The following is a 57,671-nucleotide window of genomic DNA, read 5'->3' on the forward strand; positions in this document are numbered from 1 at the left end:
AGCCTAAGTCTTTGATTTTATGAAGGATCACCTCAGCGTTCCAGACACCTTCGGCCAACTGCTGGTCGATGAACGACTTGAAGGGATCGAGCTTGCTGCCTCGGGGTTGATTACGGCGTCCGGTTTTGGGGGCGGGCAGTGCCAGGTAGCGACGTACCGTGCGCTCACAGCAGCCCAGACGGTGGGCAATATCCACGATGTGTGCCCCCTCTTTGCGAAGTTGCTTTATCATGTAGAAGTCCTCTCGGCTCAACATGGTGGTGTCCTCGATGCTTGGTCGCAAACAAGGAAACCCCATTTGGGTTGGGAGGACAATCTAAGTTGGTAATTTACGGACTTTTAACACCGGTGCTGACATTGCAAATGATATTAACTCGGAGCAAACACCTCATTACGGCCAATTCGATGGTGACGGAGATTTCATTATATCCGTCCCTGACTCGGAGTCGGAGTCAGAGGATGGCACTATGGGTAATGATGATCTGATAACCATACCGTATGTAGATGAAGTAAGGAATGCGCAGACAACTGAGGAAAAGGTCGAATATCTCAAAGAATTGATATCATCCGATAGCTCACAAATAAAATTGCACGATTACGTTATTGAGGAAGTAAGGCGTTTCCTGTCTTCTACAAGCGAAGATAATTTCGCAGTGAATGGAAGATTTTCTGACGAAGAATTATTGGAGCGGATCTCGGCTTATGAAAGCCACACCAAAGACTTATCCGCAATAGTCGCTTGCTTGTCGCACTGGGCGAGTGACAATCAACTAAATTCGCTCTCCAAAATAATCTCTAGATCATGCGACAGGTTATTAGAAAGCCAGGGTGGTCTTGTAGTATGGGCGAATCTTAGGTGGTATCCCCTTTTGCTTTTGGTTTACAGTGCCGGAATAGCCGCCGTTGAAAGGAAAAATTACAAGAGCCTCTCAACAATTTTTTATACGAAACTAGGGTTGTCAGGTAACGAGACTAGTGAATCACTATTTGTCCAAAAAGTTGGGAATGCCGCAGGGGAGCTGGCCGATGTTTTCAAACGAATACCCGAGCACGAGCGAAATTTTACACCAATGAGTGAATATCTTTACAAACTTCTACAACCCGGCTTGGATGACCTATTTTTCCTAGGCAAGGCGTATGAACGGGTGTTTGATGAGTTTGAAATACTTTTTGCTTTGGTGGCGGCCGACCTCAAAAAGCAAGATGATGGTTATTGTTGGGGACCCGTTGGAAGATTTGGCTGGAAGGGCCGAAGAATGGGAATTTCTCCATTCCAAAAGCTTAGGAGCGAAGCCGCACAACTCAAGGACAATTGGGGGCCTATGCGCGCAGGTATGTTCGGTGGTAGTTACGAGAGGTTTGAAGAAGTCGCGGAAATCTACCAAAAGGAGATTCTCGCGAATCAGAGATTGTTTTGAGCCTTAGTGTCAGGTTTGAACCGCGACAGAAGTAACTATGCATAGTACAGCTCCTAGGGTGAGCGATATTGATGCGCCTAAAGCAAGAATGAATTTAAAGTAAAAGGGAGAGCATATTTCAGGCTTGTACTGTCATGGAGAAAATAAAGGGAAAAGTACTTTTTATCAGTTCTTCAGAAGCAGAGGTTCTCTCAGCTAATAGCATTTCTTTTGAAAAAAGACACTTAAAAAGTTAATCAATGACGCCCATGGCTGGATTCCGTTGCTTTACGCTTCGGTCGTGCGACCATCGATGTGTTGGGATCAAGGAGAACAATCATTAAATCACTATTGAAGAGTGTTTTGCCAGAAATGGTAGGGGCAATATTTGCAGTCGCCCTGCTGGCATTTGCATATATCATTTTCTCTTTTTCATTGGAGGTGGTCTCTTCACCAAAATTTTCTAGTTTGGCCGATAAGGTTGCAAGTGGGAAAGCAAATATTCTGCCTGCTACAGTAATTGTGGCAATATTACTTTTTATAGTTAAAGAGGTTTTAGAGTTTTTCAAAAAAAATCGAGAATCAAGAAGAAAGTTATTTGCATATAAGTCTTTAATTTCTGAGGAGTTGGAGTTCAATCTTTGGTCATATAAAAGACTGGTTGGAATTGTAAATGATATAGAAGCACAAGAAGAAGATCATCCAAATGCTAGGTACACACTTCTCATAAAAGAGTCTGGCAAAGAGTACATACATGGATATGATGGCGATGAGTTGCTAGAAAGCAGCTTGATACCGGTAGTTCATGATAAGTGCTATGAAAAGTTCATTTCTGGCATTGCGGAGCTAGACGCCAATTTATTTAATCTAGCCCAGTCCTCATACGAAGGGGTGAGGACTATGGCTCACGTTAGGGGTGGGCTCATTAAGGGTCTTCTTGCTGAGAAAAATAACGAGCCGTTCCCGCATGATATTAGGAAAAGTGGATTTTTAGACTACGCCAAAAGGGAGTTAGAGAGAACATATAATCCAATGAACAAACTTTACAAGGAGTGTACAGGAAATGAATTGCAGGAACACAGGGTTAGATAAACCGAGCAAGCGGGATTTTTTTCTTTGCGTGATCTGGAATCTATTTTCTGCTGCGCTTCGCTACGGCCGAAAAGGCGGTAGTCAAGGCGAAAGTGAGGCAATTTTAGGAGATGGCATTGTTGGAAGAGCTGATAGATATTGCTAGTGACCAAGTGCGAGAGGGTCTGATATTCCTTAGTGTATGGGCGAAGCAAAGCAAAGTCCTTCTACCAATTTTTTTATCGGTTTTTTCGGCAATTATTTTTTGGCTATCGTTCTCATATATTCCAGAGCGAAAACGTCGTAAAAAGCTAAGGCCGATCGTTGAGCTTTCGCTATTTGACGTATACAGTCAGTTGTTTTCGCTGTTTGACTTGCTGATGCGTCATAGTTCCAGTAGTCCGTCTTTCTTCCAGAAAGAGATTCGCTCAGGGAAACTTTCTGAAGATGACATCCATCTCGGACTTCAAAATAAGTGTCTTAACGAATCTTATTTGTATGACGCTAACATAAGAAATTCTTTCCTTGTGGTTGGCGAAGAGATCCTAGGTCGGGCTTTAGATATTGATGAACTGGCTAACAAGGTGCTAAGTTTTCATACCTACGCCACTGCCGAGGAGCTCGTTCTCCTTGAGAATATAAGGGAAAAAATCCGCGCATATGACTTTAACGGGCACAACGTTAAGAGACCCTGTGGAACCACTATAAATGGACATGTACTCCTACCGGTTAACCCATCTATCAGTTACCGCTATCGTAATTTTTACGAGCTTTATGAGTTTTTCTGTCGCCTTCAAAAGATAGTTCTAAATCATAAGCCTCTGGACAGGAACCGCTTTATCTACAAGATGCAATGGCTATACCATTCAGGTCAGTACCGTTTGTGCGTGAAGTTGATTAAATCCCAGGGGTCTCTCTTTGAGAAGAACCCAACGCTCTGTATGAACTACTTGGCGCTGAGTGAGCGTGGTAGAGGGAGAATTAAGGCTTTCTACAGGATTGTTGAGGATACATATAAATCTAAGCCATCTGGGGGATCGCTGATTTCTTCGAGAAGTACATTCGCTGAAATTATTGGAGATGATGGGCTAATTGATATTTTGGCACGATTTTATTCTTCAGAAGAAATCTCTGCTTTGAGGGAGTCGGTAAAGAAAGATATAAAACATAAGGAAGAGTTCGAGAGCGCGAACCGAGCGTTGGCGGAGTATTTAGGGGGGAAGTAGTCATCCCAGAAGTTGCCTAATGAAGCTTCTGCACACGGAAAACTAATCTCTTCCTCTACCCCAATTGTCCATTGAACAAGGCGCGAGTTGGGAGATTTTCATTAAATCAGTTTTTCTTGCGGTATGTGCGTACAGTTATTGACAGAACTCCAAGGGCGTGAATCTTGGCGCCCTGACAATCGATAGCTAGGGGATCAATACGCACCGAAAGGTTTCTTTTATCGCATCTTTTGCCTTTTCATTCCATAAAAATTGAATCGATCTTGACCACACGACTTCTTTGTCAGACACAGAAAACGAAACCTGGCATTGCATTAGCGAATCTTTCTCGTCCAGTTTACGTATTGCCTCCTCTGCGTTCTCCGGAAAAATGTCCGCAGAGTAGAAGTTGGCCAGCGAGGGGCTTGCCTGGACGTGGTCGCATTTCACTTTAACGCTCCCATGCCCCGGCTTCTGTTCGCTCATGTAGGCCAGTGAGTGAGCAGTAAACTCCTTAATGGATGTTGTCTTCTCGTCGGAGCAATTTTGTTGTTCGGGGAAGCGGTAATCAAGGTGGTCAAACAGAGTGCTGAAAATAGCCTGGTTATCGCCGGAGTCAGAATTATCGGGGAGTGCTTCAGCGAATCCACACGCTGAGGTGGCGAACGCCAGGGATATTAGGCAGCCTTTCGCTACACATAATCTGTTCATGCAATAAACTCTCCACGATAGAAAGCCACGGGTCCGTTGCCGGCATACGCTGATGTGAAGGTATTTATAAAACTGGTGATATCTTCTTTTTTTACTTTGTTCTGATTATTGCTGTAGTGGTACACCCATGGCCATATCATAATGCCGATATGCTTGGCCGGCATGCTACCCATATCCCCGTTGGTTTGAATGTTTCTTTCCTGAGTGACAAAGACAAGCCCAGGTCTGTAACACATGTTGTTCACGAGCTTTTGTCGGTGGGCGGAGACGATTCTGTTGAAAATAACGTCGACGCGGATAGTGGCGCCCTTTACTTCATCGTCACGGCTGTCGGCGTACGTCAAGTATTTGCAGGAGGCACTTTGGGAAAAATCGTAACCCATTATGTGGCTGACATAGTGCGCGCACTGATTCTGGTCGAAGTCCGATCCTAACGTTGAATTGCATATCTCGTCGATGCGCTGACCAACTGATGACTCTAAATCGGTCTTTATCTGTTCCAGTTTTTGATCTTCCACAATGAACCTCCATTTAATCCTTATCAGCTTCTAAAAGCGATGCATTGTTTGGTTGTTAGATATCCTAAACATAATAACATGTCGTCTAACGAGGTGCGGTGATAGAAATCACGTCTTGTGCCTGAGGAGGCCTGCTCCCACTCTGTCAGCCGAGTTGTCCAGTTGGAGATTTTGCCTAAGCCCAAACCAGAGTGGGCGGTCCTGAGCAAGCTGCCGCCGACCAACCGGACCGTCGTGTCGGTCTCCTCGGTACTCTCTGAAATGTTCGTCAGCTCGCGGGCGCGCCTCTTGTCAAAGGCTTTAATTTCTTCCTTATATTGGCCGCTGTCGGCGGGGCTCCCTGGATGGGTGAGAGCGGACATTTGCCTATTGCCTAATCCGAAAAGTGATACTATAGTGTCACTTTAAGTTCATGTCTAGGGTAAGTCCATGAAAGTCGAGCTTGTTACAAACCTCAAGCGCCAAGCCACTAAGATCTTGGCGGACCTGCACCTGACGAAGGAACCGGTGCTGATCACTGAGCATGGTCAACCATCCGCTTATCTCGTCGATGTTCAGGATTACGAGTTTATGCAGCGCCGGCTTGCATTGCTTGAAGGGCTTTCGCGGGGAGAGCGAGCTGTACTTGAGGGTAGAACATACAGCCAAAGCGAGGCCAGGGAGAAAATGAGTAAATGGCTGAAGTAATCTGGACGGAGCCAGCCCTGCAAGAATTGGACGCGATCGCTGAGTACATCGCTTTGGATAATCCGGCTGCGGCCGGTCGTTTGGTTGAGGCGGTCTTCGATAAAACCACCCGTTTAGAAGCGCTTCCTCAATCCGGACGGATTCCTCCGGAACTACCCGCTTCCGTATACAGAGAGGTCATCGTGCCCCCGTGTCGTATATTCTATCGTGGTGATGAAAAGCGGATTTTTATCCTATATGTCATGCGAGAGGAGCGGCAGCTTCGCGCTTTTATGTTGGAGGGTAGCTAGCAAGTCATCAATTATTGGAGGCGTGCGCTTTTGAGGTGTTCCCCAAAGGAGAAACACCTCAAGGCATCTCCAGCGGCTCAAAAACTCTGTAGGTTTCACCGGTCCAATAAACAAAGGTATCGATTCCAGCCTCTGTGGGTAGTACCAACACGTCTCCAGTGAATGGTTGGGGTAACTCCGCTAACGTCGCCCCCGCTTTTGGTAGCGCGTTCACCCCTGTGCTGGTTAGAATTTTGGCCGCGTCGGTCGCCAGAACAGACACTTCGTTTGGGTCATAAAGCAGAAAGTCTTCCGGTTTTTGCTGCGTTCCCTTTTCTCCGTGCTCAATAACCAAAACGACCGGTCCCCCGTCGGCGGGGTCAGAAGGAGGAGCGTCATCTGAATAGTAGGGCCATGCAGAGACTGGTTGATAACGTTGGATTCGATCTTCGTCCATTGCGCTATAGGGGATCAACATTGCCTGATCGGTGATCCCGTCTCCATTCAGGTCAGCTGCAACGCGGGCGAGCACGTCCTCTTTGGTCTGCTTATCCTTGACCTTTTGAGCTGCGTGGGACTCTGCCTGGCCTTTAGGGGAGCAGGCTGTTAAGGCGACAGACAAGAGTAGTAGGACGGTTGAGTGAGCTATTGAAAACATTGTTCGGCCTATTTCAGAACCGGTACTCGATCCCGTTGTTGGATGTTTATCTTGGCGAACGATGGTGACTTATTTCGAGCGCGTCGGAGACAAGATCTGGGAATCATGGGCTAGCGTTTTCAGGTCAACGATACTATCATCGGGTTTGCAATTCGCTCATCCGGTTGAATAATCTGCCAAGATTGATTGACAGGACGTTCTGCTTCGTTATCTAGGCCATACGCCAAGAATGATCATAGCTCAGGGAGAGGATGCCACAATGAGCTTGCTCGCACAAAAACAAACGCCAAAAGCTTCCGCCGCGACAGGTACGCGGGTTATTAACAAGGACCTTTCCGGCGCCAGAGCTCTTATCGCCCAGTTCAGCCAGACGATCAATTGCGCGTCATTTAAATCGAGTTTCACTGCCATTGGCAAGAACCACCACCCGCTAATTCTTCATAATCTCAGACAGGTCGCTGCCTTCCCGTGCTTGATGTGAAAACGCTAGTGGGTTTGGTGTTAGCTGCGTTCGCCAGTGCCAGTTTCGGTTGCGAAATCGAAAAGCTTTACTCACAAAAACTCGATTTTAATCAGGTTGCGACGACGCTAAAGTCCTCTGATACCGCGCCTGTGGTTTTGGTTGAAGAAGGCGTTGGGTCCTACTGGCTTATTAATCCTGGCAGCGGCGAGGGTGAAGGTGACGTCTCGATAACGCCGGTCGATCTCAAGGGCGAGTCTGGTCGGGTGTTCGAGCACAGTCAGTGGCGCGGGGCACGGGTTGCTTTTTTCTCGCCCGAGGAAACCATCGTATACGACGTTAAAGAGAACGCCGTGGTCTCTCGCTTAGGTGTTGATCAAAGCGGTCGAAGCGATTACCACTACTGGCTGGGACAGGGCAGAGGGCGCATTTCTGGAACCGAGCTTCTGGATGGAAAGAGCGCGGATGAAATTGAACCCGAGGAGCCACCTCATACGCCGCAGACGGCCCTGGCCGTCGCAGAGAAGGAAGGCGTTTATTTTACCGCGGGCTATCATGATCAAACGGTAAAGAAATGGTCGCTCGACACCGGTCGCCTCTTGGATAGCTGGACTCTGGGCCGCTGGTATTCTTCCCGGAAAATAACGGACCTTCGTTTGGTCGGGGATCAACTCCTGGCTGCCTCTAGCAGGGGGAAGGTTGAGGCCCTCAGTACAGGTGATGCTACAGTGGAGTGGAGTGCCTCCCTCTGTGAAGACGCGCCCTATTTTCTGCCGGTCGGCATTGGGGGTCAGGCCGAGGGCGGCGTTTTCTACCGCTGTGAGGGTGAGCCTGCGTATGGATACCTGCACAAAGAGGGCGGCTCCTGGGTTCATACGCCCATGCACTCTGCGACGGGCGTCAGTGCGGTTCTCGTTGCGGCGGTATCGTTGCCGGATGAAGAAAAAGCGATATTCGCTTTTGAGAATGGTTTGGTCGCGGCGGTTGACCGCCAGACCGGCCAGCTCGAACAGGAACTCTCCCCGGCGTTATCGGAAAATATACCCAGCCTGATTGCCTATAATGCCGCTCAGAGACAGATTTTTGTGGTCTCGGAAGGCGACACGCTGAGTGTTTACCGGCTAGGGTCGGATAAATAGTCATTGCAGCATCCGTAGAACGAGAATATCTACGCTCAGAGCCGCATAACTCTTATACTGGGTAGTACCGATCGACATAGCCTTCAAGGCTGAGGTACCTTCTACCCATGGTTTTCAAGTTTTACGACAAACTCCCCGCAACGGTGAAGCACTGGCTTGGCATCCTGGCCGAAGCGGGCCGGTATTGGTTGCAGAGCCAGGCCTTCATTTACGCCGCCGCGTTGGCGTTCTTCACCGTTTTCTCCATCGCGCCGATCCTGGTCGTGGTGGTCAACCTGGTGGGGCTGATTATCGGTGAGCAGGCGGTTCAGGGTCAGCTCTTCGAGCAGCTTGAGGGAACCTTGGGCCCTGAGGCGGCCGGGGTGGTGCAGACGGCGGTGATCAACTCGCAGATTGACCAGAGCGGGATCTGGCCGGCGTTGATCGGGATCTGTGTGACCATTGTCGGTGCTACCACGGTGTTCGCGCAGATGCAGCAGTCACTGAATCAGATTTGGGACGTCGTGCCACGGCCTTCCAGAAGCAGTCTGTGGATTTTTATCAAGAGCCGGCTCTTGTCTCTGACCATTATTCTGGCCATCGGCTTCATCCTGCTGGTGTCGCTACTGCTATCGGTAGCGTTGCGCGCCGTCATGGCGTTCGCGGAAGAGTGGCTGCCGGTTCCTGGCTGGTCGATGGTGGTTATGGAACTGTCTCTGTCGCTGTTTGTGGTTACCGTGTTGTTCGCGGCGATGTTCAAGATCCTTCCCGACGTCGTGCTGACGTGGCGCGATGTCCTGCTTGGTGCGTTCATCACTGCCGTGCTGTTCACGGTGGGCCGCTCCCTGATCGCTATATACCTGGCGTATTCGGCAACGGCGTCGGTCTATGGCGCGGCCGGTTCTCTGGCGCTGCTCCTGCTCTGGGTGAACTACTCCTCGATGATCCTTCTGTTTGGGGCGGCATTTACGCGCGCGCACCTCGAAGGCCGAGGCCTGCGCGTGCGGCCAAGAAGTACGGCGGTGGGTGTCCATCGACAATTGGTTGACGCGTAGAAAAGCCCGGCACGATGACTGTGCCGGGCCCTCCCTTCAATGACCGTTACGCACTCTTCTCTATTAGAGCATTGTCCAGATTATCGGCGCGTTTGGCGGCCGCTCGGTTTTCGCAGCGCTCTACGTATTGGGCAAATACCGGGTTGGGTTCCAGCACTTTCATCATCGTATGCCATCCAAGGTAACTCGACATCAGCAGGTCAGCGGTGGTGAATTGGTCACCGCACAGGTAGGGCTGTTGGGAGAGAGTCTGTTCGATGGCATTCAAAGTGTCCTGGATATGGCCGCATCCGACAGCGGAGGCGTTGTCATCGGTAATCTCCCAGCCATACGCTTTGGCCGTCAAAGCCATTTCATAGGGGCCCGCCACAAAAAACAGCCAGCGATGGTAGCTGCCGCGCTCCGGGCTACCGAGCGCTGGCGCTAACCCAGCCTCCGGGAACAGCTCAGCGAGGTAGGTGCAGATGGCTACGACCTCAGTAATGACGGTGCCTTTATGAGTGAGGGTCGGGACCTTACCCATGGGGTTTAGCTCGAGGTAGACCGGGGACTTGATGTCGCCGCCGAAGGTCATGATTTCCACATCATACGGCTGGCCGATCTCCTCCAGCATCCAGCGAACGACACGGCCTCGGGATTGCGGGTTGGTGTACAGGGTCATTGTGTTCATAGGGTTTGCTCCTTGGCTTGGGTTGGTACCACGTTACATTCAGGTCGAATGGTTGGCCGCTGCAGCGCCACCAGAACCATCTTATGGGCTTAATAGGGTAGATTCCGTCCTATTTATGGGCGATCATTGATTTTTATTCTGATCGGAGTGAGCCGATGGCGGGGCCGACTACCCGGGTGCTGGCATTGTTGGAGTTACTTCAGGCTCGGGGCCAGCTCTCCGGCGCGGAAATTGCCGAACGCCTGGGCGTCGACCGCCGTACGGCCAGGCGCTACATCTCGGTGTTGGAGGATTTGGGTATTCCCGTCACCACCGAGCAGGGGCGTTATGGTGGCTATAAGTTGGTGCCGGGTTTCAAGCTTCCGCCGTTGATGTTTACTGAAGCGGAAGTGCGGGTGATCACGCTCGCGCTACTGGCGGTGCGAGAGCACAACCTCCTGGAGGGTGAAGTGGCGCTGGCGAGTGTGCAGGCAAAGTTGGAGCGCGTCATGCCTGCCCACCTGAAAGCCCAAGTAAAGGCGATGGATGAAACCATTCAGTTGATTCCCTCGCGCCGCTCCTCCATCCATCAACAACTGCTGCAGCTGACTCAGGCAACCCAGGCCTGTCAGGTCGTCAGCATGGTTTATCGCTCGCCCAAAGGCGACACCATGCAGCGCCGGTTTGATCCCTACGGTTTGGTATTTTGGTCTGGCAATTGGTATGTCGGGGGCTTCTGTCACTTGCGCCAGGCGTTGCGCTCCTTTCGGTTGGACCGGTTGTCGGATATCACTCGGGGGGATGAACGTTTTGTGCGGCCAGCCAACTTTGATGCGGCTCGGCATCTGCAAGAAAGTATGTATAACGCTGAGCGTTGTTTCCCTGTCAGCGTCTTGCTTCATGCCGATATGAATTCGGTGACCACTTACATGAGTACGGCAACGACCTGTAAGAGCGACATGGACGGCATGTTTGAACAGCAGGAAGACGGCGTACTGCTCACCACCAGTACGGACGATTACTACTGGTTCGCCTGGTGGCTGGCACAGCTGCCTTTCGGGTTTGTGATCCAGTCACCCGATGAGTTGAAGGCGGCGCTCAACGAGCATATACAGCGGTTGCTTTCGGCGGTTTAGGTGTGATGGCGTTGGCGGCGCCGAGACACATGAGGGCAGTTCCGTTCGGGGATTACTATTTTGACTATATTTCAGCATCTAGAGTGCATGCTTGTAATTATGGATTGCCTCCTTCATTAAGAGTAAAGTGAAGTGAAGTGCTCGCTACAGGCAATGCTGGGATTTTTATTTTTGGTTGGTTCTGGTTGGCTAGGTTGTTCGGGTACTCTTGCCAGCTAGACGAAAGAATGAATTGACACCAATTTCTGAATCGAGTTTGGCGCCAATTCATTTCGGATCTAGTTGAACGTCAATGACATACTGGGTTGGAGCGCATACAGTGTGAACGGTATGGTTCCAGTGAAAGGGGACACCTAGCTAAACAAGCAGGTGAGTTGGGTCCGGTTTCATCTCCTGGATCTAGATCTGAGTACCAGTATCGCTCGCCGTTATACTCTGAGAAAAAGTTCCCGTCGAAGGCTTTGACTCTTACAGCCAAATTGCAGTTTGATGATATCTCGTAAATTTCACTGGCGCTGTTTTGAGCTACAGTGGTCCAAGATCTTGAATCCCGGCAACTTTTTTGTACGGTGTAGAGGGGCCCCTGCCCGTTACTACCTCTCTGAGAGTATGTTTCATCAAGGGACCCTCTAACCTCAAACTTAACATGTATGGTTGATCCCGTTGCATAAAAGTCAATGGTGTCGATCTCCTCCACAGAGGGTCTGTGCTCCTGAACGTTAACATTCATGCAGAACTCAGAGATATAAGGTGAGGCGTCCGAAATCTCATTTGCTTTAACCCATGATGTCCCTAGACTGGATGCTTCATCAAAAACTATATCTATTTTTGACTCGGCGTCTGACCCAATGCTGCTATAGTCGCGACTTCCCACAAAGAAATCCTCGGATGTGAAAAATTCTACATTTGGATCATCTAGCAAGTCTAAAAGGCTTACGGACGTACTGAATTGGTTTGGCTCGCCTAAAACCACATACCCCGGCCCCCTAAGGCTTCCTCGGTCATGGATCCCTTCTTCCGCACATGTTTCTCCAAAAGAGGGGCTGACTAGAAAGGCAAACAAGGCTCCTGTCAATACTTGTGGAATAGCCATTTTCTCCATGTTCCTTCTCCTGAGTGTTGATTTCGAAGTTGGCTAGTAATAAAAATTTCTTTTTGCTGTTGAATAAAGCTACATCTTGCAGGTGGCTTCTGATCGTGAAACGTCTCTACACAACAAATATGTGGAATTACGTGTAATCGGTTTCACAGGAGGTAATCTAAATTATTCGTGGAGATATTTGCAATACCAGTCTTATACGATTTTTTAATTATGGGGAAGAGGGCTAAAACTTTTACTTTGAGGTGATTACTTATTATTCTTTAAATAAGTTTATTAATGTGAATCTGTACACTTTTGTAGGCTGTACAATTGGCTACTACAACAGCGTTTCTCGCATTTAGCACAACGACGTTCTTTCCCCCGCATGGCAGAGCGGGCCCAGAGCGCTGGAAAATAAAAAGATGGTGAGCGAAAACGCTTGAACAAAACTATTGGGCGGGGGATAGCTAGCTGAATGTCCCAGAGCAATCTTAAACTCTCTACTTCTTCCCTTGACTCCTAAATTCCTCGGAATTTCGCCAAAAACAACATAAAGGTGGCTATTTACGCCATGCCCCTTAATTTCTAGTTAAAGGGGTTGATTCTCCTTTTACAACGGAATAATCTCCTCTTCGTGTAAACGGTTTCATATCCGTTGCATTCCGCCAATTAGCCAATGAGAGCGAAGGCGGTGTTCAATAATGTGTCGGCATAGCTTCGGTATTCGGTCGCGTATAAAAGCCAATAACGGCGATTTTCAGTTGTACCGGTTGTTATTGTCCGGGGGTGGTTTACCTGGGCAGATAGTTCATCGCCAATAAATTGTGCCAAGCGGCTGGGAAGCCTTGTCGGAGTGTTAAATAAGTAAAAAGTGTGGTTTCCAGAGTATCCACCTTACGGTGAGGCTCAAGAAAACCCATTCTGACTAATATGGAGAGTTCAGCATGAACCCAACACATTCTACCTTTCATAAACGCATCCTTTCGTCCGTGGTTGCCTCTCTAATGGCCAGCGGGGTTGGTGCGCCGGTTTTAGCTCAGCAAGCTACGAATGGTCCAATCGAAGAAGTCGTGGTGCGGGGTATCAAAAGCTCGCTGGAGCAGTCGATCGATCTTAAGAGAGAATCCACCCAGATGATGGAGGCGATTACCGCCGATGACATCGGTGAGATGCCCGATCAGAATGTCGCCGAGTCGCTGCAGCGTCTTCCCGGTGTGCAGATTGACCGTCGGGGCGGGGAGGGCACTAAGGTCCGTATCCGTGGCCTGGACCAGAACATCACTCTGCTCAATGGCGAAAATTTTGTTTCCGGTATGGAGTATTACCAGCTTGGTGAATGGCGTCAGAACTACGACGGCTCACTGGAGGGTATCCCGTCAGAATTGCTCGGTGGTGTCGAAGTCTACAAAACGCCTGTTGCCTCCATGGTGGAAGGTGGGATGGGCGGTGTTATCAATCTGAAAACCCGAAGTGCACTGGATCTTTCGGCCCCCTTGTTTGCTGCCAATATCAAAGCTGACCAGGGGCTGGATGCGGAGGACGTAAAGCCCTCCGCATTCATTGTGGCCGGTAACAACTGGGGTGACTTTGGGGCCATTGCCTCACTGACCATTAACCAGAAGACTGTGCACAACGACATGATCCAGAACTTCTCTCGGGAGAATACCGGTGTGCTGTGCACGGAAGGCGGCGAATTCGATACCGACTCACTGACGTGTTCGGACGGAAGGTCTTATCTGGCACCGGGTATGTTTTATGTAATGGATACGGAGCAAGAGCGCGAACGGTTAGGGGCCTCGGTCAATTTGAGTTGGCAGGCGACCGATGCACTGGAGTTCGGATTCGACTGGTTCCACTCCACGTTGGATATTGAAACTCGCTCCTATACCGTGAAACACCCCATGGCCACTGATGATGCCACTGGTGTTAACGAAGAATTCGACTACGGTATCAATAGCGCCAATGAAGTCGGTATTCTGACCTACGGCACTGTCGATGTGCCAGGTGGTGAGACCAACACCGCTGGTGAAGTGATGGAAGGCGACGCCGACAACTTGGCGTTTAGGGCCGATTTTGACAACGGCGGGGCGTTCCGGGCGAGTTCAGCGCTTACCTATGCCGAGGCTTCCCATGAGCGCCGAGCGGGTATGGTCGATAGCCGGTTTACTCCCTACACCTTTCGGGGCTATGTCGGCACCGATGAGTCCCCCAACGGTTGGGGAGACGTAGTCCCCAATCCACGCGACAGCGAAACCCGCTACGAGTATCGCGCTGGCTCTAAACCCTCTCTGGCTTACACCGATCCGAGCATTCTGACCAACCCCGACTACCACACCTACAAGTCTCACTGGGCACTGGGCTCTGATGTGGAGCAGGAAACCTACAGCGTTCGGTTCGATACCGAGTACGATATTGAATTGGGCGACCTGAAAACACTGAGTTTTGGCGTGCGCCGCGCTGAAGAGGAGGTGGATTTCAGAGAGCTTCGCTGGATGACTGACTTCAGTCGGACCGAAGGGGCCATGACGCCCAATATCTATGATGAAGATGGGAATATCGTTACTCCCACCAATTTTGATCCCGAGACTCAGCCGGGCCCGTTGAACGACGGCGTACGGGAGGCGGTGTACTACGATTTATGTGGTAATGGCGGCATTCCCGCCAAGCAGACCTGTGACATTGATGGTGATGGCCTCGACGATAATCGGCCTTTCGGGCCTTGGGGGTATTTCATCGATGCGGCAATTGGTCTGAAAGCGTTCGAGCTGGAAACCTCAAACGGCACGAATATGGCCGAAGCGTTGTATGGCCCGGATATCATGCTTGGCGGAGCGGGCCGTTGGAGTGGCAGCCCGGGATATTTGCCCTGGGAAAGCTTCACGGATAACCCCGATCGTTATGTCGAGCTCAATAACTTCTTCCCTTCTGGTGGTTACCAGTCCAACGTGCTGATGCACGATGCCGCGCCGATTGTGAACGATGTCGAGGGCTGGATTGATGGCGTAGCTCCCAATACCCCAGGGCGTTGGTTTGAAGTGCCGCTGAACTCTTGGGTCGTGACCGAGACCAGCACTGCGCTGTACGGTGAGGCTGATTTCAGCGGTGATCGTGTGCCTTATACCTTGAATGTCGGTGTCCGTGTGGTGAATACCGAAGTGGATATCCAGCTGGCCACCCGGGATCCTCAGGCTGTTGCCGAAAACTGGACTCAAGCCACTGATGGCTGGAACAGTCAGGGCGTGTTGCTGGTGTGGAATAACGAAACCGTTACAGAAGAGTATTGGGATATATTGCCCAGCTTGAACTTCGTCCTGGATACTACCGACGCCACCAAACTACGCTTCTCGGCCGCTAAGGTGATTGCTCGTCCCAACCTGCAGGACCTCGGCCGTGGGCAGCAATACAATTACACGCGGACCAATGAGCCGGGTTTTGGCGATTACTTCCAGTTCACTGGAGGCAGCTCGGGTAACCCGTCATTGGACCCGTACCGTGCAACCCAAGCCGATGTCGCGTTTGAATGGTACTTTGATGATCTCGGCCTGCTTTCGGCCGGTGCCTTCACAAAGGCGGTAGAGTCGTTCATTGCCAGCGAAACGCGCCTGGAGTTCGGTGCAGACGATGGACCTGATGGCGGTAGCTGGGGCGGTGTTAACCGACCGCAGAACGGATCGGGCGGCAGCGTCTCTGGTATTGAACTGGCGTTCCAGCAATCGTTTGAAAACGGTTTTGGGATGAGCGCCAACTATACCTTCTCCGACAGCAAGACCGATACGGATTCCACGTTGAATAGCAACCTGGGCCTGCCCGGCGTATCCGAGCACGCCTTTAATGTGATGGGCTTCTATGAGAACGAGTATCTGAGCACTCGCTTGGCGTACACGTGGCGTGATGAGTACCTGTCACCACATCGCTCGGTGTTTGATGTGGGCGGTCTGCAGAACGGTGCGTCGGAATTTTATGACGCTTATGGCCAGTGGGATGCCAACCTGACTTGGGATATCAACGATAACTTCTCGCTCACTGCAGAAGCGATTAATATTACCGGTGAAGAGCAGACCAGCTACCTGGGATATTCTTCACACCCCATGACCTATACCTCTCAAGAGCCGCGGTTGGTTCTGGGGGTCAGCTTCCGGATGTAGTGATTTAGGTTCTCTGTGAGACCAACGTTTGGCGCCCCTTCGGGGCGCCTTTTTTTGGCCTTCAGTCAGTGCTTGCCGGAGCTTGCTCCCAGGCTTTCAGCCGCTCAGCGGTTGCCTCATCCACCACTTCCAGTACGACGCGCTGGCGCTCCTTATCGACGCCCTGAATAACGACGTTGACGGTTTGGTCCAGTTGGTACTGTTGCGCTTCGAGGGAAATTTTGAGGCGACGGGAGTCGAACGCCGGCTTGGTGTCGCCGTCGGCGAGGCGAACAAAGCCGTCGATGCCCCAGTCATTCAGGCGCACGCCGATGCCCATGGAGTTTACCAGCGCGACGGTGCCGGTGTGGACGCTGCCAATTTTGTCGCTGACAAAGTCGCAGGCCAGCCATTGCTCCAGTTGCCGGCAGGCCTGGCGGGCACGTTGCAGTCGGCCCTGGAGGCTTTCCAGCAGCTCTTTGCTCGGCGTGCTCGGCGCTTCCTCGCGCAATATGCGTTTTACGGCCCGGTGGTTGTAAAAGTCATGGTAGCGGCGAATCGGTGAGGTCACCGTGGCGTAATGGGGGAAGCCCAGCCCAAAGTGTTCACTGGCATCGCCCGAGAGCGAGGCGGCCTGCAGCATGCGTTGAATGAGCGGCAGCAGCGTTTCAAACGCCGGCGCGTTGTCCGGGTTCTGTCGCAGGTCACGCAGGAGCTTCTGAAAGTGGGGCAGCTCCCGCAGGTCGCCCACCTCGTACTCGGGGGCGTCTTCTTTAAGCAGGCTGAGGGCATCCTCCAATCGCTCGGGCCGAAAGCCGATGTGATGGGAGAAAATGCCGTGCCCGGGGTGGCGGGTGAACAATTCACCGGCGCAGATGTTGGTGGCGAGCATGGCCTCTTCCACGATTCGGTGCGCTTTGGTCCGCTCGCGCTTTTCAATGCGCTCGATCTTCTTTTGATCGTTCAGCACAAAGTAGTAGTCGGGCCGGTCTTCCATCAGCAGCGCGTGCTGTTTGCGGTAATCGCTACGGGCGGTGGCGCAGTCATACAGTTGGAGCAGGAGCTCTTGCCGTTCTGAGGGCAGGTCGGTGCCTTCAAGGTTGCCTTCGAGAATATCGCTCACGCCGTTGTAGCTCAGTTTATGGTGTGAACGGATCAGGGCTTCGCTGAAGCGGTAGTCGGTAATGCTTCCGTCGCGCTCAATGTGCATGCGACAGACCAGCGCGGGGCGGCGCTGCTCGGGTACCAGGGAGAAGGTGTCGTGAGACAGCTCTGCCGGCAGCATGGTGATGCTCTGGCCGAGCAGATAAACAGTGCTCGCGCGGTCGCTGGCTGCCTTGTCCAGCGGTGTGTCGGGGGCAATAAAGCGGCTGGGGTCGGCGATCGCGACCCAGAGCTCCCACCCGTTTTCCCGAGCTTTTACATAGACGGCATCGTCCATATCCCGGGTGCTTTCGGCGTCGATGGTGACGAAGGGCAGCTCGGTCAGGTCTTCCTGCCCCGGCTCGGCGGTGATTGGGGTCAGGTTGATGGCCTGGGCCTGGTCCTGAGCCTTTTCGGACCACTCGTTGGGGAGCTGGAACTTTGCGCTGACGTAGCGGGCTTCCACCCCCGGCTCGCCGGGCTTGCCCAGGGTGGCGGTGATGGTGATCTGGGCCTTGCCTTCGTGATGGAAGGGGTGGCGGCTGAGCCGACACTCGATCAGGTCCCCCTCTTCAAACCCTTTGCGCTGATTTGGCGGAATAAAGAGCCAACGGGTAAACTGAGGGACGTCCGGCTCCACAAAGTGGGCTTTGCCCTTGATCCGGTAACGGCCCACAAAGGTGGAGAACTCACTCCCGATCAGACGCTCCAGCTGTGCTTCCAACTGGTCCTTTCGGTTGGTGGTGAGGGCGACTTCCACCCGGTCCCCGGGGACGACGCGCATGGTCTCCTCCGGCGGCAGAAATGCCTCCCGGCCGTCGTCAAGATTGACGAACGCAAAGCGACGGGTTGTGGTTCGTACCACGCCCTGGGAAAGGTCTTTCTGTGACCGTATGTTGGATTTCAGTTGGGAGAGCTGTTGCAGCGCGTTCGGATCAAACATGAATGACAACTTTATGTGTGGCGTATCGGGTTCGGGTCAGGCGCGATCATAACAGGAAACCCGCCCTGGCGTTACCAGCAGGGGCGGCAATTGGCAGGCTGCAGCGAGCCTTTTTCGCGGAGGGTTCTTCCCGTGTAGAGACTGGCCCGCCGCTTTAATGTAGTACTATTGGTTCCCTATGGATACATTGAATCAACTGATTTTCTTTGGGGGAATGCTGTTTGTCATCAGCATCCTCGCGAGCACCCTGTCCCCGCGCATGGGGATGCCGTTGTTGCTGGTGTTTCTCATTATCGGGATGCTCGCCGGGGAGGATGGCCTCGGTGGGGTCCAGTACGACGATGTTGAGTCCGCCTATTTTATGGCGACATTGGCGTTGGCCGTTATTCTCTTTGATGGTGGTCTGCGCACCGACCGACACAATTTTCGGGTGGGGTTGCGCCCGGCGCTGTTGTTGGCCACCGTCGGGGTGGTGGTCACCGCTGGGCTGACCGGTGCCTTCGCCGCCTGGATTCTCGGGGTGGGCTGGATAGAAGGCTTTCTGATCGGCGCCATCGTCGGTTCGACCGATGCGGCAGCGGTCTTTTCGGTGCTCAACATGCAGGGGTTGGCGCTTAAAACCCGGGTCGGCGCTACCCTGGAAATTGAATCGGGCCTGAACGACCCCATGGCCATCTTCCTGACCATACTGTTGGTCGAGTTCATGACCCGCGGCGATGGCGGCTTCAGTGTGATGATGCTCGGCCAGTTTGTCTGGCAGATGGGTGTGGGGGCGGCCATCGGCCTGGCCGGCGGTCGGATACTCGCCTGGGGGGTGGCCAAACTGGCCTTGAGCCCCGGCCTCTACCCATTGCTTGCCCTGTTCGGCGGGATCTCCACCTTTGGCCTGGCGGCCTCGTTACAGGCCAGTGGCTTCCTGGCGGTGTACCTGGCCGGTCTGGTGGTGGGCAACCGCCTGTCCCGGGGGCTTTACAATATTCAGCGTTTTCACGATGGCATCGCGTGGCTCGCCCAGATCAGTCTGTTTCTGATGCTGGGGTTGCTGGTCTCCCCCAAAGAGCTGTTGGTGTACGCCCCCAGTGCGGTGCTGGTGGGTCTGTTCCTGATTCTGCTTGGCCGGCCGTTGGCGGTCTGGCTGTGCCTGATTCCGTTCCAGTTTGATTGGCGGGAAAAGCTGTTTATCAGTTGGGTTGGCCTGCGCGGGGCGGTGCCGATTGTACTGGCCATGTTCCCCTGGTTGGCGGGGTTCGACAACTGGCCGTTCTTCTTCAATGTGGCCTTTTTCATCGTGTTGGTGTCTCTGGTGCTCCAGGGGTGGACCGTGGCGCCGCTTGCGCGCAAGCTCAAACTGGAAGTGCCGACCAGCTCCACCCGGGTGCAGCGGGTCGAGCTGGGTGTGCCCGGGCAGGTGGGTTATGAGTTTGTGGGGTACAAACTGGCGGACGGCAGCCCGGCCCTGCGCTCGCCCACGGACCAGATGCCATTGCCCCAGGGCGCCAGCCTGCTTTGCGTTCTTAGGGAGGATCAGCCTCTCTCACTCAAGAGCAGCCACCGCTTGGAGCCGGGTGACCATGTCTACTTGTTGGCCTCGGCGACGGACTTGCCCGCCTTGGACAAGCTCCTGGTCGGTGTGGACGAGCCGGACCGGTTGTCGGCCCAGGCGTTCTTCGGGGAGTTTGTGGTCACGCCCCGGGCGAAGCTGGCGGACCTTGGCATGTTGTACGGCTTTGAGGTTCCCGAGGACAAAGCCAACTGGAGCATCGCCCGCTATATTTACAGTCAATACCGGCACCCGGTGGTGGGCGACCGCGTGCGGCTGGGCGAGGTGGAGTTTGTGGTGCTGGATATGCGTGAATCCCGCTTGACGCAGGTCAGCCTGAAGCTTCACCAGTAAACGTTTCCGGTTCCTGTCTTCCGATCCCCCTTTTCCTTACAGTTCCAGCGCCTGCTGTCGATAACCCGATAGCGGGCGTGGATTTTACGGTTGGACTACACTTCTAGCATTGATGTTGGAAGAAGCGTCCCGCACCGTAACGCGTTCATTGCAGGCGGAAGTTTGCTTCGGGTTTTTATGTCTTTGGTTTCAGAGGGTTTGCCATGTTCAGCTGGTATAACAATATGGGTTTCCGTTGGAAACTGACACTGCCTTTAATGCTATTGGTTATTATTTTTATTGGCGTGAGCGTTTATGCGGTGCGCGCCACGACAACGCTTGGGAAGGATACGAACACCATAGCCGCGGTTAACTTGCCGGAAATTCAACTTCTGTTGCAGGCTGACCGGGATTTATACCAGGCGCTGACCGCTGAGCGCGCGATGCTGATGGCCGGCCCCGGGGCTGATCGCGAGGCGCTTTTTCAGGAGCACCAGGACAACGCGCAGCAAACCTATGAACGTGCACAGCAATCCTTCGAGATTTCGGAGATCGTCACCCGGGAGGAGCGGGAGCGGTTCCAGACCCTCTACGACCGTTGGTTTGAACTCAGTACCGATGTAATACAAGAGGCCCGCACGGCCGACCCGTTGGCGATGCAGCCGCTGGTGAGCCGTTCGTTCGGGGGAGTCTACGAGGCTTTCAGCGAGCTTCGCACGCATCTGGATGTGGTGTCCGAGCGTCGCCTGCAGCAGGTCGAGGCGTTGAACCAGCAGGTGGATGAGAACGAGCAGCGCATGATTTCGGTGCTTACCCTGTCCGGCATACTGGGTTCGCTCATTTCGTTCGGCGCCGCGGCTTTCCTGCCGATGCTGGTCACCCGGCCCCTGAACCAGATCAGCGCCCGGATTCAGGACATTGCCGAAGGGGAAGGGGATCTGACCTTGCGGGTCAACCTGGACCGGACCGATGAGTTGGGGCAGTTGGCGGGGCACCTCAACCGCTTCATGGCGCGCTTGCAGCAGTTGATCGGTGATATTCGAACCACGACAGAGGACGTTTCCGCCTCCACCGAACAACTGTTGCAGGCCTCGACCAGCAGCCAGAAGGCCGCTGACGATCAGGGCCAGGCCATCAACATGGTGGTGGCTGCGGTGAACGAGCTGACGGCCGCCATCGGTGAGGTCGCGCAGAATACCAACGAAACCGCTGAAAGCGCCAAAAATGCCAATCACACCACCGATGATGGTCGCGAGCGCCTGGAACGGGCCGTTAACCGGGTGAACAGCCTGTCCACTCATATTAGCGAAACTGCCGAGAGCATGCGTCGGCTGGAAGAGGAGGCGAAGAACGTCACCTCGGTCATTGATGTGATTCGCGGGGTGGCGGAGCAGACCAACCTCCTGGCCCTTAACGCGGCCATCGAGGCGGCTCGGGCGGGTGAGCAGGGTCGTGGTTTCGCCGTGGTGGCGGATGAAGTGCGCACCCTGGCAAGCCGGACACAGCAGTCCACCGAGGACATCCGCAACATGTTGACCCGCTTGCAGGGCGGTGTGCAGGAAGCGGTGGCGGCGATGTCTTCCAGCCGTGAAATGACCGACGAGGCCGTCGCGGCCGCCGGTGAGGCCGGGCAATCTCTCGAGAATATTGCCGAGGCAGTGCAGAGTATTACCAATATGGCGATTCAGATTGCCAGTGCCGCCGAAGAGCAGAGCTCGGTCACCGCCGATATCGACAAGAACATGGTGGAAATCAACGAGTTGGCAGCACGCACCTCCGACGATGCAGCGACCACGGCGGCCGCCAGCGGGCGTCTGCAGCAGTTGGCTTCCAGCCTCAGGGAACTGGTGGTAAGGTTCAGGGTGTAAGTTTCTGTCCCTGCTGCCAACAAATGAGGAGTTTTCTGTGGTTGAACCGGTCGGTAATAGTCTGATTCTTGTGGGAATGCCCGGCGCGGGCAAGAGCACCGTGGGTCTGTTGCTGGCAAAGGAACTCGTGAAAGCCTTTGTGGATACGGACATCCTCATTCAGACGCGAGCGGGCAAGGCGCTGCAGGATATTGTTTACGACAATGGCTACCAGCACCTGCGAGAGCTGGAAGAGGAAGTCTTGTTGGAGTGTCGGTATCTGAATCACGTGATTGCGACAGGTGGCAGCGTGGTTTATAGCGACTCGGGTATGAACCACCTGAAACGCTCGGGGCGTGTGGTGTTTTTGGATGTGCCGTTGGAGGAACTGGAGCGGCGGGTTCATAATTTTTCGTCTCGGGGGATCGCCTGCCCACCGGGTCAGAATTTGACGGATGTTTTCAAGGAGCGTCGCTCACTCTACCAGCGTTATGCGGACATTGTGATTGACTGCGGCGAAAAGAATCAGGACCAGGTCGTCTCCGAGATCATATACAGCGAAGGAGAGCAATTCGCCGATATGGACGCCTGATCCCGCTGCTCCGTGGCAATAGGGTTGATCGCCTTACAGGGGCAGTTCCGTGGTGTATTTCACCTGCTTCAACGCGAAGTTGGAGCGAATAGAGGCGACATGGGGCAGGGCGCGCAGTCGCTCATTCAGCAGGCGTTCGTAGTGCTCGATACTGTTGACCACCACTTTAAGAAGATAGTCGCAGTCTCCGGTACTGGCATAGCATTCCAGTACCTCGGGGATGTCCTGTATGCCCTCTTCAAATGCCCGAAGCGTCTCTACCTGGTGGCCGGTCAGGCGCACTGCGCCATGGACCACCACATTCATGCCGACCTTCGACGAGTCCAGCAAGGTCACCTTACCTCGAATGATGCCTTCGGATTCCAGCCGTTTGAGGCGCCGCCAGCATGGCGTATGGGACAGCCCGATCAAGTTGCCGAGGTCTGCCATGGAGTAGTCGGCACTCGCCTGAAGAGCGCGGAGGATTTTTCGATCGTAGTCGTCCAGATCGATGGAGCCTGAGGGGGAGGTTGATAATGACATAGTTGTTATCCTGATTATGGGTTTCTCTCATCAACCATTTTAGGGGGCGTTGGCGGTGCAATCAATTGCGTAATTGAAGGATGAGCCCACACCTGCCAGGAAGGCGGGTGTGGGAGCGGGGCGATGACCGAAAAAAAGGGGGGGGGCGACTCTGGGTTTAGCGGGCGCCGGGTCCCCGGCCTCGTCGACCCGCCGAAATCGGCGTGGCGGGCTCTTCCTCGGCGGTCGGGGTGTCCGACTCCTCAGAGGCGAAAGGTGAAGTGGTGGGGCTCGCGGGTGAGGCGGTCGGCGCGGGTGAGGGAGCCTGCTGTGGCCGGGCGTGTTCGAACCGTTCTTTTATGCGAATCAGCTCCTCCAGCGTGTGCGCCAGCTCCGAGAGCTCTGACTGCTTCTTGTCGATTTGCTTCTGCAGGCTTTGGATGTCCTGCTCAATACCTTGATGCTCGCGACGGACCCGCTGCTCCTTCTGGCGCGCGTCCTGCAGAACGTCGTCGAGCCGGATGTGGGCGGATTCCAGCGTTTTACAGATCACCGCCATCAGCTCATCACTCGGCGCCTCGGGCAGGTCCCGTATCAGGCCGATGGCGTCGTCAAAACTGTAGCGTCCGGCCGGGCGGGTTCTGGTCTCCTCCACCAGGGGTTGGTGAAAATCATCCCGTGTGGGAAGCTCCAGGCTATCGTCCTCGGGTTGAGCGTCATTATCGTGTTTACTGAACAATCCCATCGTGGTGTCCTCCAGTCAGAAACCCATAAGGAAGCAGCTCCGCTCCCCCGCACCTGTCGGTTGGGAAGCGGATCGTGCCTGATTGTTCAGCTTAGTTCATTTTTGCGCGTTCGGCGCGGGGTCAGGCGGGCTCGCCCTTGAGTTTGTGCAGGTGTTTCTGGCTCAGGGAGAGGAAACGGGGGGTGGGGCCCTCATCCCCGAAAATAGGGTCTCCTTCCTCGTCTTCAGCGACCACGGTGGAACCTTTGACGTACGGCATGCCGGACTCGAGCTCGGCCAGTGCTGCAGAGAGCAGGTCGGTGATCACGTTCTCCGGCGTCTTCTTGGGGTACATCTCGCACAGCGCCTCAATGCGCGCGGCGTCTTCCAGCGGTAGATGCACCGCATAGCTTTGTTCGGTGAGACGTCCGCTGGCGTTCTTTTCCCAGTGACTCATGAGTTCGCTGACTTTCATCGATAAAACCTCATTTCTGGTCAGGGGTGGCGGGCCCCGGCGGGCCACGCCCTTCACTATCAGTATAGAGCAGCCTCCCGCCAACAGCTATGCAGCGAGTGGCTTTGTTTACCTTCTACAGTTCTGTGGGCGAAGAGTGCCCAAATCAAGGGCTGACGGGCTCTAAGCCTCTATATTGTGCTCCGGGAGCCGGCCGTGTATCGTATGCGGTTTTTCATTGGCCGTCAGTCCGCCAATCCTTACTGTATGCTTTTAAGGAGCAACCCATGAAGATAATCCTGCTCGGTGCCCCGGGAGCCGGTAAAGGTACCCAGGCACAGTTGATCATGGATAAGTTTGGTATTCCCCAGATTTCCACGGGCGATATGTTACGTGCCGCTGTTAAGGCGGGCACTCCCCTCGGTTTGCAAGCGAAAGACATCATGGCGGCGGGCGGATTGGTGCCGGATGATCTGATCATCGCGTTGGTCAAGGAACGCATCAAGTCTCCGGATTGTGCCAACGGCTTTTTGTTTGATGGTTTCCCCCGCACCATTCCCCAGGCTCAGGCGTTGCTGGATGAAGGCATCCAGATTGATCATGTCATCGAAATTGATGTCGCCGACGAGGAAATTGTCTCCCGGCTGGCCGGTCGCCGGGTGCATGAGCCTTCGGGACGGGTGTACCACATTGAGCACCAGCCGCCGAAAGAGGAGGGTGTGGACGATATAACCGGGGAACCCTTGATTCAGCGTGAGGATGATCGGGAAGAAACCGTGCGCAAACGCCTATCGGTTTACCACGAGCAGACCAAACCCTTGGTCAACTTTTATCGTGACCTTGAGGCGAGCGGCAACGCCGAAGCGCCAAAATACACCCGCGTTTCCGGGGTGGGCAGTATTGACGATATTCGTCAGCAGCTTGAGGAAGTTTTGAAATAGCGGCACGTCGTTTCAATTAATAGAAGCGTTTTTTTGATGGGGCCCGCATTTGCGGGCCCCATTTTGTTTCAGTACAAAAAACTGAGAAGCGTTGCTTTTAAGCAACAAACAACCCACAAAAAAACGGGTTTAACCAACTAATCCATAAAAATTTCAAAAAAAGTGGAAAAAATCAGCAAAATATTTGCTAAAAACTCGCATTGTGTCTAATTTTTACATAGTATTTGTGGACGGACTGGATGCACATTGAACTGTGCCCTGTTTTATTAATCAACTGATGTGTAAACAACGATACGAAGTTGAGGAGAAACATTTATGGCCAGAGTAGCAAAAAAGCGTAAGGCAACTGCCAAACGCGCCACGGCAAAGCGCACTGCCACACCCGTAACAGCGGCTGATCCGGCGGTAGTCAAAGCAGAAGCTAAAATCGAGAAACTGCAGAAGGACGTCGACGCCCACGCCAAGAAAGTAGAAGCGGCGCGGAAGAAAGCGGCGGCGGCCAAAGCCAAAGCGGCGGGCTCAACCCGAGCCACTGACAAGCGGGCTGCTAAAACCGCGAACGCTGCAGTGAGCAAAGCCAACGAGCGGGCGAAGGCTGCGCGGTCCAAAGTATCCGAGGCGCGCGTGGAATTGGCCAAAGCCAAAGCCATGGCGAGCGCCAAAGCGGCTGCTGACGCGGCAGAGGCCAAAATCACTGAATTGCGTGAGCGTTTGGCTGAAAAGGCCGAGAGCGATCTCGAGAAGGCGAAAGAAGCTTATGAGCAGCGGTGGCGGAAGTCTCGTGCCAAGGCTGACGAGCGCAAGGTAAGAGCAGCGAAGAAGAAGGCCGCAGCCAAGGCCAAAGCCGCCGAGAAGAAGGCAAAAACCAAAATAGTCCAGGTGGATCGCAAGGCGGCCGCCAAGGCTAAGTCCAAAACTCGCAAAAAAACCGCTAAGAAGCGGGCGACCACCAAGCGCTCTACCACTGCGGCACCGGCGAAAACCCGTGCCCGCAAGGCAACTGCCAAGCGCCGTGGCCGTCCGGCCAAGAAAGCGTAAGGACGTTTAGCAGGCCCCGGGCCTGAATCGTTCAAACCCGAAGGGTGTCGGTCAAGGCCGCCGCTCTTCGGGTTTTTTGCTTTTATGGTCCCTGTCATGCACTCGCCTGGGAAATCTGGCAGAATGCGGGCTCTCAGAGTTCGAGAGTCTGACGATATGCCCCGAATACTTGCCCTGGATACCTCCTCCGACGCCTGTTCCGTTGCTTTGATGGACGGTGAGCGCACATTGAGCCGTTTCGAATTGGCGGCCAAGAGCCATACTCGGCGATTGTTGCCCATGGTGGATGAAGTGCTGGCTGAAGCTGGCTGGAGTCTTGCGAATTTGGATGCGCTGGCATTTGGTCGCGGGCCGGGTTCCTTTACCGGGCTGCGAATCGGGTTGGGTGTGATACAGGGGTTGGCGTTCGCCCGGGACCTGCCCGTTGTTGGCGTTTCCACATTGGATGCCATGGCGCTGGGATACTATGAAGCGCATCCCGTTTTTGCGCAGGAGGGGCGACCAGTGCTGGTGGCACTGGATGCGCGCATGCAGGAAGTGTATTGGGCGCTCCTGTCCTGGACTGGCGAGCCCGATTGGCTGCGGCGGCTCGAAGCTGAAGCGGTATCGCCCCCCTCAGAGGTCGCCGCACAACCCGGTGTACAGCGGTTGGGTTCGGCATTTGTGGCCATTGGTCCCGGCTGGCACTATCCCGAGCTTGCCACCCTGACGCCTGAACACCGGGACCTCGAAGTTTACCCTGATGCGCTGCATATGTTGCCTCTGGCCAAGCGCGCGCTGGCCAATGGTGAAGCGGTGCCGGCCGAGCAGGCGCAACCGGTGTACCTGAGAGACAAAATCAGCTGGAAAAAACGCCAGCGTATTCGCTCCTGACCAACCCCTCGCTTGTCGCTTGTGACTGACGGAATCGACCATGGAAACCTTGCACATCGTTTTGCTCGCCCTGATTCAGGGGATTACCGAATTTCTTCCCATCTCCAGTTCGGGCCATCTGTTGTTGCCCAAGGCGTTATTGGGCTGGCCCGATCAGGGGTTGGCGTTTGATGTGGCGGTTCATGTCGGCACTCTGACGGCGATAGTGCTATATTTTCGGGATGACCTCTGGCAAATGACGCGCGACTGGAGCCGTCAGGTGGTGGCGCGCGCGCCGGCCACCGAGAACAGCCGACTGGCCTGGCTGCTGATACTCGCCACCTTGCCCGCGGCCGTCTGCGGTCTGGTCTTTGATGGTTTTATTGAAGAGCACTTGCGTTCCACCCTGGTGATCGCGTTGACGACCCTGATTTTTGGTATCGCGTTGGGCTGGGCCGACTGGCGTGGCGGCCGCGCCCGAACCATCGCCGATATTACCTGGAAGGCGGCTCTGTTGATTGGGCTGGCCCAGGCGCTGGCGTTGATTCCCGGCACATCTCGTTCGGGTATCACCATTACCGCCGCGTTGCTTCTGGGGTTTACCCGAACCGACTCGGCGCGCTTTTCATTTTTGATGTCCGTGCCGGTCATCGCCCTGAGTGGCGGGTACAAAGCGCTGCAGTTGGTGATGCAACAGGAGCCGGCGCCCTGGATGGAACTGCTGATTGGGGCCGCGTTGGCGGGCGTCAGTGCGTTTGTTGTTGTGCACTATTTCATGCAGTATATCAGCCGCTTGGGTATGATGCCGTTCGCGGTCTATCGTCTGATACTGGGTGGCGTTCTGTTATTGATCGCGCTTTGACGTCGTTCCGTAAACCACGAGTGTTTTCATTGGCTCGGCGCGTCAATGAATGAATACACCATGAAATTCTGCGAGTGTTTATGACTTCCATGTCGTCTCAAACCTTTAACGAAGGCCTGCTGGATTTTCTGCAGGCGTCCCCCACGCCGTTTCATGCCGCGGCCAATATCGCCGCTGAACTGACCCGCGCCGGTTTTCAGCCCCTGGCCGAAGGCGAAGCCTGGAAGCTTGAGCCCGGTGGTAAGTACTGGGTTATGCGCAACGGCTCGTCGGTTATCGGTTTTGTCTACGGTAAAGAATCGCTCCCGGCCAGCGGTATTCGCATGGTGGGCGCCCATACGGACAGCCCCTGCCTGAAAGTCAAACCCACGCCCGAGTTGTCGCGCCAGGGTTACGCCCAACTGGGTGTTGAAGTGTATGGAGGGGCTTTGTTGGCGCCCTGGTTCGACCGGGACCTCTCCATGGCGGGACGGGTCAGCTACCGGGACAACCACGGCCGGATTCGCAGTGCCCTGGTGGATTTCAAGGCGCCGGTGGCTGTGGTCCCCAGCCTCGCCATCCACCTGGACCGCGAGGCCAATCGTCAGCGCAGTATCAACCCCCAGAAAGAGCTGCCACCGTTGTTGTTGAGTGAAACTCCGGGCGTGGATCAGCCCGAGTTCCGCGAGCGCCTGAAAGCCCAAGCGCTTGCCCAACACCCGGACCTTGAGGTGGACCGGGTGCTGGATTTCGAAATCAGCCTGTACGATACCCAGCCTCCGGCCATAATCGGAATGGCGGAGGACTTTCTGGCCAGTGCCCGGTTGGACAATCTGCTGAGCTGTTATGTCGGACTGCAGAGCCTCATTGACGCGGACGACCAGTACAGTAGCCTGCTGGTCTGTAACGACCACGAAGAGGTGGGCAGTGCCTCGGCCTGTGGCGCCAAAGGGCCGATGCTGCAACAGTTTCTTGAGCGCCTCCTGCCCGACGTCGAAACCCGAATGCAGGTGATAGACGCTTCATTGATGGTCTCTGCAGACAATGCCCACGGCGTTCACCCGAACTTTTCTGACCGCCATGATGATAATCACGGCCCCCGGCTGAATCTGGGGCCGGTGATCAAGGTCAACGCCAACCAGCGCTACGCCACTACCAGCGAAAGCAGTGCCCTGTTTCGGGATTTGGCCGAGCGGGCGCAAGTGCCGCTTCAGACGTTTGTCTCCCGCACGGACATGGAGTGTGGCAGCACCATCGGGCCTATCACGTCCTCCGAAGTCGGGGTAAAAACGCTGGATGTGGGCGTTCCCACTTTCGCGATGCACTCGATTCGCGAACTGGCCGGCCGGGATGATGCCTGTTATCTCTATCAGATACTGAACGAATACTTCCGTTACCCGCATGCACCGGGGCGGTCCTGAGACAAAGAGGGGAAGCGCTATGAATCATACGGGAGTCTCTGTTCTGTGGGCTGCGGGCCTGTCTGTTCTCGCCGGTTATGCCAGTGCCAACGGCGGCCACTTCATGGTGGACGATGCGAGTATCACGCCCCCGCAAAACTGTGAGTTTGAAACGTGGTACACCCACGCGGATCCCGTCAGCCATTCGGTGGTATCCCCGGGCTGCAATTTTACCGGCGGTTCGGACTGGACGTTGCCGGTGACCTACAACAATGAAACCGACGAAGTGTCGGACATTGGCTTGGAATACAAAAAGGTCGTGTGGACGTCCCGCAGCGGGCCCGCGTTGGCAGTCTCTGGAGGCGCCAACTACCATCGTTCCGCCAGCGAGCTTGATCGCTATTTTGTGAATGTGCCGCTGAGCTTTCAGTTGGTGGACAGTTTGACTCTGCACCTCAATGGCGGTGTGGAGCACGATCGGGTAATCGACGATACCTATGCGACCTGGGGTGTGGCGGCGACCTTCAAACCGGTGGTCGGCCCGGTCTGGATTCTGGAGATGGCCGACAACGACCTGCGTCAGGATCCGATCTACGCCGGTGGCGTTCGTACCGCCATTGGCAGCACCCGCTGGACCCTGGACCTGGGCCTGGCACACGATACTCAGTTGGATGAGACCGCCTATACTCTGGGAATCAATATTCCCCGCCTGTTCTAACCGGCGCTCGTTTGTTTTAACGGATGGTAGTAATGTAATGACGCTCCAGCGAGATACGCTCCGGGCCTTTGCCCCCTTTGATCGACTGTCGGACGAGTACCTGGACAAGGTCCTGGAGAAGGCCGAGTACTCGGCAATGTCCCGGGGCACTCTGATTTTCAAACGCGGCAAAACGCTTGAATCCCAATATTATCTGTTGTCGGGGCGGGTCGACCTGATCGATGCGCAGTTCGAGAAGCGCCCGCTGGAAGCCGGTTCGGAAGAAGCCCGCTTTCCGTTGACGGATCACTCCCCAACGCAGGTGTCCGCCGTGGCCATGTCCGATGTGGAGCTGGTGGCGCTCGAACGGGACTTTCTCGACCTGGTCATGGTCTGGAGCCAAAGTGGCGATCACCCCGATGCCGAGCCCGGCGACGGCGAGCATGACTGGATGTCTTACCTGCTTGAATCGCCGCTGTTTACGCGTATCCCCCCCAGCCACATTCAACAGTTGTTCGTGCGCTTTGATGAAATCGATGTGGGAGAGGGCGATTGGGTCGTCCGCGAAGGCGAGCCGGGGGATTATTTCTATGTGCTCGAATCCGGCCGCGCCAAGGTGAGCAACAAAGCTGGCAAGGTATTGGCGGAACTGGGAGCGGGCTCCTATTTTGGAGAGGAAGCGTTGGTGGGTGACACTACCCGCAACGCCAATGTCCAGATGATATCCGCCGGACGCCTGATGCGTCTGGAAAAAGCCGACTTCAAAACACTGCTGCAGGAACCGGTGATCCAGACGATTCCGGCCGCCGACTGGCCCGAACGGCGCAATCAGCTCAAACAACCGGAAGTGTTGGATGTGCGTCTCGCCGTCGAACGTCGTTTTGGCAAGCTCGAAGGCAGCCGCAGCCTGCCACTGGCACAGCTGCGAGACACGCTCGAGCAGCTCGATAGCGACAAGGTGTACGTGGTGACCGATGACGCCGGTCGACGCAGCTACGTGGCCGTGCAACTGCTGGCTCAGAGCGGGCTTGAGGTCTATCTGCTGGAGGGGGCAAGCGAGCATTACGGAACCGCCGGTTAATGCGGATTCTGCTCCTGTCCGGTTACGACGCTCCCAGCCACCGGCGCTGGCGTGAGCAACTGGCCGCGCGTTTCCCGCAGTGGCAGTGGACTCAATTGGCCCTGCCGCCCCGGCACTTCAAGTGGCGGATGCGCGGCAGCGGCTTTCTCTGGGCGCATCAGGCGCGTGAAACGCTGCTACAACCCTACGACCTGCTGATCGCCACCTCCATGGTGGATCTTTCCTGTCTGCGCGGTCTGGTGCCCGAGCTGTGCCGAATTCCCACCTTGGTCTATTTTCACGAGAATCAGTTTGCCTACCCTCAGCGCAAGCAGCAGCGAGCGAACGTTGAGCCGCAGCTGATCAACCTGTACACCGCCCTGTGCGCCGATCAGGTCGCCTTCAATTCGGATTACAACCGAACCTCCTTCCTGGCTGGGGCAACCCGCCTTCTGCAACGGCTACCCGACGCTATCCCGGACGAAGTCATGGGCGGTCTTGAAGCACGCTCGCGGGTCTTGCCCGTGCCCATGGAGGCGGCCTGTTTTGTCCCCAACCGGGCCGATAGCGTCGGCCCGTTGACCCTGGTATGGAACCACCGTTGGGAGTATGACAAGGGTCCGGATCGGCTGCTCCTGGGGTTGCAGCGGTTTTTTGAGCAGTGCCCGGACGCCCGGCTTCGCGTGCACATGGTGGGGCAACAGTTCCGCCAGCAACCGCCTGCCTTTGATGCCCTGAAAACATTGCTGGCGGAGCACGATGCCCTGGGCCACTGGGGTTATGAGCCCAGTCGGGAGCGCTACCGGGACCTTCTGGCGCAAAGCCATCTTGTGCTTTCCACGGCGCTGCACGATTTCCAGGGGCTGTCGGTGCTCGAAGCGGTGGCTGCCGGTTGCTGGCCTCTGCTGCCCGACCGTGAAGCCTACCCGGAATGGTTCCCGGAGGAGTGTCGGTACACGAGTGATCGGGGTAACCCCTCGAGCGAAGCCGATGCTTTTGCCCGCGCACTGCAGAAGGTGTACGAGGCTTTCGAGGCGGGGCACTCACTTGAGGCTCCCTCCGTTGATTTTCTCCACGAACGCCATTGGCAGCAGCCCTACACCGACGCGTTGACCACGCTCGCCCAAACGGTCAAATTGTGAGCTCGAAGGTGCAAAAGCCGGTGGCCAACCTGTATCATTGGCGGCTTTTCTCCTTCCAACCTTTGGCAGCGATACGATAACGACATGAGCAAACAGCGGGTTTTAACAGGTATCACCACCACGGGCACCCCCCACCTGGGCAATTACGTGGGCGCGATTCGCCCGGCGATTCGCTCGAGTGAGCGCGAAGACGCCGAATCGTTCTACTTCCTGGCGGACTATCATGCGCTGATCAAGTGCCAGGACCCGGAGCAGGTGCATCAATCCACCCGCGAGATCGCTGCCACCTGGCTCGCTCTGGGCCTGAATACCGACAAAGCCATTTTCTACCGGCAGTCCGATGTGCCCGAAATTCCCGAGCTGTGCTGGCTGTTGACCTGCATGGCGGCCAAAGGCCTGATGAACCGCGCTCACGCCTACAAGGCGGCGGTGGCGGCCAACCAGGAGACCGGCGAAGATCCGGACTTTGGCGTGACCATGGGGCTTTACAGCTACCCCGTGCTGATGGCGGCTGACATTCTGATGTTCAACGCTCACGAAGTACCCGTGGGCAAAGACCAGATCCAGCATGTGGAAATGGCGCGGGACATCGCGGCGCGTTTCAATCACCATTACGGCGAGCACTTCGTATTGCCGGAGGCGAAGGTGGACGAGCATGTGGCCGTGTTGCAGGGCCTGGATGGCCGCAAGATGAGCAAAAGCTACGGCAACACCATTCCACTGTTCTTGCCCGAAAAGAAATTGAAAAAACACATCAACAAAATCAAAACCAACCTGTTGGAACCCGGTGACCCGAAAGACCCCGATGACTCTACCGTATTCCAGATCTGGCAGGCCTTCGCGACTCCCGAGCAGACCGAAGAAATGCGCCAGGCCTTTGCCGAAGGCATTGCCTGGGGCGAGGCCAAGAAGCAGTTGTTTGAATTGGTTAACGACCAGCTTGGAGAGGCGCGTGAGCGTTACGAAGCGCTGATGGCTAACCCGAAGCCGATCGAAGAAGTCCTGCACGCCGGTGCCGAGAAAGCGCGCGAGCGCAGCCGGCCTTTGTTGCAGAAATTGCGTGAAGCGGTGGGGATCCGGCCGATTGGTTGAGCTATGGAGCGAAGGCTGGCGGTGGGGTAGACCCTTTCAAGACACGCCGTAAACCCATCCTTGGGGGCTCGAATCGAGGGTCCCCCGCTCCACGGTCTTGAAAGGGTCTACCCCACCGCCAGCTGGCCAGCACGAGCCATCGATTAACCCAGACTCCGTAGGGTAGGTAAGCGAAGCGCCACCTACCCAATCAGACTGAGGTGTGGCACCTCACCGCGGGCCGGACTAACCGACCCAGCCATCACCCTAACTCGGAAACCACCCGATAAATCCCCCCGGTCAACGTCCGCAACTCCTCCTCGGAGGTCACAAACGGCGGCATAATGTAAACCAGCTTCCCAAACGGCCGCACCCAAATGCCTTCTTCCACAAACCGGGGCTGCACGGTCGCCATATCCACCGGCTCATGTAACTCCACAACACCGATCGCCCCCAATACCCGCACATCGGCTACCGCGTCTAACGCCCGACAGGGCTCCAGTTCGCGTTTCAACTGCGCTCCGATGGTTTTCACTCGTTGTTCCCAATCGCTTTCCAACAACAGATCAATACTGGCACTGGCCACCGAACAGGCGAGGGGGTTGCCCATAAAGGTCGGCCCGTGCATAAACACCCCGGCGTCTCCCCGGCAGATGCCGTCACTGACCCGGTCATTGCACAGCGTCGCTGCCAGCGTCATGTAACCGCCGGTCAGGCCCTTGCCCAGGCTCAGAATGTCCGGGCTGATGCCCGCGTGCTCGCAGGCGAACAGTTTGCCTGTTCGACCGAAGCCGGTGGCGATCTCATCGGCAATCAGCAGGACATCGTGCTCATCGCACAGCTCCCTCACCCGCTTGAGGTAGTGGGGAGAATAGAAGCGCATGCCGCCCGCTCCCTGGACGATGGGCTCCAGAATCACGGCGGCAAGCTCGCCCTTGTGATCGACCAGAAGTTGTTTGAAATCGTCAATGTAGCGCTCGTCCCAGTCGGCATCAAAGTCGCATTCAGGCTGCGGCGCAAAAAGCTGTTGTGCCAGGGTGTGACTGAACAACTGGTGCATGCCGGTGACCGGGTCGCACACTGACATGGCGCCGAAGGTGTCACCGTGGTATCCGCGACGCAGCGCCAGGAAGCGATGCTTCTCCGGCTTGCCCTGGGACTGCCAGAACTGCATGGCCATTTTCAACGCGACTTCAATCGATACCGACCCGGAGTCGGCAAGGAACACTTTATTCAGGCCCGGTGGCGTCAAATCCACTAGTTGTTTGGCAAGTCGCACGCCGGGTTCATGGGTCAGGCCGCCAAACATGACATGGGCCATTTTTCCCAGTTGCTCCTCGATGGCCCGGTTGAGCGCCGGATGGTTATACCCGTGCAACTGGCACCACCAGGAGGCCATGCCGTCGATCAGCGTCCGGCCGTCGGCCAGGTGCAGGTACACGCCCTCGGCCCGCTCCACCGGGAACACCGGGGTCGGATTCAGGAAGGAGGAGTAAGGGTGCCAGACGTGCTGGCGATCAATGTCCAGGATCTGGTCGGCAGTGAGAGGCTGGGAACGGGACATAGCGGTTCTCTGACGGGTTGGAAGCGGTTGGTTTGGGGGCTCGTCCGAGGGCTGGACGCTCAGACCTGAGTCGTTAAAAGAGGCTCAAGCTAACAGAAAAACCGTTGAAAATCAGCCGCTTCGCCGTGAAGGTGGGAGGGGAAGCCAATTGGCGCCCAAATTTTTGTTGTTACCAGTTGACCCGGAGGGCCGCATGCAGTAACTTGTAGTCTATCTGACCAAAAGCGAGTGACCAACTCTGCCGGGATGCGGACTGTGAAAAGACGGTCTATGTAGTGGCGGTCGATTGACTATACTCCGGTGACATCAATCGGAGTAACTGTGTGATAACAATAATGGGGTTTTAATTATGAGGTTTACAAAGCGTTGTCTGGCCGGTCTGACTCTGGCACTGCCCCTGGCGATGGGGGCCACCGCACAGGAAGAGGGGCCGCTGGCCGCCGGTCAGGACAAGTTCCTGGGGGGCGTGTTTTCGCCCAGCCAGATCGAAGATTTTGAACAGTATTTCAATCAGGTCGTTGCCGAGAACGCCGGCAAGTGGGGCGTCGTGACCAACAGCGAGACCCGTCCTGCTCAGTATCAGGACGAATGGTTCACCGCAGAAGGTGCCAACAGCTTCGCCGGTGGCCTGGATGAGTCCGTCACTTTCGCTGAAGAGAACGGTTTCCCTTACCGCTTTCACGTCATGCTGTGGGGCAACCAGCAGCCGCAGTGGATGGCTGATCTGGACTCGGCTGCTCAACTTGACGCCATTACCGAGTGGTTCGACGTGGTGTCCCAGCGGTATGAGGACTCAGAAGGCGTAAGCCGCTTTGATTTCGTCGAAGTGGTCAACGAACCGGTTAATGATGCGCCTGACGCTGCCGATGACAACGGCCAGGGCGGCAACTATGTCGACGCGCTGGGTGGTGCGGGCACCACGGGTTGGGATTGGATCATCGAAGGGTTCGAAATGGGGCGTACCTATTTCCCCGACTCTGAGCTCATGATCAATGAATACAACGTGTTGAGCAATGGTGACGTTCGCTCCTCTTACATCGAGATTATCGAGCTGCTGAAGGACCGCGAGTTGATCGACGCTGTTGGTATCCAGGCGCATGCGTTTTCCACCACCGGATCTGCCGAGGAGATTTCAGCCGCGCTTGACGAAGTGGCCGCTCTGGAGTTGCCGATCTATATCACCGAGATGGATATTGATGGTCCGACCGACCAGCAACAACTGAACGACTACCGCCGTGTCTTCCCCATTTTCTGGGAACATCCGATGGTGAAAGGGGTGACCTTGTGGGGCTTTCGTCCGGGGCACTGGCGTGATGAGCAGGGCGCGTTCCTGATCGATGAAGACGGCAATGAGCGTCCGGCCATGACCTGGTTGAAGTGCTACATGGACAGCCAGGTTTCTGGTGTTCCGGATGTGCTGGAAGGTCAGACCATTGAAGTCGATGTTGAGCCGCGTCCGGGTCAGTCCCTGGGACAGGCACTGGATTGCTTTGGCGCGAACTCCAGCCAAACCGAATCCTGGAGCATTGTCGGCGGGTCCGGTGAAAGCGTCCTGACCATCAATGATTCCGGTGCAATTGCCCTGGTGGACGGTCAGAGTCTGACCGCTGGTGAGGATCTGACGCTCGATTTGGTGGCAGCCAATGCCGAAGGCGAAAGTGAAGCCACTACCGTCACCATCTCTGTCAGTGACAGCCTGGTTGTGCCCCCCTCGGCGGAATTGCCTAAAGGTGCCGATCACGGTGGCTCGACTAACAGTCTGTTCCTGATGGTACTGGCGTTGTTGGGTGGTGCGCGCGTCCTGCGTCGTCGCTCCTAAACAGTACCGTGCAGTAGAACAAAAAAGAGCGGCCAATGGCCGCTTTTTTTTTGTCAGTAACGAACGTCAGCGTTTAATACACACCGCGAATATGCTGCTGCACCTGGTGTTGATAAAAGTCGTACAGCTCTTCGTGCAGTTCATCCGGGAGCGGGTTCAAAGTGCTGACACGGGCGTTCTCGCGTACCTGCTTGGCTGAGCTGGCACCCGGGATGATGCTGGTAACCGCGGGTTGATCGAGCAACCAACGCATGGCCATCTGCGCCATGGTGTAGCCTTCCGGGACTTTCTTCTCCAGCTCGCGCACGAGCTTCACGCCGGTTTCAAACGGAATACCCGCAAACGTTTCGCCCACGTTGAAGGCATCGCCGTCGCGATTGAAATGACGGTGATCGCTCTCGGCAAACCGGGTTTTCTCGGTGAACTTGCCGCTCAGCATGCCGCTGGCCAGAGGCAGACGGACGATGACGCCGATGTTTTTGTCTTCGGCGCGCGGGAGCAATTCATCCAGGAGTTTCTGGCGGAAAATATTGAAAATGACCTGCAGGGAAGTCAGGTCATCGTGTTCGGCGCAAATCAGGCCTTCTTCCACGGTTTCCACGCTGGCCCCGAAGTAACGAATGTGGCCTTCCTGCTGGATGGTGCGCAGCCAGTCGAAAATTTCACCGCGACGCACGATCTCGGTGGGCACGCAGTGCAATTGCAACAGGTCCAGCGAGTCGGTTTTCAGGCGATCCTGGGCACGCTTGACCGAGTCCCGCATATGGGTCAGGGAGTAGCCATCCGGGTAGCTACCATCGCCCCGGCCGTATTTGGTGGCGATCACCGGCTTGGGGTTGCGGGTTCCCAGGTGTTCCCCGAGATAGCGTTCGCTGGCACCGTCGCCGTAGACATCGGCGGTATCAAAAAACGTAATGCCCTCGGCCAGAGCCGTGTCGATAATCTCGGCGACGGTGTCGGCGGTAATGGGGCCGAAATCGCCACCCAGTTGCCAGCAGCCGAGACCGACTTCGCTCAGTGTCAGATCGCTTTTGCCTAGTTGTCGGGTTTGCATAGGGGCTCCTGTTCGCTTTGGTTTTGGTCTGTTTGACTATTAAAAGTCTATCATTTTTTCCCGGCCGCCGTGTTGGTTGGCTCGGGTGCCGCGTCAGTCGGTGAGGCAGGCGGGGTCGAAGGCGTAGCGGTGATCGAGCCAATCCAGTAGCTCCCGCGCCTGGTGCGCGCCTGATGTTCCAGGTGACTGAACCGCGAGGGACTCATAGTGTGACTTCAGAGCGGCTTTGTCTGCGTCACTCATGGCCGCCAGCCCCCGTTCTTCAATCAATGGCAGGTCCTCTCTCAGGCGCTCCCCCAACTCCTCGGGACACCAGCGCCGAAGGGCGAGCTCAAAGGCCTCGGTCGGGTCGTAGCCGGCGCCCTCAGCATAGGCCATCGGCAGGGTGGCCAGCGGCAGGCGGGACAGGTAGGGCTGGTTCATCGGGTTGACCGCGTGACCCGCCACCGATCCGGTCAGCCGACCGTGGCTCTCGGGGTAGGGGGACAGCCGCAGAAAGTCGCACAGCCTGGCGCTGTCGTTGACCGGGTAGTTGTCCCAGAGAAACGGGCGTCGGCCCAGCCAGTCGGTCACCTGGTTCAGGTGTTCAAGGGGGTATTCGCGCGAGCACACGTCGGGGCCGGTCCAGAACAGGTCAATGGCGGGATCGAGGCCATCGCCCAAATCTTGCCAGTAGCGCTCCGGCCGGGTTCCGAAAACTTTTTCCAGAATCGGGTCCGGGCTGTAGTAGGTGGGGCACAAGATGAGCGAGCTGGCCGTGCTGGCCTCGGCGGCGCTATGGGCCAGCTCGATCTGGCGAGCCGCCAATTCGGGCAGGTCACCGCGCATATCGTCGAACAGCAGGCACAGAATGTCTGGCTCCAACTGGTTCAGGCGCTGGATTTTGGTGGTCAGGGCGGCTCGGCTCTCGGCGGAGGGCTCCCGGTACAATTCCATCGGGCTCAGACCTATACCGAACCGGATGCCTCTCTCCCGGCTGTGCTGGCGCAGCTTCTGGAGGTGTCGCCAGTCGGCGGCCGGCCAGTCGTGGGTCCATTGGCGGCGCAAGTGGGCATCGGCCTTGGGGGCGTAGAGGTAAAAGTCGTAGCCCGCCTGGGCCATAAAATCGATCGCGTCGATCCGCGCGGCCCAGGACCAGGGTCGGCCGAAAAAACCCTCAATCACACCCAGGGGAGGGGAGCTGCCTTCTTGGCTCGAGCGTCGGGGCATGGGCGTAGACTCACGACAAAAGAAAGCGGCCAGCTTACCGCCTGACCGGCCGTCTGGAAAGCCCGCCAAATTGACTTTTTCACCCTAAGTGCTTATTATGCCTGCCCTTTTAAAGCACGCTCAATCTCTCGCCAAGCCAGAGGTGGCGGTGCTGTCAGGCCTGAGAACCGGTCTGTGAGTGCAGTCAGGCCGACGCACTTGGCACCCAAACGCCATGGCGTTACCTCGCTTTTTACCCGCGCTGACTTTCGCGTCGGTCAACCGAAGCGGCGGTTGGGCCAACGGCGGGCTGGTGTTGAGCCGGGCGACGGGTGTCGCCAGTGATGCACGCTTCCAACCCAAGTGACCCGCTCTGCGGAAATATGAGGTCGATACATGGCAAGTCCTACCCAGTTACCGAGTTGGCAATCCTTGACCCGGCACGCCGAGAGCCTGCGTCAGCGGGAGCTGAAATCCCTGTTCGCCGAGGACCAGACGCGGTTCGACAGTTTTTCCATCAAAGCCCCGCACCTTCTGCTCGATTACTCCAAGAATTTGATCACTGAAGAGACCCGCAAAGGCCTGCTGGCGCTGGCGGAAGAGTCCAATGTGGCCGACTGGCGTGACCGTATGTTCGGCGGCGAGCACATCAACCGCACCGAAGACCGCGCCGTCATGCACGTGGCACTGCGGGACAAGTCCGGCGAGCCGATCATGGTGGACGGTAAAGATGTTCGCCCCCAGGTCGAGCGTGAGTTGAACCACATGCGCGAGCTGACCGAGAGCGTTCGCTTCGGTGAGTGGACCGGTTTTTCCGGCAAGCGCATCACCGATGTGGTCAGTATCGGTATCGGCGGCTCCAACCTCGGGCCCTTGATGGTGACCGAAGCGCTGGACGCCTACAGTGACGACACCCTGAACGCGCACTACGTCTCCAACGTAGACGGTTTCCAGATCGCGCAGGTACTCAAGCGCGTCAACCCGGAAACCACCCTGTTTATTGTCGCCTCCAAGACGTTTACCACCCTGGAAACCATCACCAACGCCAATACGGCGCGCGAGTGGTTTCTGAAAGGCGGCGGCTCGGAAGAGACCACCAGCCAGCACTTTGTTGCGGTGTCCTCCAACGTGGAGAAGGCCGTCGAGTTCGGTGTGGCCGAGAAGAACATTTTTGAAATGTGGGACTGGGTCGGCGGCCGCTTCTCACTCTGGTCCACCATCGGCTTGCCGATCGCGCTGCAACTGGGTTTCGACCAGTTTGAAGAGCTGCTGCAAGGCGCCTACGACATGGATCGCCACTTCAAGGAAGCCCCACTGACGGAAAATGCGCCGGTGATGCTGGCGCTGGTGGGTGTCTGGAATCGCAACTTCCTGGGCTATCCCGCCCATGCCTTGCTGCCGTACGACCAGTGCCTGCATCGCTTCCCGGCGTACATGCAGCAGGCGGAGATGGAAAGTAACGGCAAATCCGTCAACTGGGAAGGCGAAACCCTGACCTACGGCAGCGTGCCGCTGATCTGGGGCGAAGTCGGCATTAACGGTCAGCACGCCTTCTATCAGTTCCTGCATCAGGGTACCGACATTATTCCTGCCGATTTCATCGGCTCGGTGAAGCCCACTATTGAGGTAGAGGGGCATCACGACGCCCTGATGGCCAATATGTTTGCCCAGACCGAAGCCATGATGAAAGGCATCGACATCGATGAGGTTCGGGCGGACCTGAAGGCCAAAGGCATGGACGACGCCCGGATCGAGGAAATTGCCGCGCATAAGGTGCACCGCGGTAACCGGCCCACCAACACATTGCTGATGGAAAAGGTCACGGCCCGCTCTCTGGGGGCACTGATCGCCCTGTACGAGCACAAGATCTTCACCCAGGGCATCATCTGGCAGATTCATTCCTTCGACCAGTGGGGCGTTGAGCTCGGCAAGATCCTGGCGAAGGGCATTCAGCCGGAACTGGCTGCGGGAGCGCCGGTGAGCGACAAACATGATGCCTCCACCCGCAGTCTGATAAACTACTACAAAGAATCGAAGTAACAGCGGACGACAACAAGCCGCCAGCGGTGCAAGCCTCTGGCGGCAAAATCATTTTAACGCCGCTGAACGGAGACGTGTGAGAGAGCCGAACGGTACTGGGTGGCAATGAATCACCCGGACCCGGAGGAGCATTAGACCGTGAATGAGTAAGCCAGGCAGGGCGGCGAGGCAGATTCACACCTTTCAAGTGTGGCAGCCACCGTCCAGGTCGCATCAACCGGTGTTTGGAACCGGTATCAGCCCGTCCGTGACCGGGCGTGAATGCACCTGTAGCCGCCTCTGAGGCGTTAACCCTCCCGCCAGACAGGCGGAGTGGGCGCCGCTGGCTGGAAGTAAAGTTATCAATGGTGCTGAAATGACTCACAAAAGACTCTCCGAAATTACCCAGCGGATTATTGACCGCAGCCGCGATACCCGCGCCGCCTATCTGGAGCGCGTGGAGCGGATGAGGTCTGATGGTCCGCACCGTCAGCGCCTGTCCTGCGGTAACCTGGCCCACGGCTTTGCCTCCGCTGACGGAGAAGACAAGCAGATGCTGGCTCATGGCGATACCCCCAACCTCGGGATCGTGAACGCCTACAACGATATGTTGTCGGCCCACCAGCCCTATGGCGACTACCCCGACAAAATCAAAGCCGCGGCCCACGCCAACGGCGTGACCGCCCAGGTGGCGGGCGGTGTGCCCGCCATGTGTGACGGCGTCACCCAGGGGCAGGACGGCATGGACCTGTCCCTGTTCAGCCGGGATGTGATCGCCATGTCCACGGCCGTGGCCCTGTCTCACGACATGTTTGACGCGGCGCTGTGTCTGGGGATTTGCGACAAGATCGTGCCGGGGCTGATGATCGGCTCCCTGTCCTTCGGCCAGTTGCCCATCGTGTTTGTCCCCGCCGGGCCCATGACGCCGGGGCTGCCCAACTCGGAAAAAGTAAAGGTCCGCCAGCTTTTCGCCGAAGGCAAGGTCGGCCGGGAAGAGCTGCTCAAAGCGGAGAGCGAGTCCTACCACAGCCCGGGTACCTGTACCTTTTACGGCACCGCCAACAGCAACCAGATGCTCATGGAAATGATGGGCATGCAGCTGCCCGGCAGTTCCTTTGTGAACCCCGGCACCGGTATGCGCGATGCGTTGACCACCGAAGCGGTGAACCAACTGGTCAAGCTGACCCGCCGCGGCGATCAGTACACGCCCATGGCCGAGATTATCGATGAGAAGGCCATTATCAATGGCATCATCGGTCTGTTGGCGACGGGCGGCTCCACCAACCACGCCATTCACTTGGTCGCCATTGCCCGGGCCGCCGGCGTGATCATCAACTGGCAGGACATGGCGGACCTGTCGGAGATCATCCCGCTGATGTGCCGTATTTACCCCAACGGCCTGGCGGATGTGAACCGTTTCCAGGCCGTGGGCGGCATGGGCTTCCTGATCCGCAGCCTGCGGGCGGAAGGCCTGATGCACGACGACGTCAAGACCATCATGGGGGAGGGCGGCATGGCCCCCTACGCCAAAGAGCCGTTTATGGAAAACGGCAAGATCGAATGGCGCGACGCCCCGGAGAAGAGCCTGGACGACGACGTGCTGCGCCCCGCCGGCAAGGCCTTCAGCCCCACCGGTGGTATGGCGTTACTCAAAGGCAATATGGGGCGCTGTGTCATCAAAGTGTCCGCCGTCAAGCCGGAGAATCGCAAGGTGAAGGCCCCGGCGCGCGTCTTCTACCGCCAGGAAGATCTGCAGAAGGCCTTCAAGGCGGGCGAGCTGGACCGGGACTTTATTGCCGTGGTCCGCTTTCAGGGGCCCAAGGCCAACGGCATGCCGGAGCTGCACAAGCTGACCCCGCCCCTGGGCGTACTTCAGGACCGGGGTTACAAGGTGGCGCTGGTCACCGATGGCAGGATGTCCGGTGCCTCTGGTAAAATCCCCGCCGCCATTCACCTGACCCCTGAGGCCCTGGATGGCGGTCCGATCGCGCAGGTACGCGATGGCGACATGATCGAGCTGGATGCCGACGCGGGCAAGCTGGAGCTGCTGGTTTCTGAGGAAGAGCTCAAAAGCCGCACTCCTGACCAAACGGATATCTCCGCGAGCCATTATGGGATGGGCCGCGAGCTGTTCGCTCCCCTGCGTGCCGAAGTCGGCCTCGCAGAGGAGGGCGCCACCGTCTTCCGCTGGTAGTGAGAGCGCTCGAGCCCGGCCTCGGCCGGGCTCCACACAAACCGCCAATACAGAACACAAGGTTTTAAGTCCATGCTGAAAGCATTTGATTTCGTTATTTTCGGTGGTGCCGGTGACCTGGCGCTGCGCAAACTGATCCCCGGCCTGTATCGTGCCTACTGCAATGACGAGCTGCCCGAAGGCACCCGCATTTTCGGCACCTGCCGTCGCCAGGAGGCGGTGGCCGAGTATCAGGACAAAGTGCGCGCTGCCGCCGAAAAGCACTTGCGCAAAGGCGAGTTCGTGGCCGAGACCTGGGATCGCTTTGCCAAGATGATTCACCCCTTGTTTCTGGATATCAGCTCCCTGGACGAACACTGGGAGAAGATGGCGGAGATTCTGAAGTCCGGTAACGATCAGCGGGTTTTCTATCTCTCCACGCCCCCCAGCGTATTTGGCACCTGCTGCAAACACATTTCTGAAAGCGGTCTGATCAGCGACACCACCCGCGTGGTGGTGGAAAAGCCGCTGGGCTATGACGCTGAGTCGGCCGACGAGATCAATACCGAGATCGGCGAGTATTTTGACGAGAAGGCCATCTACCGTATCGATCACTACCTGGGCAAGGAAACGGTTCAGAATCTCCTGACCTTGCGCTTTGCCAACGGTATTTTCGAGCATCTGTGGGATGCCAAAACCATCGACCACGTGCAGATCAGCATCGCCGAGAAAGTGGGCCTGGAAGGTCGGGCCAGCTTTTACGATGACGCCGGCGCATTGCGGGATATGGTTCAGAATCACCTGCTGCAGTTGCTTTGCCTGGTGGCCATGGAGTCCCCCAATAAACTGACCGCCGACAGCATCCGGTCTGAAAAAATCAAAGTGCTGGAGTGTCTGCGGCCGTTGAATGGCGACGCGGTCAAGTGGCACACCGTGCGCGGCCAGTACGTGGCCGGCGAAATGGATGGGCAAAAAGTGCCGGGTTACCTGGATGAACTGGGCAAGGACAGCAACACCGAGACCTTCGTCGCGATTCGGGCGCACATCGACAACTGGCGCTGGTCCAAGGTGCCGTTCTACCTGCGCACCGGCAAGCGTATGACCGACCGCTTTGCGGAAATCGTGATTCAGTACAAAGATGTTTCGCACGAGGTCTATCCTGACTCCGCCGGCCCCACCATTCCGAACCGTCTGGTCATCCGTCTGCAACCGGAAGAGAGTATTCAGATGGTGCTCATGTCCAAGAACCTGGAAAAACATGAAACCGAACTGGCGCCGGTCGTGCTCAACCTGAACCTGGCCGAGAAGTACAAGCATTTTGTCAGCGACGCCTACAAGCGCCTGATGCTGGATGCGGCCGCTGGTGACCCGAGCCTGTTTATTCACCGCGCCGAAGTGGATGCCGCCTGGTCCTGGATCGACCCGATCATCGAAGCCTGGCAGCGCCCCGAGAACAAGCCCATGGGTTATCGGGCGGGAAGCTGGGGCCCCGAGGCCTCGGAAGAGCTGCTCAGCGGCGATGGCCGCAGCTGGTTCAACATTGATGAATTTCTGGGAGAAGGGCAGGACTGATGTTGCAGGAAAAAATATTTGACCACCGCGAAGCGTTGCTCGCGGCACTTCAGGAAGATTGTGTAGATGCGCTCGAGTCGGCGCTGAAAGAGCGGGATCAAGCCAGTTTTCTGGTTTCCGGTGGCAGCTCTCCGGCACCGCTGTATCAGCGCCTGAGCCAGATCGCCCTGGACTGGAAACGCATTCAGGTCGCGCTGGTGGATGAGCGTTGGGTCGAACCCGGCCACGCCAAGAGCAACGAGAGTTTTGTTCAGAAAAACCTGCTCCAGCACGCTGCCGGCCAGGCGCCGTTTCTGGGCATGAAAAACTCGGCGGCGTCTGCCGCTGAAGGCCTCTCGGCCTGTGAACAGGCCTACCAGAAGCTGCCGCAGCCGTTTGACCTCACCATTCTGGGCATGGGCCCGGACGGTCATACCGCCTCTCTGTTTCCCAACGCCGAAGGCTTGGAAGAGGCTCTGACCACCGATCAGGTCTGCTCGGCCATTACCGCGCACCAGAGCGACGTGACCGGCGAGTACACCGAACGTATGACCCTGAGCCTGACCGGCATTCTGAATTCCCGCCGGTTGGTGCTGCTGATTACGGGCGAAGACAAACTGCAGGCGCTCAGAGCGGCCCAGGCGGGTGATACCGTCAACGACATGCCGGTGCGCGCGGTGCTGCAACAAGACAAAGTACCCGTGACGCTGTACTGGGCGCCCTGAAGCAGGGCCGCTCAAACGAATCAACCGAACCATCGAATAGTGAGGAAAGCATAGTGGCGTTAAGTATCGACAAAATTGTTCAGGTCGCTCCCGTAATTCCGGTCATGGTGGTAGAGCGCCTGGAGGACGCCGTTCCTCTGGCTCAGGCGCTGTACAACGGTGGCCTCAAGGTGCTCGAGATTACCTTGCGCACCCCCGTGGCGCTGGATGCCATTCGCGCCATGGTGGACGCGCTGCCGGATGACGCCGTTATCGGTGCCGGCACCATCGTGACTCCGGACGACCTGAAAAAGGCCGTGGAGGCTGGCTCCACTTTCCTGGTCAGCCCCGGCACCACAGCGGAGCTGATTGAAGCGGCCAAAGCGAGTGACGTGCCCTTGCTGCCGGGTATCGCCACACCGAGCGAAGCGATGAACCTGCTGGCTCACGGCTTTACCCACATGAAGTTCTTCCCGGCGGAATCGGCCGGTGGCGTGTCCATGGTGAAGTCCATCGGGGGCCCCCTGCCGCAGATTACTTTCTGCCCGACGGGCGGCATTAACCTCGCCAAGGCGCCGGAATATCTGAGCCTGCCCAATGTCGCTTGCGTCGGCGGCACCTGGATGGCTCCGAAAAATCTGATCGCTGAAAAGCGCTGGGATGAAATTGAAAAACTGGCTCGCGAAGCGGCCCAGTTGGAGCGCTGAAACGCGACAAAAAAATTGTCATAACGCTTGACCGAATTGTAACCAGGAGATGAGTAATGACCATTAAAGTAGCAATCAACGGCTATGGCCGTATCGGACGCAACGTGCTGCGTGCCCTGTATGAATCCAACTATCGCGATCGCATCCAGGTGGTCGGTATTAACGACCTGGGCGACGCCAACCTGAACGCGCACCTGACCAAGTACGATTCGGTCCACGGCCGCTTCCCGGGCGAAGTCTCTGTCGATGGCGACAAAATGATCGTCAATGGCGATGCCATTCGCATCACCTCCGAGCGCGATCCGAGCAAACTGCCCTGGGGCGAACTGGGTGTGGATGTGGTATACGAGTGCACCGGTATTTTCACCAGCGGCGATAAGGCCAAGGCGCACCTGGAAGCGGGCGCCAAAAAGGTGATCATCTCCGCACCGGGTACCGATATCGACGGTACGGCCGTTTACGGTGTGAACCACAACACCCTGAAGGCAAGTGACCAGATCATTTCCAACGCCTCCTGCACCACCAACTGCCTGGCACCGGTTGCCAAGGTACTGAACGACAAGTTCGGTATCGAGCAGGGCTCCATGACCACCATTCACGCCTACACCAACGATCAGAACCTGAGCGATGTGTACCACAAAGACATCTATCGCGCCCGTTCCGCCACCCAATCCATGATCCCGACCAAAACCGGTGCGGCCCGTGCCGTGGCCCTGGTATTGCCGGAACTGGAAGGCAAGATCGACGGCATGGCCGTTCGCGTACCGACCATCAACGTTTCCCTGGTGGATCTGAACGTGCTGGTGTCCCGTGATGTGACGGTTGAGGAAGTCAACGCCGCGATGAAAGAAGCCTCCGAAGGCGAAATGGCGGGCGTGCTCGAGTATTGTGATGAGCCGCTGGTGTCCATCGACTTCAATCACCACCCGGCCTCTTCCAACTTTGATTCCCTGCAGACCAAAGTCTTTAACGGTCGCTGGGTCAAAATCATGTCCTGGTATGACAACGAATGGGGCTTCTCCAACCGCATGTTGGATAACACCCTGGCACTGATGCAGGCCAAGTAAAAAACCGAGAGAGAGTTATGTTGAGACGTACCAAAATCGTCAGCACCCTGGGGCCCGCTTCTGAGTCGCCGGAAATGCTGGAAAAACTGATTCTGGCGGGCGTGAACGTCTTCCGCCTGAATTTTTCCCACGGCTCTCCGGAAGAGCACAAGCAGCGCGCGGAAAACGTGCGCTCGCTGGCCGCCAAGCACGATCGCTTTGTGGCCGTGCTGGGCGATCTGCAGGGGCCCAAGATCCGGATCTCCCGCTTCAAGAATGGCAAAATCCATCTCAAACTGGGTGACAAGTTCATTCTGGATGCGGAGCTCGGACGCGACGAAGGCGATCAGGACCAGGTCGGCATTGACTACAAGGAATTGCCGGGCGACTGTAAGCCGGGCGATAACCTGTTGCTCGACGATGGCCGCGTTGTGTTGGAAGTGGAAAAAATCGAAGGTAACCGGGTGTACTGTGTCACCCGCATTGCCGGGCCGCTGTCCAACAACAAGGGCATCAACCGACAGGGCGGTGGTCTGTCTGCGCCGGCACTGACCGAAAAGGATATCGCGGATATTAAAACCGCCGCCGAAATTGATGTGGATTACCTGGCCGTTTCGTTCCCGCGCAGCGCGGACGACATGAACCGCGCGCGGAAGCTGCTTAACGAAGCCGGTAATGATCGTGCGGGGCTGGTCTCCAAGATCGAGCGCGCCGAAGCGGTGGCCGACGATGAAACGCTGGACTCAATCATCGAAGCCAGTGACGCCGTCATGGTAGCCCGGGGCGATCTGGGTGTGGAGATTGGTGATGAATCCCTGATTGGGGTTCAGAAGCGCATTATTGAACGCTCGCGCGCGTTGAACAAGGTGGTGATCACGGCAACCCAGATGATGGAGTCCATGATCAACAGCCCCATGCCGACCCGCGCGGAAGTGTTCGATGTGGCCAACGCCGTGCTCGATGGCACCGATGCGGTCATGCTGTCCGCCGAAACGGCGGCCGGTGATTTTCCGGAAGAAACCGTCAAGGCGATGGTGCGCGTTATTATCGGCGCCGAGAAGCATCCCACGGCCAGCCAGAGCACCTACCGGGTGGACCAGCAATTCTCCACCATTGACGAGTCCATCGCCATGGCGGCCATGTACACGGCCAACCATTTGAGTGGTGTGAAAGCGATTATTGCGCTGACCCAGTCCGGTGCGACACCGCGTCTGATGTCTCGCATCGGCTCTCAGTTGCCGATTTTCGCCTTCTCCGGACGCACGGATACCCAGCGTCGAGTCGCGTTGTACCGTGGCGTGCAGCCGGTACCGTTCGACACCGACGTCGTTCCGGGCCCTGAAGAACACACTCGTGCTCTGGATATCCTCAAGAGCAAGGGCGTGTTGAATGACGGCGATCTCGTGATTGTCACCAACGGTGACACCAACGTACTCGGTGGCACCAATACCATGAAAGTTCTTCGCGTTGGCGATTAATCTCATCGCGTCGTACTGAAAGGTATTTCAAGAAAACGGCAGCCTCTGGCTGCCGTTTTTGTATCCACTCTCAGCGCCGGGCCGGTTCGTGCTAACCTTGCCTTTCCCGGGCTTACATAACGCTCAAAGAGGACCGTAATGACACTCTGGCTTCGACATATCGCACTGCTACTTCTGGCACTGACGGCGGGTTCGGCCCAGGCCCTGGAGATTCGGGATGGGCAATGGCAGCAAGGCGCCGTTATCCGCGGCTCGGTTCCGCCCGGCACGGCGATCACGGTTGACGATAAACCCGTTCGGGTCTCCGAAGAGGGGCTGTTTGTGTTCGGGTTGGACCGGGATGCCCCCGCCTCGGTCACAGTGACGGTCAAGACTCCCGAGGCGGAGCCCCAGGTGCGGCGGTTCGATGTCAAAGCCCGGGACTATCGCATTCAGCGAATTGAGGGGGTGCCCCAAAGCACGGTGACGCCGAATCCGGAGCAGGTGGCCCGTGCCCGAAAAGAGGCCGCGATGGCCTGGAAAGCCCGGCAGAAAGCGCTCGAGCGAACTGACTTCATGACGGATTTCCAATGGCCGCTCACCGGTATCATTACCGGCGTCTACGGCAGCCAACGCTTTTACAATGGCGAACCCCGTCGGCCCCACTACGGTGTCGATATCGCCGCTCCCCAGGGGACAACCGTTGTGGCCCCGGCACCGGGTGTGGTGACCCTGGTTCACGACGATATGTTCTTCTCCGGCGGGACTCTGATCGTGGACCACGGGCAGGGTCTGTCGTCGACCTTCATCCACCTTCACAAAATCCTCGTGGAGGAGGGCGATGAAGTCGCCCAGGGGCAGGCCATTGCCCAGGTGGGCGCCACCGGTCGGGCCACGGGCCCGCATCTGGACTGGCGCATGAACTGGTTCGATCATCGCGTGGACCCGACCACTCTGGTTGGTCCGATGCCCGATCCGGAAGCCAGTGCCGAACAGAGCGCCCCCTGAGGGGCGCTCCCGCTACACTCAAGCCGCGCCCCGGTGTAAGATAGCGGCTTTTATTGCATCCCCAGAGGGCTCTATGATCGACAAAAAACTGCTCAGCCTGCTGGTCTGTCCGGTCAGCAAAGCGCCGCTTGAGTACGACGCCGACAAGCAGGAGCTGGTGTGCCGGGCGAGTGGCCTGGTCTACCCGGTCCGGGACGGCATACCGGTCATGCTCGAGAGCGAGGCACGCCAGTTGACCCTGGAAGAGCGCGAGCAGCTCGATCGTCAGTAGCGGCTTCCGTCGCCGCCCCCTTTTTTGTTTCTCAACCACGGATATAGCATGAAAAGCGCAGACATTCGCGACGCCTTTTTGCAGTACTTCGAGCGCCAGGGACACACCATCGTGCCCAGCAGCTCACTGATTCCCGGCAATGACCCGACCCTGTTGTTCACCAATGCCGGAATGAACCAGTTCAAGGATGTGTTTCTCGGCGAAGAGAAGCGCGATTACTCCCGCGCGACCAGCTCCCAGCGCTGTGTTCGTGCCGGGGGCAAACACAACGACCTGGAAAACGTGGGCTACACGGCCCGTCACCATACCTTCTTTGAAATGCTGGGTAACTTCAGCTTCGGTGACTACTTCAAGCGCGATGCCATCCGCTATGCCTGGGAGTTCCTGACTGAGGTCCTGGCGCTGCCGCCGGAGCGCCTCTGGGTCACGGTGCACATCAGCGATGACGAGGCCGCCGATATCTGGCAGAAGGAAATCGGTGTGAGCCCCGAGCGGTTCTCCCGACTGGACGAGGACAACTTCTGGCAGATGGGCGATACCGGCCCCTGTGGTCCCAGCTCGGAAATTTTTTATGACCACGGCTCGGACATTCCCGGTGGTCCTCCCGGTAGCGAAGGCGACGACCTCGACCGCTATATTGAAATCTGGAACCTGGTGTTCATGCAGTACGAGCGTCAGAGCAACGGCGAGCTGAAACCGTTGCCCAATCCCTCCATCGATACCGGCATGGGGCTGGAGCGCATTGCCGCCGTGATGCAGGGGGTCCACAACAACTACGACATCGACCTGTTCCAGCACTTGCTGAAAGCGGCCGCCAAGGCGACCCTGACCGATGACCTGGACAATAAATCCCTGCGCGTGATCGCTGACCACATCCGCTCCTGCTCCTTCCTGATCGCGGACGGCGTGTTGCCCTCCAACGAAGGCCGGGGTTATGTGCTGCGCCGTATCATTCGCCGTGCGGTGCGTCACGGCCATCAGCTCGGACAGACCCAACCATTCTTCCACACTCTGGTGGCGGCGCTTGCGGACGTGATGGGCGATGCCTATCCAGAGCTTCGGCAACAACAGGCCCAGATAGAAAAAGTGCTGTTGCTCGAAGAGGAACAGTTCGCCAAAACCCTGGACAAGGGCATGGCCGTGCTGGAAGACGCACTGGAGAATCTCGACGGTCGCGAGCTGCCGGGAGATCTGCTCTTTACCCTCTATGACACCTATGGCTTCCCCGTGGACCTGACCGCCGACATCGCGCGTGAGCGCGATCTGAGCGTGGATATGGCCGGTTACGAGCAGGCCATGGAAGCCCAACGCGCCCGTGCCCGCGCCGCTGGCAGTTTCAAAGTGGATTACACCGCAGCGGGGCTCGACCTGCCCGCCACTGAATTTCTGGGGTACACCCAACTGGCCGAGTCCGGCACCGTTCAGGCGTTGCTCAAAGGCGGGCAGGCCGTGGACCGCCTCTCGGAGGGCGATGATGGTGTAGTGGTGCTCGACCGGACCCCGTTTTACGCCGAATCCGGTGGCCAGGTGGGCGATACCGGTTACCTGGAAACCGAGTCGGGCCTGCGTTTCGAAGTCCGTGACTGTTCCAAAGAGGGCGCCAGTCACCTGCACGTTGGCCGGTTATTGCACGGTAGCCTCGCGGTGGGGGACTCGCTGCTGGCTCGCGTTGACGGAAGGGTTCGCCAGGCCACGGCGCTGAATCACTCCGCGACTCACTTGATGCACGCCGCGTTGCGCCAGGTATTGGGCGAGCACGTTGCGCAAAAAGGTTCGCTGGTGGACTCCGAACGCCTGCGTTTTGATTTCTCGCACTTCGAGCCCGTGAAGCCTCAGGAAATCAAGGCCATTGAGGCTCTGGTGAATGAGCAGATCCGGGCCAACACCGAGGTGCTGACCGAGCAGATGGACATTGAGCGTGCCAAAGACAAAGGTGCCATGATGTTGTTCGGGGAAAAGTACGGGGAAGAAGTTCGTGTACTGACCATGGGCGATGGCTTCTCCGTCGAGCTGTGCGGCGGCACTCATGCCCGGCGCACGGGCGATATTGGTCTGTTTCGCATTACCGCCGAGTCGGGCGTCGCGGCCGGCGTTCGCCGGATCGAGGCGGTAACCGGCGCCGGCGCTCTGGAGTTGTTTGATGAGCTGGAAGACCTCGCTGAGGGGGCGGCTCAGGCGCTGAAAACCCGCCGCGCTCAGGTGCCGGAGAAAGTTCAACAGTTACTGACTCAGAACCGCAAGCTGGAAAAAGAACTCACGGCCTTGAAGGCCAAGCTGGCAACCGCCGGGGGTGGCAATCTGCTGGATGAGGCGAAAGAGGTGGCGGGCATCAAGGTCCTGGCCGTCAAGCTCGAAGGCGCAGACAGCAAATCCCTGCGAGACAGCGCGGACCAGCTCAAGAACAAGCTCGGCAGTGGGGTGGTCTTGTTGGCGGCCGTGGAGGGTGAGAAAGTATCCCTCGTGGCGGGCGTGACCAAAGACCTCACCGGCAAACTCAAGGCCGGAGACCTGATGCGTGACATCGCCGCCAAAGTCGGGGGCAAGGGCGGCGGTCGCCCGGATATGGCTCAGGGCGGCGGTACCGATCCGGCTGGTCTGGCGGCCGCGCTGGAGTCTGTTCCAGCCTGGGTCGAACAGCAGTTGAGTTGATGGATATCAGCGCGTGTTAAGGTGTAAAAAACTATTTCGCGACGAGGCGAATTAGGCTTTAATAGCGGGCGGTCTTTTGGCGCAATAGTTTGCGCTCAACGGGCTCAGCGTCACTATCTACGACGTCTGGCACCAGTATTTGAAGGCCAGGCGGCACTGGTTTGGGAAGCGTTCGGAGGAAGAGCTCAAGAATGAGTTTGTTCGTTCAGAAGTACGGCGGCACGTCGGTGGGAACCATCGAGCGGATCGAGGCTGTGGCCGACAAGGTGGCGGGATTCCGCGCCGAAGGGCACGATATGGTGATTGTGCTTTCCGCCATGAGCGGAGAGACCAACCGTCTGATCGCCCTGGCCCAGAGTATTCAGGAAACCCCGGACCCCCGGGAGCTGGATGTTCTGGTTGCCACGGGAGAGCAGGTGACGATCGCGCTCTTGTGCATGGCGCTGAAAAAGCGCGGGTGTGACGCTCGTTCTTATACCGGTGGACAGGTGCGCATCCTGACCGACAATGCCCATACCAAGGCCCGGATTCAGTCGATTGATGAAGCCAATATGCGGGCGGATCTCGATGCCGGCCGCGTGGTGGTGGTCGCGGGTTTCCAGGGCGTTGATGACAGTGGCAACATTACCACGCTCGGACGCGGTGGCTCGGATACCACGGGCGTGGCGCTGGCCGCCGCGCTCAGGGCGGACGAATGTCAGATCTATACCGATGTGGACGGCGTATATACCACCGACCCCCGCGTGGTCGAACGGGCCCGCCGTCTGGACAAGATCACCTTTGAGGAGATGCTGGAGATGGCCAGCCAGGGCTCCAAGGTGCTCCAGATCCGCTCGGTTGAATTCGCCGGCAAATACAAAGTTCCCCTGCGGGTGCTGTCCAGCTTTAAAGAAGGCCCTGGCACCCTGATCACACTCGATGAGGAAGACGATACTATGGAACAACCGGTTGTCTCGGGCATTGCCTTCAATCGCGATGAAGCCAAGGTGACTCTGGCCGGCATCCCGGACACGCCGGGCGTCGCCGCCCGCATTCTGGGGCCGGTGGGTGCCGCCAATATTGAAGTGGATGTCATTGTCCAGAACGTCGGGGCGGACAACACCACCGACTTGACGTTTACCGTCAACAAAGGCGACCTGAAGAAGACCCTGGGTATTCTCGAGGGTGTCGCCAGTAGCATCAATGCCCGCGAAGTACGTGGGGATGACCGTGTGGCCAAGATCTCGATCGTCGGGGTAGGGATGCGTTCCCACGCCGGGGTTGCCTCCACCATGTTCAATGCCCTGGCGGAAGAGAATATCAACATCCAGATGATCACCACCTCTGAGATCAAGATTTCGGTGATTATTGAAGAGCGCTACCTGGAGTTGGCGGTACGTTGCCTGCACAGTGCCTTTGGACTCGACAGCGAGCCGGAGGAAAGTCGCGACCGCGGTTGAGAACAGATAGAGAAAAACAGAAGGGAGAGGGGTTGGCGATTGGCACGCTTTTCTACAATAGGTTGAATAGCGATCGTTCAACAAATCTGTTACAGTTAGCGCCGTGTATTGCAACCAGGGAGAGAAAAGCCACAAAAAGGGTGAAAAATGTTTGTCCAATACGCCGATCATGGTCAATACTTGCAAGGGGGTTTGCAGTTTGGCTTCCCTTCGGCGATTGGGGTTAGCCGAGAAGCGGCAGAGGACGATGGAGTCTACAAGCCGTGATCTTACAGGATGAGTGAAGGAGATTTATTATGTTGATTTTGACCCGCCGTATTGGCGAAACTCTGATGGTTGGTGACGAAGTTACCGTTACCGTTCTGGGCGTAAAGGGCAACCAGGTCCGTATCGGCGTTAACGCGCCCAAGGACATTGCTGTCCACCGCGAAGAAATCTATCAGCGTATCCAGCGTGAGAAGCAGAGCCAGGACGAGCAACCGGAGTAAATCCCGGTTTCTGAGTCCAGGGTGCTCGGGAGCGTGCTGACCCACCTCCCGAGTCACTTTTCGGAGCGAATACCGTCCGCCCCTCTGGGGGACGTTTGGTCTCAGAGTTTTCTGCGGACCAGCAACACACTTTTTCGCATTCATTCCACCTCAACCCTTTGATTTTCCGTGAGATATGGTATGATGCGCCGCACTTGTCGAGAGGCATTCCCGGCGGGTGAGAAACACTAGGCCCAGTGCCATGCGTTTCCAAGACAAAGAGAACACGGAGAGGTGGCCGAGTGGCTGAAGGCGCTCCCCTGCTAAGGGAGTATACCCTAATCCGGTATCGAGGGTTCGAATCCCTCCCTCTCCGCCATACAAAAACCGTCCCCAACAGGGGGCGGTTTTTTTATGGCTGAATGAAAGCCTTACAATTTGATCTCCTTCGCAATAACTCAGATTCCTGTCACCTATTCCCGCCAAATTCTTGGTTAATCGATCGCTATTGGGTAATCTCAAATCCCTATTTCCAAGGATTGGAGACTCCCATGTCGAATTACCGACGAAACCCCGTTCCGGGTGGTACTTTCTTTTTCACTGTGACACTGGCCGATCGGCAGGCGGATTGGCTCGTTCGCCATGTTGATGTATTGCGCGAAGTGGTTAAAGCGGTCAGGCAACGAAGCCCCTTCCTAATCGACGCTTGGGTGGTCTTACCGGAACACATTCATGCCGTCTGGACGTTACCCCATCTCGATAACGATTACCCTGGCCGCTGGCGGGAGATAAAAAAGCAATTCTCAAAAATGGTGCGTGCCCTTGAGGGGCCTGACCGGGTACCCGATGCGGGGGCATTGTGGCAGCGGCGTTATTGGGAGCATACGATCAGAAACGAGCGCGATTATCGGGCCCATATCGATTATGCGCACTTTAATCCCGTGAAACATGGGTGGGTGGATCGTGTCGTGGATTGGCCTTATTCCACATTCCATCGGGCGGTAAAAGCGGGATGGTATCCCGAGGATTGGGGTGGAAAGGGAGTGGTGAATTTGCAGGCGGGGGAGTGATGGGTTGTGCGGGGCAATGGTAGGTGGCGCTTCGCTTACCTACCCTACGCGCGGATTAAATTTCGTCACCGTGTAGGGTAGGTAAGCGCAAGCGCCACCTACCATCTAAACATCAAACGCTCTACAAACTCTCAATCCGCCGCAACTGCTCCTGCAGTTTACCCAAGGCGGATTTCAACCCTTCCAACCGATCGCGCTCCTTATCGACCACGGCTTTCGGCGCCTTGTCGACAAAGCTCGCATTGCTAAGCTTGCCCTCGGTTTTCTGAATATCCTTCTCCAACTTGGCGACTTCCTTATTCAATCGCTCCAGCTCCGCTTCCTTGTCGATCAAGCCGGCCATGGGAACGAGCAACTCAAGGTTGCCCGCCAGGGCGGTGGCGGAGACCGGGGCTTCATCCCCCGGGTTCAACCAGGTGACGCCTTCCAACGCGGCGATTTTGATCAGCGACTGGCGGTTTTCCTCCAGGCGGCGTTGATCATCGTCCGAGCCGTTGTAAAAGAACAAAGGCAACTTCTTGGCGGGGGAGATGTTCATTTCCCCGCGGATATTGCGGATACCCAGAATCACCGCCTTGAGCCATTCGATATCCGCCGAGGCGGCTTCGTCGATTTTGGCATCGTCCGCGACCGGGTAGGGCGCCTGCATGATGGTCTCGCCCGAGGCTCCGGCCAAAGTCTTGATCTTCTGCCAGATTTCTTCGGTGATAAACGGCATCAGAGGGTGAGCCAGACGCAGGGTGGCTTCGAGCACCCGGATCAGAGTGCGACGCGTGCCACGTTTTTGCTCGGCGCTGGCGTTTTCGTCCCACAGGGTGGGCTTGGACAGCTCCAGATACCAATCGCAGTATTCGTTCCAGACGAACTCGTACAGTGCCTGCGCGGCCAGATCCAGACGGTAGCTGTCCAGGGCCTCGGTTACCGCCTTCTCCGCCACCTGCAGACGGGAAACGATCCACCGGTCGGCCAGTGAGAGAGCGATTTCACCGCCGTTTTCCCCGCAGTCCTCGCCCTCGCACTGCATCAGTACATAGCGGGTGGCGTTCCAGATTTTATTGCAGAAGTTGCGGTAGCCTTCCACCCGGCCCATATCGAATTTGATGTCCCGCCCGGTGGAGGCCAGGGAGCAGAACGTAAAACGCAGCGCATCGGTGCCGTAGGCGGCGATGCCATCCGGGAATTCCTTGCGAGTCTGCTTTTCAATTTTCTGGGCATCCTTCGGACGCATCAATCCGTGGGTGCGCTTGGCGACGAGGCTTTCCAGATCGATGCCGTCAATGATATCGAGCGGGTCCAGCACGTTGCCTTTGGACTTGGACATCTTCTGGCCGTAGCTGTCGCGTACCAGTCCGTGAACATAGACGGTTTCGAACGGTACCTGGGGCTTGCCGTTCTCGTCTTTGATCAGGTGCATGGTCAGCATGATCATCCGGGCGACCCAGAAGAAAATGATATCGAAACCGGTGACCAGCAGATCCGTCGGGTGGAATTTTTTCAGGAAGTCGGTCTGCTCGGGCCAGCCCAGCGTCGAGAAGGTCCAGAGTCCGGAGCTGAACCAGGTGTCGAGCACGTCCTCGTCCTGGTGCAGTTTCGTGCTCTGGTCGAGCCTGTATTTGCTGCGGATTTCCGCTTCATTGCGGCCCACATACACCTTGCCGTTGTCGTCATACCAGGCAGGAATACGGTGGCCCCACCACAGCTGACGGCTGATGCACCAGTCCTGAATGTCACGCATCCAGGAGAAGTACATGTTTTCGTATTGTTTGGGGACGAACTGAATCCGCCCGTCTTCCACCGCCTCAATGGCCGGCTCGGCCAGCGGCTTGGTGCTGACATACCATTGGTCGGTGAGCCAGGGTTCGACCACCACGCCGGAGCGGTCGCCGCGAGGCTGCTTGAGCGCGTGGTCTTCGATTTTATCCATCAGCTCGGCGGATTCCAGCGCCTCGACAATGGCCTTGCGCGCCGCGTAGCGGTCTTTGCCGGCCAGTTCGGCGGGCAGAGCAGTGTCGATGTCGGTGCGGGTCTGACCGGCGTAGTTGAACACCTGGGCGGTACCCAGAATGGCCGCGTCTTTATCCAGCACGTTGATCAGGGGCAGGTCATGGCGCTTGCCCACTTCGTAGTCATTGAAATCGTGCGCCGGCGTGATTTTCACGCAGCCGGTGCCGAAGTCCTGATCCACATAATCATCGGCAATGATCGGAATGCGACGGCCCACCAGGGG

50 protein-coding genes, 1 tRNA gene and 1 pseudogene (1 of these 52 running past the window's edge) are annotated in these 57,671 nt (G+C 56.7%); 38 read left to right on the plus strand and 14 right to left on the minus strand.

Annotation, left to right across the window (positions count from 1 at the left end):
- A pseudogene (locus G547_RS23340) lies at positions 1-256 on the minus strand (IS21 family transposase); the annotation flags it as partial.
- Positions 257-467: 211 nt separating this feature from the next.
- Here G547_RS23340 and G547_RS20260 point away from each other — a divergent pair.
- The 3 genes from G547_RS20260 to G547_RS0105255 all read left to right on the plus strand — a co-directional run bounded on the left by G547_RS20260 (position 468) and on the right by G547_RS0105255 (position 3,694).
- The gene (locus G547_RS20260) at positions 468-1,418 is read left to right on the plus strand and encodes a hypothetical protein (protein ID WP_051234884.1); all 951 of its coding nucleotides are present in this window, start codon (positions 468-470) and stop codon (positions 1,416-1,418) included.
- A gap of 342 nt (positions 1,419-1,760) precedes the next feature.
- On the plus strand, positions 1,761-2,489 hold the full coding sequence (locus G547_RS0105250; RefSeq protein WP_157209796.1) for a hypothetical protein: 729 nt from the start codon (positions 1,761-1,763) through the stop codon (positions 2,487-2,489).
- A gap of 116 nt (positions 2,490-2,605) precedes the next feature.
- Entirely contained in the window at positions 2,606-3,694 is a 1,089-nt protein-coding gene (locus G547_RS0105255) for a hypothetical protein (protein WP_157209797.1), read from the plus strand.
- 186 nt (positions 3,695-3,880) lie between these two features.
- Here the strand turns inward: G547_RS0105255 and G547_RS0105260 are convergent, their stop codons facing one another.
- Positions 3,881-4,384 (minus strand): hypothetical protein, encoded by a 504-nt coding sequence (locus tag G547_RS0105260; protein WP_027328936.1) that lies wholly within the window; start codon positions 4,382-4,384, stop codon positions 3,881-3,883.
- Positions 4,381-4,902 (minus strand): hypothetical protein, encoded by a 522-nt coding sequence (locus G547_RS0105265; protein ID WP_027328937.1) that lies wholly within the window; start codon positions 4,900-4,902, stop codon positions 4,381-4,383. The genes G547_RS0105260 and G547_RS0105265 overlap by 4 nt, the downstream gene beginning before the upstream one ends.
- Positions 4,903-5,331: 429 nt before the next feature.
- Here G547_RS0105265 and G547_RS0105275 point away from each other — a divergent pair, with 429 nt between their 5' ends.
- The gene (locus tag G547_RS0105275) at positions 5,332-5,589 is read left to right on the plus strand and encodes a type II toxin-antitoxin system Phd/YefM family antitoxin (RefSeq protein WP_027328939.1); all 258 of its coding nucleotides are present in this window, start codon (positions 5,332-5,334) and stop codon (positions 5,587-5,589) included.
- The gene (locus G547_RS0105280; RefSeq protein ID WP_027328940.1) at positions 5,577-5,879 is read left to right on the plus strand and encodes a type II toxin-antitoxin system RelE/ParE family toxin; all 303 of its coding nucleotides are present in this window, start codon (positions 5,577-5,579) and stop codon (positions 5,877-5,879) included. The genes G547_RS0105275 and G547_RS0105280 overlap by 13 nt, the downstream gene beginning before the upstream one ends.
- A 58-nt stretch (positions 5,880-5,937) precedes the next feature.
- Here the strand turns inward: G547_RS0105280 and G547_RS0105285 are convergent, their stop codons facing one another.
- Positions 5,938-6,516, minus strand: a complete 579-nt coding sequence (locus G547_RS0105285) for a hypothetical protein (RefSeq protein ID WP_027328941.1) — start codon at positions 6,514-6,516, stop codon at positions 5,938-5,940.
- Positions 6,517-6,775: 259 nt separating this feature from the next.
- Between G547_RS0105285 and G547_RS0105290 the strand changes: the two genes are divergently transcribed.
- The 3 genes from G547_RS0105290 (at position 6,776) to G547_RS0105300 (ending at position 9,149) form a co-directional block, all read left to right on the plus strand.
- On the plus strand, positions 6,776-6,997 hold the full coding sequence (locus G547_RS0105290) for a hypothetical protein (RefSeq protein ID WP_157209798.1): 222 nt from the start codon (positions 6,776-6,778) through the stop codon (positions 6,995-6,997).
- The gene (locus tag G547_RS0105295) at positions 6,985-8,115 is read left to right on the plus strand and encodes a PQQ-binding-like beta-propeller repeat protein (RefSeq protein WP_157209799.1); all 1,131 of its coding nucleotides are present in this window, start codon (positions 6,985-6,987) and stop codon (positions 8,113-8,115) included. Before G547_RS0105290 ends, G547_RS0105295 begins: the two co-directional genes overlap by 13 nt.
- Before the next feature lie 107 nt (positions 8,116-8,222).
- Entirely contained in the window at positions 8,223-9,149 is a 927-nt protein-coding gene (locus G547_RS0105300) for a YihY/virulence factor BrkB family protein (RefSeq protein WP_027328944.1), read from the plus strand.
- A gap of 46 nt (positions 9,150-9,195) precedes the next feature.
- On the opposite strand, the gene G547_RS0105305 is transcribed toward G547_RS0105300, so the two are convergent.
- Positions 9,196-9,819: a glutathione S-transferase family protein gene (locus tag G547_RS0105305; RefSeq protein WP_027328945.1), complete on the minus strand. Its 624-nt coding sequence runs from the start codon at positions 9,817-9,819 to the stop codon at positions 9,196-9,198.
- Between the two features lie 155 nt (positions 9,820-9,974).
- On the opposite strand from G547_RS0105305, the gene G547_RS0105310 reads away from it, so the two are divergent.
- Positions 9,975-10,934 (plus strand): helix-turn-helix transcriptional regulator, encoded by a 960-nt coding sequence (locus G547_RS0105310; protein WP_027328946.1) that lies wholly within the window; start codon positions 9,975-9,977, stop codon positions 10,932-10,934.
- A gap of 289 nt (positions 10,935-11,223) precedes the next feature.
- Here G547_RS0105310 and G547_RS23345 read toward each other — a convergent pair whose 3' ends face one another.
- The gene (locus G547_RS23345; RefSeq protein ID WP_157209800.1) at positions 11,224-12,036 is read right to left on the minus strand and encodes a hypothetical protein; all 813 of its coding nucleotides are present in this window, start codon (positions 12,034-12,036) and stop codon (positions 11,224-11,226) included.
- A 923-nt stretch (positions 12,037-12,959) separates the two neighbouring features.
- Between G547_RS23345 and G547_RS0105315 the strand changes: the two genes are divergently transcribed.
- Entirely contained in the window at positions 12,960-16,160 is a 3,201-nt protein-coding gene (locus G547_RS0105315; RefSeq protein ID WP_084645709.1) for a TonB-dependent receptor domain-containing protein, read from the plus strand.
- A gap of 61 nt (positions 16,161-16,221) precedes the next feature.
- On the opposite strand, the gene G547_RS0105320 is transcribed toward G547_RS0105315, so the two are convergent.
- Entirely contained in the window at positions 16,222-18,225 is a 2,004-nt protein-coding gene (locus G547_RS0105320) for a VacB/RNase II family 3'-5' exoribonuclease (RefSeq protein WP_027328948.1), read from the minus strand.
- Positions 18,226-18,403: 178 nt separating this feature from the next.
- Between G547_RS0105320 and G547_RS0105325 the strand changes: the two genes are divergently transcribed.
- The 3 genes from G547_RS0105325 (at position 18,404) to G547_RS20265 (ending at position 22,537) form a co-directional block, all read left to right on the plus strand.
- On the plus strand, positions 18,404-20,119 hold the full coding sequence (locus tag G547_RS0105325) for a potassium/proton antiporter (RefSeq protein ID WP_027328949.1): 1,716 nt from the start codon (positions 18,404-18,406) through the stop codon (positions 20,117-20,119).
- Between the two features lie 203 nt (positions 20,120-20,322).
- Entirely contained in the window at positions 20,323-21,966 is a 1,644-nt protein-coding gene (locus tag G547_RS0105330; RefSeq protein WP_027328950.1) for a methyl-accepting chemotaxis protein, read from the plus strand.
- 76 nt (positions 21,967-22,042) lie between these two features.
- Entirely contained in the window at positions 22,043-22,537 is a 495-nt protein-coding gene (locus tag G547_RS20265; protein ID WP_051234980.1) for a shikimate kinase, read from the plus strand.
- Positions 22,538-22,570: 33 nt separating this feature from the next.
- Here G547_RS20265 and G547_RS0105340 read toward each other — a convergent pair whose 3' ends face one another.
- The 3 genes from G547_RS0105340 to G547_RS0105350 form a co-directional block, all read right to left on the minus strand.
- On the minus strand, positions 22,571-23,059 hold the full coding sequence (locus G547_RS0105340) for an Lrp/AsnC family transcriptional regulator (protein ID WP_036187358.1): 489 nt from the start codon (positions 23,057-23,059) through the stop codon (positions 22,571-22,573).
- A gap of 157 nt (positions 23,060-23,216) precedes the next feature.
- Positions 23,217-23,783 (minus strand): DUF4200 domain-containing protein, encoded by a 567-nt coding sequence (locus tag G547_RS0105345; RefSeq protein WP_027328952.1) that lies wholly within the window; start codon positions 23,781-23,783, stop codon positions 23,217-23,219.
- 121 nt (positions 23,784-23,904) lie between these two features.
- Positions 23,905-24,237: a hypothetical protein gene (locus G547_RS0105350; protein WP_027328953.1), complete on the minus strand. Its 333-nt coding sequence runs from the start codon at positions 24,235-24,237 to the stop codon at positions 23,905-23,907.
- Positions 24,238-24,503: 266 nt separating this feature from the next.
- On the opposite strand from G547_RS0105350, the gene adk reads away from it, so the two are divergent.
- The 9 genes from adk (at position 24,504) to G547_RS0105395 (ending at position 33,279) form a co-directional block, all read left to right on the plus strand.
- Positions 24,504-25,157, plus strand: a complete 654-nt coding sequence (gene adk / locus G547_RS0105355; protein ID WP_027328954.1) for an adenylate kinase — start codon at positions 24,504-24,506, stop codon at positions 25,155-25,157.
- Positions 25,158-25,472: 315 nt separating this feature from the next.
- On the plus strand, positions 25,473-26,195 hold the full coding sequence (locus tag G547_RS20270) for a hypothetical protein (protein WP_051234886.1): 723 nt from the start codon (positions 25,473-25,475) through the stop codon (positions 26,193-26,195).
- 156 nt (positions 26,196-26,351) lie between these two features.
- A complete protein-coding gene (tsaB, locus tag G547_RS0105365; protein WP_027328955.1) occupies positions 26,352-27,068 on the plus strand; it encodes a tRNA (adenosine(37)-N6)-threonylcarbamoyltransferase complex dimerization subunit type 1 TsaB in 717 nt (238 codons plus the stop codon).
- A gap of 40 nt (positions 27,069-27,108) precedes the next feature.
- Positions 27,109-27,909 carry an undecaprenyl-diphosphate phosphatase gene (locus tag G547_RS0105370; protein WP_027328956.1) on the plus strand — a complete coding sequence of 267 codons (801 nt, stop codon included), beginning with the start codon at positions 27,109-27,111 and terminating at the stop codon, positions 27,907-27,909.
- A gap of 89 nt (positions 27,910-27,998) precedes the next feature.
- Positions 27,999-29,309, plus strand: a complete 1,311-nt coding sequence (locus G547_RS0105375) for a M18 family aminopeptidase (RefSeq protein ID WP_036187454.1) — start codon at positions 27,999-28,001, stop codon at positions 29,307-29,309.
- Between the two features lie 19 nt (positions 29,310-29,328).
- Entirely contained in the window at positions 29,329-30,006 is a 678-nt protein-coding gene (locus G547_RS0105380; protein ID WP_027328958.1) for a hypothetical protein, read from the plus strand.
- 37 nt (positions 30,007-30,043) lie between these two features.
- Complete coding sequence (locus tag G547_RS0105385; RefSeq protein ID WP_027328959.1) at positions 30,044-31,066, plus strand: cyclic nucleotide-binding domain-containing protein; 1,023 nt, start codon at positions 30,044-30,046, stop codon at positions 31,064-31,066.
- Entirely contained in the window at positions 31,066-32,187 is a 1,122-nt protein-coding gene (locus G547_RS0105390; protein ID WP_027328960.1) for a tRNA-queuosine alpha-mannosyltransferase domain-containing protein, read from the plus strand. The genes G547_RS0105385 and G547_RS0105390 overlap by 1 nt, the downstream gene beginning before the upstream one ends.
- Positions 32,188-32,271: 84 nt before the next feature.
- Positions 32,272-33,279, plus strand: coding sequence for a tryptophan--tRNA ligase (locus G547_RS0105395; RefSeq protein WP_027328961.1), 1,008 nt, complete (start codon positions 32,272-32,274; stop codon positions 33,277-33,279).
- A gap of 241 nt (positions 33,280-33,520) precedes the next feature.
- On the opposite strand, the gene bioA is transcribed toward G547_RS0105395, so the two are convergent.
- On the minus strand, positions 33,521-34,822 hold the full coding sequence (bioA, locus tag G547_RS0105400) for an adenosylmethionine--8-amino-7-oxononanoate transaminase (RefSeq protein WP_036187362.1): 1,302 nt from the start codon (positions 34,820-34,822) through the stop codon (positions 33,521-33,523).
- Between the two features lie 349 nt (positions 34,823-35,171).
- On the opposite strand from bioA, the gene G547_RS20275 reads away from it, so the two are divergent.
- Entirely contained in the window at positions 35,172-36,641 is a 1,470-nt protein-coding gene (locus G547_RS20275; RefSeq protein WP_051234888.1) for an endo-1,4-beta-xylanase, read from the plus strand.
- A gap of 73 nt (positions 36,642-36,714) precedes the next feature.
- On the opposite strand, the gene G547_RS0105410 is transcribed toward G547_RS20275, so the two are convergent.
- The gene (locus tag G547_RS0105410) at positions 36,715-37,695 is read right to left on the minus strand and encodes an aldo/keto reductase (protein ID WP_027328963.1); all 981 of its coding nucleotides are present in this window, start codon (positions 37,693-37,695) and stop codon (positions 36,715-36,717) included.
- A gap of 93 nt (positions 37,696-37,788) precedes the next feature.
- Positions 37,789-38,904, minus strand: a complete 1,116-nt coding sequence (locus G547_RS0105415; protein WP_027328964.1) for a beta-N-acetylglucosaminidase domain-containing protein — start codon at positions 38,902-38,904, stop codon at positions 37,789-37,791.
- A gap of 214 nt (positions 38,905-39,118) precedes the next feature.
- On the opposite strand from G547_RS0105415, the gene G547_RS23940 reads away from it, so the two are divergent.
- The 15 genes from G547_RS23940 (at position 39,119) to G547_RS0105485 (ending at position 55,444) form a co-directional block, all read left to right on the plus strand.
- A complete protein-coding gene (locus G547_RS23940) occupies positions 39,119-39,250 on the plus strand; it encodes a hypothetical protein (RefSeq protein ID WP_281167750.1) in 132 nt (43 codons plus the stop codon).
- Positions 39,251-39,279: 29 nt separating this feature from the next.
- Positions 39,280-40,923, plus strand: a complete 1,644-nt coding sequence (pgi, locus tag G547_RS0105420) for a glucose-6-phosphate isomerase (RefSeq protein WP_027328965.1) — start codon at positions 39,280-39,282, stop codon at positions 40,921-40,923.
- Positions 40,924-41,278: 355 nt separating this feature from the next.
- Positions 41,279-43,096, plus strand: a complete 1,818-nt coding sequence (gene edd / locus G547_RS0105425; protein WP_027328966.1) for a phosphogluconate dehydratase — start codon at positions 41,279-41,281, stop codon at positions 43,094-43,096.
- Positions 43,097-43,168: 72 nt separating this feature from the next.
- Positions 43,169-44,647, plus strand: coding sequence for a glucose-6-phosphate dehydrogenase (gene zwf, locus G547_RS0105430; RefSeq protein ID WP_027328967.1), 1,479 nt, complete (start codon positions 43,169-43,171; stop codon positions 44,645-44,647).
- Positions 44,647-45,351, plus strand: coding sequence for a 6-phosphogluconolactonase (gene pgl / locus G547_RS0105435; RefSeq protein WP_027328968.1), 705 nt, complete (start codon positions 44,647-44,649; stop codon positions 45,349-45,351). Before zwf ends, pgl begins: the two co-directional genes overlap by 1 nt.
- Positions 45,352-45,404: 53 nt before the next feature.
- Positions 45,405-46,037: a bifunctional 4-hydroxy-2-oxoglutarate aldolase/2-dehydro-3-deoxy-phosphogluconate aldolase gene (locus G547_RS0105440; RefSeq protein WP_027328969.1), complete on the plus strand. Its 633-nt coding sequence runs from the start codon at positions 45,405-45,407 to the stop codon at positions 46,035-46,037.
- A 56-nt stretch (positions 46,038-46,093) separates the two neighbouring features.
- The gene (gene gap, locus G547_RS0105445) at positions 46,094-47,104 is read left to right on the plus strand and encodes a type I glyceraldehyde-3-phosphate dehydrogenase (RefSeq protein WP_027328970.1); all 1,011 of its coding nucleotides are present in this window, start codon (positions 46,094-46,096) and stop codon (positions 47,102-47,104) included.
- 17 nt (positions 47,105-47,121) lie between these two features.
- Entirely contained in the window at positions 47,122-48,561 is a 1,440-nt protein-coding gene (pyk, locus tag G547_RS0105450) for a pyruvate kinase (protein WP_027328971.1), read from the plus strand.
- A 138-nt stretch (positions 48,562-48,699) separates the two neighbouring features.
- Positions 48,700-49,548: a M23 family metallopeptidase gene (locus tag G547_RS0105455; protein WP_027328972.1), complete on the plus strand. Its 849-nt coding sequence runs from the start codon at positions 48,700-48,702 to the stop codon at positions 49,546-49,548.
- Positions 49,549-49,621: 73 nt separating this feature from the next.
- A complete protein-coding gene (locus G547_RS0105460; protein ID WP_027328973.1) occupies positions 49,622-49,819 on the plus strand; it encodes a Trm112 family protein in 198 nt (65 codons plus the stop codon).
- A 48-nt stretch (positions 49,820-49,867) separates the two neighbouring features.
- Entirely contained in the window at positions 49,868-52,468 is a 2,601-nt protein-coding gene (gene alaS, locus G547_RS0105465; RefSeq protein WP_027328974.1) for an alanine--tRNA ligase, read from the plus strand.
- Between the two features lie 191 nt (positions 52,469-52,659).
- Positions 52,660-53,907 carry an aspartate kinase gene (locus tag G547_RS0105470; protein ID WP_027328975.1) on the plus strand — a complete coding sequence of 416 codons (1,248 nt, stop codon included), beginning with the start codon at positions 52,660-52,662 and terminating at the stop codon, positions 53,905-53,907.
- 296 nt (positions 53,908-54,203) lie between these two features.
- On the plus strand, positions 54,204-54,395 hold the full coding sequence (gene csrA / locus G547_RS0105475; RefSeq protein ID WP_027328976.1) for a carbon storage regulator CsrA: 192 nt from the start codon (positions 54,204-54,206) through the stop codon (positions 54,393-54,395).
- A gap of 267 nt (positions 54,396-54,662) precedes the next feature.
- Positions 54,663-54,753: transfer RNA gene (locus G547_RS0105480), tRNA-Ser, on the plus strand.
- 172 nt (positions 54,754-54,925) lie between these two features.
- Complete coding sequence (locus G547_RS0105485; RefSeq protein ID WP_027328977.1) at positions 54,926-55,444, plus strand: REP-associated tyrosine transposase; 519 nt, start codon at positions 54,926-54,928, stop codon at positions 55,442-55,444.
- Positions 55,445-55,565: 121 nt separating this feature from the next.
- Here the strand turns inward: G547_RS0105485 and G547_RS0105490 are convergent, their stop codons facing one another.
- Positions 55,566-57,671: the 3' portion of a valine--tRNA ligase gene (locus G547_RS0105490; RefSeq protein WP_027328978.1), read on the minus strand. 747 nt of this gene lie beyond the right edge of the window; the window shows 2,106 of its 2,853 coding nt (coding positions 748-2,853); its start codon lies beyond the right edge, outside the window; the stop codon is at positions 55,566-55,568.

The organism is Marinimicrobium agarilyticum DSM 16975, assembly GCF_000423345.1.
Lineage (GTDB): Bacteria > Pseudomonadota > Gammaproteobacteria > Pseudomonadales > Cellvibrionaceae > Marinimicrobium > Marinimicrobium agarilyticum.

Excerpts from the sequence above, each read along its gene's own strand:
- bioA (WP_036187362.1), bottom strand. The coding sequence starts at position 34,822 with ATGTCCCGTTCCCAGCCTCTCACTGCCGACCAGATCCTGGACATTGAT.
- G547_RS0105280 (WP_027328940.1), top strand. The coding sequence starts at position 5,577 with ATGGCTGAAGTAATCTGGACGGAGCCAGCCCTGCAAGAATTGGACGCG.
- G547_RS0105260 (WP_027328936.1), bottom strand. The coding sequence starts at position 4,384 with ATGAACAGATTATGTGTAGCGAAAGGCTGCCTAATATCCCTGGCGTTC.
- G547_RS0105370 (WP_027328956.1), top strand. The coding sequence starts at position 27,109 with ATGGAAACCTTGCACATCGTTTTGCTCGCCCTGATTCAGGGGATTACC.
- G547_RS0105390 (WP_027328960.1), top strand. The coding sequence starts at position 31,066 with ATGCGGATTCTGCTCCTGTCCGGTTACGACGCTCCCAGCCACCGGCGC.
- G547_RS0105290 (WP_157209798.1), top strand. The coding sequence starts at position 6,776 with ATGAGCTTGCTCGCACAAAAACAAACGCCAAAAGCTTCCGCCGCGACA.
- G547_RS0105320 (WP_027328948.1), bottom strand. The coding sequence starts at position 18,225 with ATGTTTGATCCGAACGCGCTGCAACAGCTCTCCCAACTGAAATCCAAC.
- G547_RS20265 (WP_051234980.1), top strand. The coding sequence starts at position 22,043 with ATGCCCGGCGCGGGCAAGAGCACCGTGGGTCTGTTGCTGGCAAAGGAA.
- G547_RS0105395 (WP_027328961.1), top strand. The coding sequence starts at position 32,272 with ATGAGCAAACAGCGGGTTTTAACAGGTATCACCACCACGGGCACCCCC.
- pgl (WP_027328968.1), top strand. The coding sequence starts at position 44,647 with ATGTTGCAGGAAAAAATATTTGACCACCGCGAAGCGTTGCTCGCGGCA.
- G547_RS0105380 (WP_027328958.1), top strand. The coding sequence starts at position 29,329 with ATGAATCATACGGGAGTCTCTGTTCTGTGGGCTGCGGGCCTGTCTGTT.
- alaS (WP_027328974.1), top strand. The coding sequence starts at position 49,868 with ATGAAAAGCGCAGACATTCGCGACGCCTTTTTGCAGTACTTCGAGCGC.
- gap (WP_027328970.1), top strand. The coding sequence starts at position 46,094 with ATGACCATTAAAGTAGCAATCAACGGCTATGGCCGTATCGGACGCAAC.
- G547_RS0105315 (WP_084645709.1), top strand. The coding sequence starts at position 12,960 with ATGAACCCAACACATTCTACCTTTCATAAACGCATCCTTTCGTCCGTG.
- G547_RS0105485 (WP_027328977.1), top strand. The coding sequence starts at position 54,926 with ATGTCGAATTACCGACGAAACCCCGTTCCGGGTGGTACTTTCTTTTTC.
- G547_RS0105340 (WP_036187358.1), bottom strand. The coding sequence starts at position 23,059 with ATGTCATTATCAACCTCCCCCTCAGGCTCCATCGATCTGGACGACTAC.
- G547_RS0105275 (WP_027328939.1), top strand. The coding sequence starts at position 5,332 with ATGAAAGTCGAGCTTGTTACAAACCTCAAGCGCCAAGCCACTAAGATC.
- G547_RS20275 (WP_051234888.1), top strand. The coding sequence starts at position 35,172 with ATGAGGTTTACAAAGCGTTGTCTGGCCGGTCTGACTCTGGCACTGCCC.
- adk (WP_027328954.1), top strand. The coding sequence starts at position 24,504 with ATGAAGATAATCCTGCTCGGTGCCCCGGGAGCCGGTAAAGGTACCCAG.
- G547_RS0105330 (WP_027328950.1), top strand. The coding sequence starts at position 20,323 with ATGTTCAGCTGGTATAACAATATGGGTTTCCGTTGGAAACTGACACTG.
- G547_RS23345 (WP_157209800.1), bottom strand. The coding sequence starts at position 12,036 with ATGGAGAAAATGGCTATTCCACAAGTATTGACAGGAGCCTTGTTTGCC.
- G547_RS0105455 (WP_027328972.1), top strand. The coding sequence starts at position 48,700 with ATGACACTCTGGCTTCGACATATCGCACTGCTACTTCTGGCACTGACG.
- G547_RS0105375 (WP_036187454.1), top strand. The coding sequence starts at position 27,999 with ATGTCGTCTCAAACCTTTAACGAAGGCCTGCTGGATTTTCTGCAGGCG.
- G547_RS0105470 (WP_027328975.1), top strand. The coding sequence starts at position 52,660 with ATGAGTTTGTTCGTTCAGAAGTACGGCGGCACGTCGGTGGGAACCATC.
- edd (WP_027328966.1), top strand. The coding sequence starts at position 41,279 with ATGACTCACAAAAGACTCTCCGAAATTACCCAGCGGATTATTGACCGC.
- G547_RS0105410 (WP_027328963.1), bottom strand. The coding sequence starts at position 37,695 with ATGCAAACCCGACAACTAGGCAAAAGCGATCTGACACTGAGCGAAGTC.
- G547_RS0105350 (WP_027328953.1), bottom strand. The coding sequence starts at position 24,237 with ATGAAAGTCAGCGAACTCATGAGTCACTGGGAAAAGAACGCCAGCGGA.
- G547_RS0105385 (WP_027328959.1), top strand. The coding sequence starts at position 30,044 with ATGACGCTCCAGCGAGATACGCTCCGGGCCTTTGCCCCCTTTGATCGA.
- G547_RS0105285 (WP_027328941.1), bottom strand. The coding sequence starts at position 6,516 with ATGTTTTCAATAGCTCACTCAACCGTCCTACTACTCTTGTCTGTCGCC.
- pgi (WP_027328965.1), top strand. The coding sequence starts at position 39,280 with ATGGCAAGTCCTACCCAGTTACCGAGTTGGCAATCCTTGACCCGGCAC.
- zwf (WP_027328967.1), top strand. The coding sequence starts at position 43,169 with ATGCTGAAAGCATTTGATTTCGTTATTTTCGGTGGTGCCGGTGACCTG.
- G547_RS23940 (WP_281167750.1), top strand. The coding sequence starts at position 39,119 with ATGGCGTTACCTCGCTTTTTACCCGCGCTGACTTTCGCGTCGGTCAAC.
- G547_RS0105415 (WP_027328964.1), bottom strand. The coding sequence starts at position 38,904 with ATGCCCCGACGCTCGAGCCAAGAAGGCAGCTCCCCTCCCCTGGGTGTG.
- G547_RS0105310 (WP_027328946.1), top strand. The coding sequence starts at position 9,975 with ATGGCGGGGCCGACTACCCGGGTGCTGGCATTGTTGGAGTTACTTCAG.
- tsaB (WP_027328955.1), top strand. The coding sequence starts at position 26,352 with ATGCCCCGAATACTTGCCCTGGATACCTCCTCCGACGCCTGTTCCGTT.
- csrA (WP_027328976.1), top strand. The coding sequence starts at position 54,204 with ATGTTGATTTTGACCCGCCGTATTGGCGAAACTCTGATGGTTGGTGAC.
- G547_RS0105325 (WP_027328949.1), top strand. The coding sequence starts at position 18,404 with ATGGATACATTGAATCAACTGATTTTCTTTGGGGGAATGCTGTTTGTC.
- pyk (WP_027328971.1), top strand. The coding sequence starts at position 47,122 with ATGTTGAGACGTACCAAAATCGTCAGCACCCTGGGGCCCGCTTCTGAG.
- G547_RS0105300 (WP_027328944.1), top strand. The coding sequence starts at position 8,223 with ATGGTTTTCAAGTTTTACGACAAACTCCCCGCAACGGTGAAGCACTGG.
- G547_RS20270 (WP_051234886.1), top strand. The coding sequence starts at position 25,473 with ATGGCCAGAGTAGCAAAAAAGCGTAAGGCAACTGCCAAACGCGCCACG.
- G547_RS0105460 (WP_027328973.1), top strand. The coding sequence starts at position 49,622 with ATGATCGACAAAAAACTGCTCAGCCTGCTGGTCTGTCCGGTCAGCAAA.
- G547_RS0105345 (WP_027328952.1), bottom strand. The coding sequence starts at position 23,783 with ATGGGATTGTTCAGTAAACACGATAATGACGCTCAACCCGAGGACGAT.
- G547_RS20260 (WP_051234884.1), top strand. The coding sequence starts at position 468 with ATGGGTAATGATGATCTGATAACCATACCGTATGTAGATGAAGTAAGG.
- G547_RS0105305 (WP_027328945.1), bottom strand. The coding sequence starts at position 9,819 with ATGAACACAATGACCCTGTACACCAACCCGCAATCCCGAGGCCGTGTC.